This is a genomic window from Herminiimonas sp. KBW02, assembly GCF_003852535.1.
Lineage (GTDB): Bacteria > Pseudomonadota > Gammaproteobacteria > Burkholderiales > Burkholderiaceae_D > Oxalicibacterium.
On record NZ_QAJP01000005.1, the window covers coordinates 1 to 55,382 of the forward strand.

The 55,382-nt window shown below is 52.7% G+C and carries 67 protein-coding genes and 1 pseudogene (1 of these 68 running past the window's edge); 55 read left to right on the forward strand and 13 right to left on the reverse strand.

The genetic code is table 11. The annotated features are described in order from the left end of the window. The 35 genes and pseudogenes from DBR37_RS09300 to DBR37_RS09470 form a co-directional block, all read left to right on the forward strand. Positions 1-108: pseudogene (locus DBR37_RS09300) on the forward strand (elongation factor Tu); the annotation flags it as partial. 89 nt (positions 109-197) lie between these two features. Next, positions 198-530: a 30S ribosomal protein S10 gene (rpsJ, locus tag DBR37_RS09305; RefSeq protein WP_012081250.1), complete on the forward strand. Its 333-nt coding sequence runs from the start codon at positions 198-200 to the stop codon at positions 528-530. 212 nt (positions 531-742) lie between these two features. Continuing rightward, positions 743-1,417 carry a 50S ribosomal protein L3 gene (rplC, locus tag DBR37_RS09310; RefSeq protein WP_124574221.1) on the forward strand — a complete coding sequence of 225 codons (675 nt, stop codon included), beginning with the start codon at positions 743-745 and terminating at the stop codon, positions 1,415-1,417. 3 nt (positions 1,418-1,420) lie between these two features. Next, complete coding sequence (gene rplD, locus DBR37_RS09315) at positions 1,421-2,041, forward strand: 50S ribosomal protein L4 (protein WP_124574222.1); 621 nt, start codon at positions 1,421-1,423, stop codon at positions 2,039-2,041. Beyond that, entirely contained in the window at positions 2,038-2,355 is a 318-nt protein-coding gene (gene rplW / locus DBR37_RS09320) for a 50S ribosomal protein L23 (RefSeq protein ID WP_124574223.1), read from the forward strand. Before rplD ends, rplW begins: the two co-directional genes overlap by 4 nt. Beyond that, positions 2,355-3,182: a 50S ribosomal protein L2 gene (gene rplB / locus DBR37_RS09325; RefSeq protein WP_124574224.1), complete on the forward strand. Its 828-nt coding sequence runs from the start codon at positions 2,355-2,357 to the stop codon at positions 3,180-3,182. The genes rplW and rplB overlap by 1 nt, the downstream gene beginning before the upstream one ends. Positions 3,183-3,191: 9 nt before the next feature. Continuing rightward, positions 3,192-3,467 (forward strand): 30S ribosomal protein S19, encoded by a 276-nt coding sequence (rpsS, locus tag DBR37_RS09330; protein ID WP_124574225.1) that lies wholly within the window; start codon positions 3,192-3,194, stop codon positions 3,465-3,467. Between the two features lie 6 nt (positions 3,468-3,473). Next, a complete protein-coding gene (gene rplV, locus DBR37_RS09335) occupies positions 3,474-3,806 on the forward strand; it encodes a 50S ribosomal protein L22 (RefSeq protein ID WP_012081245.1) in 333 nt (110 codons plus the stop codon). Between the two features lie 9 nt (positions 3,807-3,815). Beyond that, positions 3,816-4,661, forward strand: coding sequence for a 30S ribosomal protein S3 (gene rpsC, locus DBR37_RS09340; RefSeq protein WP_124574226.1), 846 nt, complete (start codon positions 3,816-3,818; stop codon positions 4,659-4,661). Positions 4,662-4,663: 2 nt separating this feature from the next. Further along, a complete protein-coding gene (gene rplP, locus DBR37_RS09345; RefSeq protein ID WP_011872522.1) occupies positions 4,664-5,083 on the forward strand; it encodes a 50S ribosomal protein L16 in 420 nt (139 codons plus the stop codon). 11 nt (positions 5,084-5,094) lie between these two features. Then, positions 5,095-5,286, forward strand: coding sequence for a 50S ribosomal protein L29 (gene rpmC / locus DBR37_RS09350; RefSeq protein WP_112990603.1), 192 nt, complete (start codon positions 5,095-5,097; stop codon positions 5,284-5,286). Beyond that, positions 5,286-5,558 carry a 30S ribosomal protein S17 gene (rpsQ, locus tag DBR37_RS09355; RefSeq protein ID WP_012081242.1) on the forward strand — a complete coding sequence of 91 codons (273 nt, stop codon included), beginning with the start codon at positions 5,286-5,288 and terminating at the stop codon, positions 5,556-5,558. The genes rpmC and rpsQ overlap by 1 nt, the downstream gene beginning before the upstream one ends. A gap of 229 nt (positions 5,559-5,787) precedes the next feature. Continuing rightward, positions 5,788-6,156: a 50S ribosomal protein L14 gene (gene rplN, locus DBR37_RS09360; protein ID WP_014004403.1), complete on the forward strand. Its 369-nt coding sequence runs from the start codon at positions 5,788-5,790 to the stop codon at positions 6,154-6,156. A gap of 9 nt (positions 6,157-6,165) precedes the next feature. After that, positions 6,166-6,480 carry a 50S ribosomal protein L24 gene (gene rplX, locus DBR37_RS09365; protein WP_012081240.1) on the forward strand — a complete coding sequence of 105 codons (315 nt, stop codon included), beginning with the start codon at positions 6,166-6,168 and terminating at the stop codon, positions 6,478-6,480. A 6-nt stretch (positions 6,481-6,486) separates the two neighbouring features. Then, positions 6,487-7,026, forward strand: coding sequence for a 50S ribosomal protein L5 (rplE, locus tag DBR37_RS09370; RefSeq protein WP_124574227.1), 540 nt, complete (start codon positions 6,487-6,489; stop codon positions 7,024-7,026). A gap of 7 nt (positions 7,027-7,033) precedes the next feature. Then, positions 7,034-7,339 carry a 30S ribosomal protein S14 gene (gene rpsN, locus DBR37_RS09375; RefSeq protein WP_041296706.1) on the forward strand — a complete coding sequence of 102 codons (306 nt, stop codon included), beginning with the start codon at positions 7,034-7,036 and terminating at the stop codon, positions 7,337-7,339. A gap of 14 nt (positions 7,340-7,353) precedes the next feature. Beyond that, positions 7,354-7,749, forward strand: coding sequence for a 30S ribosomal protein S8 (gene rpsH / locus DBR37_RS09380; protein WP_012081237.1), 396 nt, complete (start codon positions 7,354-7,356; stop codon positions 7,747-7,749). Between the two features lie 10 nt (positions 7,750-7,759). Continuing rightward, positions 7,760-8,293, forward strand: coding sequence for a 50S ribosomal protein L6 (rplF, locus tag DBR37_RS09385; RefSeq protein WP_124574228.1), 534 nt, complete (start codon positions 7,760-7,762; stop codon positions 8,291-8,293). A gap of 9 nt (positions 8,294-8,302) precedes the next feature. Continuing rightward, complete coding sequence (gene rplR / locus DBR37_RS09390) at positions 8,303-8,665, forward strand: 50S ribosomal protein L18 (RefSeq protein WP_012081235.1); 363 nt, start codon at positions 8,303-8,305, stop codon at positions 8,663-8,665. 12 nt (positions 8,666-8,677) lie between these two features. Next, entirely contained in the window at positions 8,678-9,196 is a 519-nt protein-coding gene (gene rpsE / locus DBR37_RS09395; RefSeq protein ID WP_012081234.1) for a 30S ribosomal protein S5, read from the forward strand. A gap of 10 nt (positions 9,197-9,206) precedes the next feature. Beyond that, positions 9,207-9,386: a 50S ribosomal protein L30 gene (gene rpmD, locus DBR37_RS09400; protein ID WP_011872511.1), complete on the forward strand. Its 180-nt coding sequence runs from the start codon at positions 9,207-9,209 to the stop codon at positions 9,384-9,386. A 26-nt stretch (positions 9,387-9,412) separates the two neighbouring features. Then, positions 9,413-9,844, forward strand: a complete 432-nt coding sequence (gene rplO / locus DBR37_RS09405) for a 50S ribosomal protein L15 (protein ID WP_012081233.1) — start codon at positions 9,413-9,415, stop codon at positions 9,842-9,844. Positions 9,845-9,871: 27 nt separating this feature from the next. Next, positions 9,872-11,203 carry a preprotein translocase subunit SecY gene (gene secY / locus DBR37_RS09410; protein WP_124574230.1) on the forward strand — a complete coding sequence of 444 codons (1,332 nt, stop codon included), beginning with the start codon at positions 9,872-9,874 and terminating at the stop codon, positions 11,201-11,203. A gap of 24 nt (positions 11,204-11,227) precedes the next feature. Next, positions 11,228-11,446 carry a translation initiation factor IF-1 gene (gene infA, locus DBR37_RS09415; RefSeq protein ID WP_005663428.1) on the forward strand — a complete coding sequence of 73 codons (219 nt, stop codon included), beginning with the start codon at positions 11,228-11,230 and terminating at the stop codon, positions 11,444-11,446. A 40-nt stretch (positions 11,447-11,486) separates the two neighbouring features. Next, complete coding sequence (rpmJ, locus tag DBR37_RS09420) at positions 11,487-11,600, forward strand: 50S ribosomal protein L36 (RefSeq protein ID WP_012081231.1); 114 nt, start codon at positions 11,487-11,489, stop codon at positions 11,598-11,600. A gap of 28 nt (positions 11,601-11,628) precedes the next feature. Further along, positions 11,629-11,994 carry a 30S ribosomal protein S13 gene (gene rpsM / locus DBR37_RS09425; protein WP_124574231.1) on the forward strand — a complete coding sequence of 122 codons (366 nt, stop codon included), beginning with the start codon at positions 11,629-11,631 and terminating at the stop codon, positions 11,992-11,994. Between the two features lie 45 nt (positions 11,995-12,039). After that, positions 12,040-12,444: a 30S ribosomal protein S11 gene (gene rpsK / locus DBR37_RS09430; RefSeq protein WP_007875349.1), complete on the forward strand. Its 405-nt coding sequence runs from the start codon at positions 12,040-12,042 to the stop codon at positions 12,442-12,444. 181 nt (positions 12,445-12,625) lie between these two features. After that, positions 12,626-13,249 (forward strand): 30S ribosomal protein S4, encoded by a 624-nt coding sequence (gene rpsD, locus DBR37_RS09435; protein ID WP_124574232.1) that lies wholly within the window; start codon positions 12,626-12,628, stop codon positions 13,247-13,249. Positions 13,250-13,342: 93 nt separating this feature from the next. Beyond that, a complete protein-coding gene (rpoA, locus tag DBR37_RS09440; protein ID WP_124574233.1) occupies positions 13,343-14,320 on the forward strand; it encodes a DNA-directed RNA polymerase subunit alpha in 978 nt (325 codons plus the stop codon). Between the two features lie 141 nt (positions 14,321-14,461). After that, a complete protein-coding gene (gene rplQ / locus DBR37_RS09445; protein WP_012081227.1) occupies positions 14,462-14,857 on the forward strand; it encodes a 50S ribosomal protein L17 in 396 nt (131 codons plus the stop codon). 130 nt (positions 14,858-14,987) lie between these two features. Then, entirely contained in the window at positions 14,988-15,920 is a 933-nt protein-coding gene (locus tag DBR37_RS09450; protein WP_124574234.1) for an ATP-binding cassette domain-containing protein, read from the forward strand. After that, entirely contained in the window at positions 15,917-16,702 is a 786-nt protein-coding gene (locus tag DBR37_RS09455; protein WP_124574235.1) for an ABC transporter permease, read from the forward strand. The genes DBR37_RS09450 and DBR37_RS09455 overlap by 4 nt, the downstream gene beginning before the upstream one ends. A gap of 17 nt (positions 16,703-16,719) precedes the next feature. Next, positions 16,720-17,061: a divalent-cation tolerance protein CutA gene (cutA, locus tag DBR37_RS09460; RefSeq protein WP_124574236.1), complete on the forward strand. Its 342-nt coding sequence runs from the start codon at positions 16,720-16,722 to the stop codon at positions 17,059-17,061. Then, a complete protein-coding gene (dsbD, locus tag DBR37_RS09465) occupies positions 17,054-18,862 on the forward strand; it encodes a protein-disulfide reductase DsbD (protein ID WP_124574237.1) in 1,809 nt (602 codons plus the stop codon). The genes cutA and dsbD overlap by 8 nt, the downstream gene beginning before the upstream one ends. A gap of 125 nt (positions 18,863-18,987) precedes the next feature. Next, positions 18,988-19,626, forward strand: a complete 639-nt coding sequence (locus DBR37_RS09470) for a peroxiredoxin (protein WP_124574238.1) — start codon at positions 18,988-18,990, stop codon at positions 19,624-19,626. 70 nt (positions 19,627-19,696) lie between these two features. Here the strand turns inward: DBR37_RS09470 and hemB are convergent, their stop codons facing one another. Continuing rightward, positions 19,697-20,710 carry a porphobilinogen synthase gene (gene hemB, locus DBR37_RS09475; RefSeq protein ID WP_124574239.1) on the reverse strand — a complete coding sequence of 338 codons (1,014 nt, stop codon included), beginning with the start codon at positions 20,708-20,710 and terminating at the stop codon, positions 19,697-19,699. A gap of 220 nt (positions 20,711-20,930) precedes the next feature. Continuing rightward, entirely contained in the window at positions 20,931-21,638 is a 708-nt protein-coding gene (yihA, locus tag DBR37_RS09480; protein WP_124574240.1) for a ribosome biogenesis GTP-binding protein YihA/YsxC, read from the reverse strand. Positions 21,639-21,799: 161 nt separating this feature from the next. Here yihA and DBR37_RS09485 point away from each other — a divergent pair, with 161 nt between their 5' ends. The 5 genes from DBR37_RS09485 to msrQ all read left to right on the forward strand — a co-directional run bounded on the left by DBR37_RS09485 (position 21,800) and on the right by msrQ (position 27,823). Next, positions 21,800-22,459: a cytochrome c gene (locus tag DBR37_RS09485; RefSeq protein ID WP_124574241.1), complete on the forward strand. Its 660-nt coding sequence runs from the start codon at positions 21,800-21,802 to the stop codon at positions 22,457-22,459. A gap of 147 nt (positions 22,460-22,606) precedes the next feature. Then, positions 22,607-24,730: a cytochrome c biogenesis protein ResB gene (locus DBR37_RS09490; protein ID WP_124574242.1), complete on the forward strand. Its 2,124-nt coding sequence runs from the start codon at positions 22,607-22,609 to the stop codon at positions 24,728-24,730. Positions 24,731-24,864: 134 nt separating this feature from the next. Then, positions 24,865-26,016: a c-type cytochrome biogenesis protein CcsB gene (ccsB, locus tag DBR37_RS09495; protein ID WP_124574243.1), complete on the forward strand. Its 1,152-nt coding sequence runs from the start codon at positions 24,865-24,867 to the stop codon at positions 26,014-26,016. Positions 26,017-26,160: 144 nt separating this feature from the next. Further along, positions 26,161-27,138 (forward strand): protein-methionine-sulfoxide reductase catalytic subunit MsrP, encoded by a 978-nt coding sequence (msrP, locus tag DBR37_RS09500; RefSeq protein ID WP_124574244.1) that lies wholly within the window; start codon positions 26,161-26,163, stop codon positions 27,136-27,138. A 43-nt stretch (positions 27,139-27,181) separates the two neighbouring features. Beyond that, positions 27,182-27,823, forward strand: a complete 642-nt coding sequence (gene msrQ / locus DBR37_RS09505) for a protein-methionine-sulfoxide reductase heme-binding subunit MsrQ (RefSeq protein WP_124574245.1) — start codon at positions 27,182-27,184, stop codon at positions 27,821-27,823. Between the two features lie 39 nt (positions 27,824-27,862). On the opposite strand, the gene lysA is transcribed toward msrQ, so the two are convergent. Continuing rightward, positions 27,863-29,146, reverse strand: coding sequence for a diaminopimelate decarboxylase (lysA, locus tag DBR37_RS09510; protein ID WP_124574246.1), 1,284 nt, complete (start codon positions 29,144-29,146; stop codon positions 27,863-27,865). 11 nt (positions 29,147-29,157) lie between these two features. Further along, positions 29,158-29,367, reverse strand: a complete 210-nt coding sequence (locus DBR37_RS17415; protein ID WP_370454243.1) for a lipoprotein — start codon at positions 29,365-29,367, stop codon at positions 29,158-29,160. A gap of 40 nt (positions 29,368-29,407) precedes the next feature. Here DBR37_RS17415 and cyaY point away from each other — a divergent pair, with 40 nt between their 5' ends. Continuing rightward, the gene (cyaY, locus tag DBR37_RS09520; RefSeq protein ID WP_124574247.1) at positions 29,408-29,746 is read left to right on the forward strand and encodes an iron donor protein CyaY; all 339 of its coding nucleotides are present in this window, start codon (positions 29,408-29,410) and stop codon (positions 29,744-29,746) included. Positions 29,747-29,806: 60 nt separating this feature from the next. Here cyaY and DBR37_RS09525 read toward each other — a convergent pair whose 3' ends face one another. Further along, positions 29,807-32,161, reverse strand: a complete 2,355-nt coding sequence (locus tag DBR37_RS09525; protein ID WP_199739093.1) for a penicillin-binding protein 1A — start codon at positions 32,159-32,161, stop codon at positions 29,807-29,809. Positions 32,162-32,552: 391 nt separating this feature from the next. Here DBR37_RS09525 and DBR37_RS09530 point away from each other — a divergent pair, with 391 nt between their 5' ends. The 7 genes from DBR37_RS09530 to DBR37_RS09560 are packed head-to-tail and all read left to right on the forward strand — an operon-like array spanning position 32,553 to position 40,488. Continuing rightward, entirely contained in the window at positions 32,553-33,635 is a 1,083-nt protein-coding gene (locus tag DBR37_RS09530) for a pilus assembly protein PilM (RefSeq protein ID WP_124574248.1), read from the forward strand. Continuing rightward, on the forward strand, positions 33,632-34,243 hold the full coding sequence (locus tag DBR37_RS09535; protein ID WP_124574249.1) for a PilN domain-containing protein: 612 nt from the start codon (positions 33,632-33,634) through the stop codon (positions 34,241-34,243). Before DBR37_RS09530 ends, DBR37_RS09535 begins: the two co-directional genes overlap by 4 nt. 15 nt (positions 34,244-34,258) lie before the next feature. After that, complete coding sequence (locus tag DBR37_RS09540; RefSeq protein WP_124574250.1) at positions 34,259-34,915, forward strand: type 4a pilus biogenesis protein PilO; 657 nt, start codon at positions 34,259-34,261, stop codon at positions 34,913-34,915. Continuing rightward, positions 34,912-35,466, forward strand: coding sequence for a pilus assembly protein PilP (locus DBR37_RS09545; RefSeq protein ID WP_124574251.1), 555 nt, complete (start codon positions 34,912-34,914; stop codon positions 35,464-35,466). Before DBR37_RS09540 ends, DBR37_RS09545 begins: the two co-directional genes overlap by 4 nt. Positions 35,467-35,513: 47 nt before the next feature. Next, entirely contained in the window at positions 35,514-37,562 is a 2,049-nt protein-coding gene (gene pilQ / locus DBR37_RS09550; protein ID WP_233588332.1) for a type IV pilus secretin PilQ, read from the forward strand. Between the two features lie 22 nt (positions 37,563-37,584). Further along, positions 37,585-39,300, forward strand: coding sequence for a bifunctional shikimate kinase/3-dehydroquinate synthase AroKB (aroKB, locus tag DBR37_RS09555; protein ID WP_233588333.1), 1,716 nt, complete (start codon positions 37,585-37,587; stop codon positions 39,298-39,300). 39 nt (positions 39,301-39,339) lie between these two features. Further along, positions 39,340-40,488, forward strand: coding sequence for a deoxyguanosinetriphosphate triphosphohydrolase (locus DBR37_RS09560; protein ID WP_124574252.1), 1,149 nt, complete (start codon positions 39,340-39,342; stop codon positions 40,486-40,488). Between the two features lie 15 nt (positions 40,489-40,503). Here DBR37_RS09560 and DBR37_RS09565 read toward each other — a convergent pair whose 3' ends face one another. Next, entirely contained in the window at positions 40,504-41,631 is a 1,128-nt protein-coding gene (locus tag DBR37_RS09565) for an enoyl-CoA hydratase/isomerase family protein (RefSeq protein WP_370454244.1), read from the reverse strand. Between the two features lie 133 nt (positions 41,632-41,764). Here DBR37_RS09565 and DBR37_RS09570 point away from each other — a divergent pair, with 133 nt between their 5' ends. From DBR37_RS09570 to DBR37_RS09600, 7 genes are all read left to right on the forward strand, one after another. Next, positions 41,765-42,223 (forward strand): type IV pilin protein, encoded by a 459-nt coding sequence (locus DBR37_RS09570; protein WP_124574253.1) that lies wholly within the window; start codon positions 41,765-41,767, stop codon positions 42,221-42,223. Further along, complete coding sequence (locus DBR37_RS09575) at positions 42,217-42,807, forward strand: GspH/FimT family pseudopilin (protein ID WP_199739094.1); 591 nt, start codon at positions 42,217-42,219, stop codon at positions 42,805-42,807. Before DBR37_RS09570 ends, DBR37_RS09575 begins: the two co-directional genes overlap by 7 nt. After that, positions 42,801-43,268, forward strand: a complete 468-nt coding sequence (gene pilV, locus DBR37_RS09580) for a type IV pilus modification protein PilV (protein ID WP_124574254.1) — start codon at positions 42,801-42,803, stop codon at positions 43,266-43,268. The genes DBR37_RS09575 and pilV overlap by 7 nt, the downstream gene beginning before the upstream one ends. Positions 43,269-43,278: 10 nt before the next feature. Then, entirely contained in the window at positions 43,279-44,391 is a 1,113-nt protein-coding gene (locus tag DBR37_RS09585) for a PilW family protein (RefSeq protein WP_124574255.1), read from the forward strand. Then, entirely contained in the window at positions 44,385-44,996 is a 612-nt protein-coding gene (locus DBR37_RS09590; protein ID WP_124574256.1) for a hypothetical protein, read from the forward strand. Before DBR37_RS09585 ends, DBR37_RS09590 begins: the two co-directional genes overlap by 7 nt. A 1,668-nt stretch (positions 44,997-46,664) precedes the next feature. Next, complete coding sequence (locus DBR37_RS09595; RefSeq protein ID WP_158610245.1) at positions 46,665-49,841, forward strand: pilus assembly protein; 3,177 nt, start codon at positions 46,665-46,667, stop codon at positions 49,839-49,841. Positions 49,842-49,889: 48 nt separating this feature from the next. Then, on the forward strand, positions 49,890-50,594 hold the full coding sequence (locus tag DBR37_RS09600; protein ID WP_124574258.1) for an energy transducer TonB: 705 nt from the start codon (positions 49,890-49,892) through the stop codon (positions 50,592-50,594). Positions 50,595-50,685: 91 nt separating this feature from the next. On the opposite strand, the gene hpf is transcribed toward DBR37_RS09600, so the two are convergent. The 7 genes from hpf to DBR37_RS09635 form a co-directional block, all read right to left on the reverse strand. Beyond that, a complete protein-coding gene (hpf, locus tag DBR37_RS09605; RefSeq protein ID WP_124574259.1) occupies positions 50,686-51,039 on the reverse strand; it encodes a ribosome hibernation-promoting factor, HPF/YfiA family in 354 nt (117 codons plus the stop codon). Positions 51,040-51,143: 104 nt separating this feature from the next. Further along, positions 51,144-52,613 (reverse strand): RNA polymerase factor sigma-54, encoded by a 1,470-nt coding sequence (locus DBR37_RS09610; RefSeq protein WP_124574260.1) that lies wholly within the window; start codon positions 52,611-52,613, stop codon positions 51,144-51,146. 18 nt (positions 52,614-52,631) lie between these two features. After that, the gene (gene lptB, locus DBR37_RS09615) at positions 52,632-53,372 is read right to left on the reverse strand and encodes an LPS export ABC transporter ATP-binding protein (RefSeq protein WP_124574261.1); all 741 of its coding nucleotides are present in this window, start codon (positions 53,370-53,372) and stop codon (positions 52,632-52,634) included. Between the two features lies 1 nt (position 53,373). Beyond that, on the reverse strand, positions 53,374-53,928 hold the full coding sequence (gene lptA / locus DBR37_RS09620; RefSeq protein ID WP_124574262.1) for a lipopolysaccharide transport periplasmic protein LptA: 555 nt from the start codon (positions 53,926-53,928) through the stop codon (positions 53,374-53,376). Positions 53,929-53,973: 45 nt separating this feature from the next. Continuing rightward, positions 53,974-54,570: an LPS export ABC transporter periplasmic protein LptC gene (lptC, locus tag DBR37_RS09625; protein WP_124574263.1), complete on the reverse strand. Its 597-nt coding sequence runs from the start codon at positions 54,568-54,570 to the stop codon at positions 53,974-53,976. After that, a complete protein-coding gene (locus tag DBR37_RS09630; RefSeq protein ID WP_124574264.1) occupies positions 54,567-55,106 on the reverse strand; it encodes an HAD family hydrolase in 540 nt (179 codons plus the stop codon). The genes lptC and DBR37_RS09630 overlap by 4 nt, the downstream gene beginning before the upstream one ends. Beyond that, positions 55,106-55,382 carry the 3' end of an SIS domain-containing protein gene (locus tag DBR37_RS09635; protein ID WP_124574265.1) on the reverse strand. It continues 752 nt past the right edge of the window, so 277 of the gene's 1,029 nt are visible here — the last part of the coding sequence; its start codon lies off the right edge, out of view; the stop codon is at positions 55,106-55,108. Before DBR37_RS09635 ends, DBR37_RS09630 begins: the two co-directional genes overlap by 1 nt.

A 55,382-nucleotide genomic window follows, 5' to 3' on the forward strand; every position in this document is an offset into this window, starting at 1 on the left:
ACAGTCATGCTGATCAACCCGATCGCGATGGAAGAAGGTCTGCGTTTCGCGATTCGCGAAGGTGGCCGTACCGTTGGCGCAGGTGTTGTCGCTAAAATTATTGAGTAATAAACCCGATTAAATGACGGGCAACCCCGTCATTTAAATATCGCCGCGAGTGCTAACCCGCTCGCGGCTCGCTCTTTTAAGGAATCAAAATGTCAACAGCACCGAAATCAGCTCCAAACCAAAAGATCCGTATTCGTCTGAAAGCATTCGACTACCGTCTGATCGATCAATCGGCACTCGAAATCGTTGATACAGCAAAACGTACCGGCGCAGTTGTTAAGGGTCCAGTACCACTGCCAACACGCATTCAGCGTTTTGACGTTCTGCGTTCGCCGCACGTCAACAAGACTTCGCGCGACCAATTCGAAATCCGTACGCACGTTCGTCTGATGGACATCGTTGACCCAACCGACAAAACAGTTGATGCATTGATGAAACTGGATTTGCCAGCTGGCGTTGATGTAGAAATCAAGTTGCAATAATTTTGCATCTGACAGGGGGTGGTTCGGGTAATTGAGCCAAAACCTCTGTTTGTGCGGGCTGGGAACAACAATTCACACATTTATGTGTTGTGGAAGCCTTGTTTACCGGTTACAATCTCGGGCTTCGCTATGGATTCCTCTTTGGAGTCCTTGTGGTACTCGTAGTTTAAATACATCAGCCCCGCCCAATCGTAGGTGGGAATGGAGAAAAAATGAACCAAAACCAAGATAAAGGCCAAGGCCTGCTTGGTCGCAAGGTTGGTATGATGCGCATCTTCACGGATGACGGGGATTCGATTCCTGTCACCGTGCTCGACGTGTCAAACAATCGTGTGACGCAAATCAAAACATCTGAAGTCGATGGTTATTCGGCTGTTCAGGTCGCCTTCGGCAGCCGTCGTGCTTCCCGTGTCAACAAAGCTGCAGCAGGTCACTATGCTAAAGCTGGCGTTGAAGCTGGCACACTGCTCAAAGAATTCCGCGTTGCCGCTACTGCTGCTTCCGAACTGAAAGTTGGCGATGTTATCGCTGCCAGCCTGTTCGAAGTCGGTCAAAAAGTAGACGTGCAAGGTGTCACTATCGGTAAGGGTTACGCAGGTACCATCAAGCGTTACAACTTCAGCTCCGGTCGTGCATCCCACGGTAACTCCCGTTCGCATAATGTTCCAGGCTCCATCGGTATGGCGCAAGATCCAGGTCGTGTTTTCCCTGGTAAGCGCATGACCGGTCACCTGGGTGACGTTACTCGCACCACACAAAACCTCGAGATCGCTCGTATCGACGCTGATCGCCAACTGTTGTTGGTTAAAGGTGCTGTTCCTGGCGCAAAAAACGGTCAGGTGATTGTGTCGCCGGCTGTTAAAGTCAAAGCAAAGAAGGGGGCTTAATCCATGGAACTCAAGCTCCTGAATGACCAAGGTCAAGCTGCTTCGAACGTTGCTGCTCCGGATACTATTTTCGGTCGCGACTACAACGAAGCGCTGATTCACCAAGTCGTCGTTGCTTATCAAGCAAACGCACGTAGCGGTAATCGCAAGCAAAAAGATCGTGAAGAAGTGCATCACACGACCAAAAAGCCATGGCGTCAAAAAGGTACGGGCCGTGCTCGTGCTGGTATGTCGTCTTCGCCTTTGTGGCGCGGCGGTGGTCGTATTTTCCCGAACTCGCCTGACGAAAACTTCTCGCACAAAGTTAACAAAAAGATGTATCGCGCAGGTGTTTGCTCGATTCTCTCCCAGTTGGCTCGCGAAGGTCGTCTCTCCGTCATCGAAAGCCTGTCAGTTGATGCGCCTAAGACCAAGCTCTTGTCGCAAAAATTGAAAGGTATGGGTCTGGATTCCGTGCTCGTCATCACTGACAGCCTGGATGAAAACCTGTTGTTGGCATCGCGCAATCTGCCTAACGTGCTGATTTGCGAGCCACGTCATGCTGATCCAGTTTCGCTGGTCTTCTACAAGAAGATCCTGATCACGAAGCCGGCATTGGCCAAGATTGAGGAGATGCTGGCATGAGCGCGGTTCAGAAATATAGCGAAGAACGCCTGATGAAAGTGTTGTTGGCGCCAGTCATTTCCGAGAAAGCTACTTTCGTTGCTGAAAAGAACGAACAAGTTGTTTTCCTGGTGATGCCAGATGCTACCAAGCCAGAAATCAAGGCTGCGGTTGAGCTGCTGTTCAAGGTTCAGGTTGAATCTGTTCAGGTTGCTAACCGTGAAGGTAAACAAAAACGTTCGGGCCGCTTCAATGGTCGTCGCAATCACACACGTCGTGCGTTTGTATGCCTGAAGCCAGGTCAAGAAATCAACTTCACCGAGGAGGCTAAATAATGGCACTCGTTAAAGTCAAGCCGACCTCGCCTGGTCGTCGTGGCATGGTCAAGGTCGTTAATGCCGACCTGTACAAAGGCCGTCCATTCGCAGGCCTGCTCGAAAAGAAATCGAAAACTGCCGGCCGTAATAACAACGGTCACATCACTACTCGCCACATCGGCGGTGGTCATAAGCAGCACTATCGCGTTATCGACTTCAAACGCACTAAAGATGGTATCCCGGCGAAAGTGGAACGTATCGAATACGATCCAAACCGCACGGCTCACATCGCTTTGGTGTTGTATGCAGATGGCGAACGTCAATACATCATCGCAACCAAAGGTATGGCTGTCGGCGATCAATTGATGAACGGTTCGGAAGCGCCGATCAAATCGGGTAACTGCCTCCCTATCCGCAACATTCCTGTCGGTACCGTAATGCACTGCGTCGAAATGTTGCCAGGCAAAGGCGCGCAAATGGCGCGTACAGCTGGTGCTGGCGTCGTGTTGATGGCACGTGAAGGTACATACGCTCAAGTTCGTTTGCGTTCCGGTGAAGTTCGCCGTGTGCATATCGAATGCCGTGCAACCGTTGGCGAAGTTGGCAATGCTGAGCATAGCCTGCGCAAAATCGGTAAAGCAGGTGCGATGCGCTGGCGTGGTGTTCGTCCTACCGTTCGCGGTGTGGTCATGAACCCGGTTGATCACCCACACGGTGGTGGTGAAGGTAAAACGGCTGCAGGTCGTCACCCAGTATCGCCATGGGGCCAGCAGACAAAAGGCAAGAAGACACGCAGCAACAAGCGTACTACTTCTATGATCGTCTCGCGTCGCGGCAAGAAATAAGGATAAGACATGACACGTTCATTAAAAAAAGGGCCGTTCTGTGACGCCCACTTGGTGAAAAAAGTTGAAGCCGCGCAAGCGAACAAAGACAAAAAGCCAATCAAAACCTGGTCGCGCCGTTCGACCATCATGCCTGACTTCATCGGCTTGACGATCGCGGTGCATAACGGTAAGCAACACGTACCGGTTTACGTATCCGAGAACATGGTTGGTCACAAGCTCGGCGAATTCGCGCTGACCCGCACGTTCAAAGGTCATGCTGCTGATAAGAAGGCTAAGAAATAAGGTCCGATGATGGAAACTAAAGCTACCCTCCGTGGTGTGCGCCTGTCGGCTCAAAAGGGCCGCCTTGTGGCAGACCAGATCCGCGGCAAAAAAGTGGATCAAGCGCTCAATATCTTGCAATTCAGCCCTAAAAAAGGTGCTGCAATCATCAAACGTGTACTCGAGTCCGCAATTGCGAACGCCGAGCACAACGATGGTGCTGATATCGACGAATTGAAAGTTACAACAATTTATGTTGAAAAAGGTTCGGTCTTGAAGCGCTTCACAGCGCGTGCAAAAGGCCGTGGTGATCGTATCTCTAAACAATCCTGTCACATTTACGTGACTGTCGGTAATTAAGGAGTCACGATGGGACAGAAGATACATCCAACCGGTTTCCGCCTTGCGGTTTCGCGTAACTGGGCATCGCGTTGGTATGCTGGCAATAGCAATTTCGCCACCATGCTCAACGAAGATCTCAAAGTTCGTGCATACCTGAAAACCAAACTGAAAAACGCTTCAGTTGGCCGCGTCGTTATTGAGCGTCCAGCTAAAAATGCTCGCATCACAATTTACAGCTCGCGCCCAGGTGTCGTGATCGGTAAAAAAGGTGAAGACATTGAAGTGTTGAAATCCGCACTGACCAAAATGATGGGTGTGCCGGTTCATGTCAATATCGAAGAAATTCGTAAGCCAGAAACCGACGCACAACTGATCGCTGATTCGATTGCTCAGCAATTGGAAAAACGCATCATGTTCCGTCGTGCAATGAAGCGTGCAATGCAAAATGCAATGCGCCTCGGTGCACAGGGTATCAAGATCATGTCGTCCGGTCGTTTGAACGGTATCGAAATCGCACGTAAAGAATGGTATCGCGAAGGTCGCGTGCCACTCCACACACTGCGTGCAGATATCGACTACGGTTTCGGCGAAGCTGAAACAACCTACGGCATTATTGGTATCAAAGTCTGGGTTTACAAAGGTGACCGCCTCGCCAATGGTGAAGCGCCGGTAATCGATGTTGCATCCGATGATGACAAAAAACGTCGTGGCCCACGCCGTGACGATGGTAAACCAAGCGGTCGTCCACGTGCTCCGCGTCCAGAAGGTCAACCAGGTGCAGCTGCACCAGGTGGCGCACCGGCCGCTAAGCGTGTTCGCGCTAAAAAGCCGGATGGCGACGCTGCTGTGTCGGCTGAGAAAGCAGGAGAATAATCATGCTGCAACCAGCACGCAGAAAGTATCGTAAAGAGCAAAAAGGCCGTAATACCGGTATTTCTCATTCGCGCGGCACAGCCGTGTCGTTTGGTGAATTCGGTCTGAAAGCAATCGGTCGTGGTCGTATTACTGCTCGCCAAATTGAAGCGGCTCGTCGTGCAATGACGCGTCACATCAAACGTGGTGGCCGTATCTGGATCCGTATTTTCCCGGACAAGCCGATTTCGAACAAACCTGCTGAAGTCCGTATGGGTAACGGTAAAGGTAATCCGGAATACTACGTGGCTGAAATTCAGCCGGGCAAAATGTTGTACGAGATGGATGGTGTGGACGAGGCACTGGCACGCGAAGCGTTCCGGTTGGCTGCAGCTAAGCTGCCGCTGTTGACCACGTTTGTCGTTCGTCAAGTCGGCCAATAATAGGGGCGAACATGAAAGCATCTGAACTCCAAGGCAAAGACCAAGCGGCTTTGACCAAAGAACTGAACGATCTGCTGAAAGCGCAGTTCGGTCTGCGTATGCAGATTGCAACACAACAGTTGAACAACACTTCGCAACTGAAAAAAGTACGTCGCGATATAGCACGTGTAAAAACGGTCTTGAATCAGAAGGACGCCAAATAATGAACGATCAAGTAAAACAAGCGCTCAAGCGTACGTTGATTGGCAAAGTCGTGTCTGACAAGATGGACAAGACCGTAACCGTGCTGATCGAGCGTCACGTCAAGCATCCGTTGTACGGCAAAATCATCATGCGCTCGAGCAAGTACCATGCGCATAATGAAGGTAACCAGGCAAAAGCTGGTGATACGGTCGAAATTCAAGAAGGTCGCCCTATCTCCAAAACTAAAGCTTGGACCGTTACACGTGTTGTACAAGCTGCACAAATAGTTTAATTAGTTGTTGCGGGCCCGCCATTTAGGTGTAATAATGGCGGGCTTCGTTATTGCAATGTGATAGTTGCAAAGCAGTAAAAAGCTTTAGTACCAAGAAGTTTGTTGTGCTAATCGAAGTTTTGGAAATCGTCCACCTCATCAGTCTGCTTTCGGCGGGCTGCCGGGACCAAGACTGACCGCGAGTGTGCATTGTGCGCAGTGAGCGGGTTAAGTTGGGAAAGAAAATACTATGATTCAAACTGAAAGCCGGCTCGAAGTAGCCGACAACACTGGTGCCCGCGAAGTAATGTGCATCAAGGTGCTGGGCGGTTCAAAACGCCGTTACGCTAGCATTGGCGATGTGATTAAAGTCACCGTCAAAGTCGCAGCACCACGTGGTCGTGTGAAAAAAGGCGAAATTTATAACGCAGTTGTTGTGCGTACTGCCAAAGGTGTTCGTCGTCAAGACGGTTCCCTGGTCAAGTTCGACGGCAATGCAGCAGTTTTGCTGAACGCAAAGCTGGAGCCAATTGGCACGCGTATTTTTGGACCGGTTACACGTGAATTGCGCACTGAGCGCTTCATGAAAATCGTTTCTCTTGCGCCTGAAGTTCTGTAAGGAGTCGTGATGGATAAGATTCGTAAAAGCGACGAAGTCATTGTGCTGACTGGCAAAGACAAAGGCAAACGTGGCGTTGTGCAACGCCGTGTTGATGCTAACTACGTGGTTGTCGAGGGTGTCAACGTTGCTAAAAAAGCGACCAAGCCTAACCCAATGACAGGCGCAACTGGCGGCATCGTCGATAAGTTGATGCCAATTCATGTGTCGAATGTTGCATTGTTCAATGCTGCAACCGGCAAGGCAGATCGCGCTGGCTTTAAAGATGTGGACGGTAAAAAAGTCCGCGTTTACAAGTCAAGCGGCGAAGCAGTGAAGGTTTAAGAGATCATGGCCCGTCTCCAAGAATTCTATAAAGAAAAAGTCGTTGGCGATCTGACCGCAAAATTTGCGTACAAATCGGCAATGGAAGTTCCGCGCATCCTGAAGATCACCCTGAATATGGGTTTGTCGGAAGCGGTTGCGGACAAGAAAATCATCGAACACGCAGTTGGCGATTTGACCAAGATTGCTGGCCAAAAGCCAGTAGTTACCAAAGCGCGTAAAGCGATTGCGGGTTTCAAAATTCGCGAAGGTTATCCTATCGGTTGTATGGTGACTTTGCGTGGCGCTCAGATGTATGAGTTCCTTGATCGTTTCATCACAGTTGCGTTGCCACGTGTGCGCGATTTCCGTGGTGTGTCCGGCAAGGCGTTCGATGGGCGCGGCAACTACAATATCGGTGTGAAAGAGCAGATCATTTTCCCCGAAATTGAGTACGACAAGATTGATGCATTGCGTGGTATGAATATCAGTATCACGACAACTGCAAAGACCGACGATGAAGCAAAAGCGCTTCTCGCCGCATTTAAATTTCCGTTCAGAAACTGAGGTTGCCATGGCAAAACTGGCACTGATTAACCGTGAACAAAAGCGTGCAGACCTGGTAAAGAAATATGCCGGCAAACGCGCTGAGTTGAAGGCGATCATTGATGACCAATCGAAGTCGGAAGAAGAGCGCTACGAAGCGCGCCTGAAATTGCAGGCGTTGCCACGTAACTCGGCTCCTACTCGTCAACGTAACCGTTGCACTTTGACTGGTCGCCCCCGTGGCACTTTCCGTAAGTTCGGTTTGGGCCGTATTAAGCTCCGTGAAATCGCCATGCGTGGTGAAATCCCGGGTATGACTAAAGCCAGCTGGTAATAGGAGAATAAGCAATGAGTATGAGCGATCCTATCGCCGATATGCTGACCCGTATCCGCAATGCGCAAGTAGTACAAAAAACTTCGGTAGCAATGCCGTCGTCGAAAGTCAAAATCGCAATTGCAAACGTCCTCAAGGACGAGGGTTACATTGAAGACTTCGCCGTAACAGAAGCTGCTGGTAAAGCAGAGCTGAAAATCGGTTTGAAATATTATGCAGGTCGTCCAGTCATCGAGCGCTTGGAGCGCGTATCCCGTCCAGGATTGCGCATTTACAAGGGCAAGGACGATATTCCAAACGTCATGAACGGTTTGGGTGTGGCTATTGTGTCGACACCAAAAGGCGTTATGACTGACCGCAAAGCGCGCGCAACCGGTGTCGGTGGCGAAGTTATTTGCTACGTCGCCTAAGGAGTGCAAGATGTCTCGTGTAGGTAAAATGCCGATTGCACTGCCAAGTGGCGCGGAAGCGACCATCAGCGCAGCGCAAATCACAGTTAAAGGCCCGTTGGGCAGCCTGTCCCAGTCCTTGAATGGCCTGGTGAACATTGAAAACAACAACGGTACGCTGAATTTTAAAGCCGCTAACGACAGCCGCGAAGCAAATGCGATGTCGGGTACGTTGCGCGCATTGGTCAATAACATGGTCACTGGCGTAACTAAAGGCTTTGAAAAGAAATTGACGCTCGTTGGCGTTGGTTACCGTGCTGCGGCACAAGGTGACAAGCTGAATCTTTCGTTGGGTTTCTCGCATCCAGTCGTGCACCAGATGCCGCAAGGCGTCAAAGTCGAAACGCCGACCCAAACTGAGATCCTGATTAAAGGGATTGATCGACAAAAAGTTGGTCAGGTTGCTGCTGAAGTTCGTGCGTACCGCGAACCTGAGCCTTATAAAGGCAAGGGCGTTCGTTATTCGGACGAAGTGGTTGTGATTAAAGAAACCAAGAAGAAGTAAGGGTTGACGATGGATAAGAAACAATCACGTCTGCGCCGCGGACGCCAAACTCGAGCCAAGATTGCTGAGTTAAAGGTGAATCGCCTGGCAGTGCATCGCACCAACTTGCACATCTACGCCAGCATCATCGGACCAGATGCCACAGTATTGGCATCTGCCTCGACACTCGAAGCTGAAGTTCGCCAAGAGTTGGCTGGTCAGTCCGGCAAAGGCGGTAACGTTGCCGCTGCTGCACTGGTAGGCAAGCGCGTTGCAGAAAAAGCACTGAAAGCAGGAATCGCCGAAGTTGCGTTCGATCGCTCCGGTTTCCGTTATCACGGCCGCGTCAAAGCAGTTGCTGAAGCTGCGCGTGAAGCTGGTCTGAAGTTCTAAGGAAGAATCGTCATGGCAAAAATGCAATCCAAAATGCAAAGCGATAAGCCGGATGATGGCATGCGCGAAAAAATGATCGCGGTCAACCGTGTGACCAAAGTGGTCAAGGGTGGTCGTATCATGGGTTTCGCAGCATTGGCTGTAGTCGGTGATGGCGATGGCCGCATCGGCATGGGCAAAGGCAAATCGAAAGAAGTGCCGGTCGCAGTGCAAAAAGCAATGGAAGAAGCGCGCCGCAAAATGATCAAGGTAACGTTGAAAAACGGTACTCTGCAACACACAGTAACCGGCAAGCACGGTGCGTCGTCAGTCTTGATGCTGCCAGCTAAAGACGGTACTGGTGTGATCGCTGGTGGTCCTATGCGCGCAATTTTTGAAGTAATGGGCGTAACGAACGTTGTGGCGAAATCCACCGGTTCGACCAACCCTTACAACATGGTTCGTGCAACTCTGGACGGCCTGGCAAAAATGAACACCGCTTCGGAAATTGCAGCTAAGCGCGGCAAATCTGTTGAAGAAATCCTGGGCTAAGGTGAGCGCAATGGCAAACACAGTTAAAGTTAAATTGGTCAAAGGTTTGATCGGTACCCGCGAAACACATCGCGCTACCGTTCGCGGCCTGGGCTTGCGCGGTATCAACTCGGTATCCGAGTTGGAAGACACACCGGCAGTTCGCGGCATGATTAACAAAGTATCGTATCTCGTGAAAGTAGTGTCGTAAGCTTCGGCTTGCACACGGAGAAAATCATGGAATTGAATAGCATTCAACCAGCTGACGGCGCCAAGCATTACAAACGCCGCGTCGGCCGTGGTATCGGTTCCGGTCTGGGTAAGACATCGGGCCGTGGTCACAAAGGTCAAAAATCCCGTTCAGGCGGTTTCCATAAAGTCGGTTTCGAAGGCGGTCAAATGCCTTTGCAACGTCGTTTGCCTAAGCGTGGTTTCAAATCGCTGGCAACGCCATACAAAGCGGAAGTTCGCTTGTCCGACCTGGAAGCATTGCCAGTAACGGAAATCGATATTCTGGCATTGAAACAAGCTGGTGTAATCGGTGAGCTCGCACGTGTAGTTCGCGTTATCCTGTCCGGTTCGATCACTAAAAAAGTGACCGTAAAGGGCCTGATCGCAACTAAAGGTGCTAAAGCAGCTATCGAAGCAGCTGGCGGTTCGGTTGCGTAAGTTTGTAGTCTGATAACGGAGTAAACATTGGCGACTACTCCTCAGCTTGCTAAGGGTGCGACAAGTGGATTTCCATGGGGTCGCCTCTGGTTCTTGCTCGGTGCATTGGTAGTATTTCGTATTGGTGCGCACATTCCTGTACCAGGAATTGATCCGGAACAGTTAGCGCAGTTGTTTAAGCAGAATCAAGGCGGCATTCTGGGCATGTTCAACATGTTCTCTGGTGGCGCTTTGTCCCGCTTTACGATTTTCGCTCTCGGTATCATGCCGTACATCTCTGCATCGATCATCATGCAGTTAATGTCGGTAGTGTCTCCGCAGTTGGAAGCGTTAAAGAAAGAAGGCGAATCCGGCCGTCGTAAGATCACCCAATATACGCGCTACGGCACGTTGTTGTTGGCGACCTTCCAGGGCTTGGGCATCGCAGTGGCGCTGGAATCGCAGATTGGTCTGGTCATTGATCCAGGCATGGCTTTCCGCCTCACGACAGTCATTACGCTGGTAACCGGCACCATGTTTTTGATGTGGTTGGGTGAGCAGATTACCGAACGTGGTTTGGGTAACGGCATCTCTATCATCATCTTTGCAGGTATCGCAGCAGGTTTGCCTAGTGCAGTGGCAGGTTTGTTTGAGCTGGTTCGTACCGGTTCGATGAATGCGCTGTCGGCGATTCTGATCTGTGTAGTGGTTGCTGCAGTAACGTATCTGGTTGTGTTCATTGAACGTGGCCAACGCAAGATCTTGGTGAACTATGCCAAGCGTCAAGTGGGTAACAAGATTTACGGTGGTCAAAGCAGTCATTTGCCGCTGAAGCTGAATATGGCTGGTGTGATTCCTCCAATTTTCGCCTCGTCGATCATTTTGTTCCCGGCGACGATTACGAGCTGGTTCACATCAGGGGAAACGACAAGCAAGTTCGTCGGTTTCCTGAAAGATCTGGCGGCCTCGATGGCGCCAGGCGAACCGATACACGCTTTGCTGTATGCTGCTGCGATTGTTTTCTTCTGCTTCTTTTATACCGCTTTGGTATTCAACAGCAAAGAGACAGCCGATAATTTGAAGAAGAGTGGTGCGTTCGTTCCAGGCATACGTCCTGGTGACCAAACCGCTCGGTATATTGATAAGATTCTGACTCGGTTGACATTAGCTGGCGCGGTCTACATTACGCTGGTGTGTTTGCTGCCTGAGTTCTTGATCGCACGCTGGAAGGTGCCGTTCTATTTCGGTGGAACATCACTTCTGATTATTGTGGTTGTAACGATGGACTTCATGGCACAGGTGCAAAACTACGTGATGTCGCAGCAATATGAATCGTTGCTCCGCAAAGCGAATTTCAAGGGCGGGGTTCCAACGCGCTAAGCGCGAAGGAAAACGGGCGAACGAATGGCAAAAGACGACGTAATCCAAATGCAGGGGGAGATTCTAGAAAATCTCCCGAACGCAACATTTCGAGTTAAGTTGGAAAATGGGCACGTAGTGCTTGGTCATATTTCAGGAAAAATGCGTATGAACTATATTCGCATTCTCCCTGGCGACAAGGTGACGGTAGAGTTGACACCTTATGATTTAAGTAGGGCACGTATTGTGTTCCGTACTAAGTAACTTTAAAAACGAATCAAGAACTGTAAGAAAGAGGGCAAAAATGAAAGTGCTCGCATCAGTTAAGCGGATCTGCCGCAACTGTAAGATCATCAAGCGCAAGGGCGTCGTTCGAGTAATTTGCATCGAACCGCGTCATAAGCAGCGCCAAGGTTAATTTAACGTTATTGATTGAGGAATAACGAATGGCACGTATCGCAGGGGTAAACGTACCCAACCACCAACATACCGTAATCGGCTTGACAGCTATTTATGGTATTGGCCGCCCACGTTCGCAAAAAATTTGCGAAACCGCTGGTGTTCCGACCACTAAAAAGGTCAAAGATCTGGACGACAACGAGCTCGAGAAGCTGCGCGATGAGATTGCAAAATTCATCGTTGAAGGCGATCTGCGCCGTGAACTCTCGATGAACATCAAGCGCCTGATGGACTTGGGTTGCTATCGTGGTATGCGTCATCGCAAAGGTCTGCCTTGCCGTGGTCAACGTACCCGTACGAATGCACGTACTCGCAAGGGTCCGCGTAAAGCAGCACAATCGCTGAAGAAATAATTCAAGTAAGCAGTTCGATTAGACGTCGGATTCAAGGAAAGAATAATGGCAAAAGCACCTAATAACGCCGCAGCAGCACGTGTGCGTAAGAAAGTTAAAAAGAACGTTGCTGAAGGCATCGCGCACGTACACGCGTCGTTCAACAACACCATCATCACGATTACCGATCGTCAAGGCAATGCGCTGTCATGGGCAACGTCTGGCGGTGCTGGCTTCAAGGGTTCGCGTAAATCGACTCCGTTTGCAGCGCAGGTTGCAGCTGAAGCAGCAGGTAAAGTCGCGATCGAATGCGGCATCAAGAATCTGGAAGTTCGCATCAAGGGCCCAGGCCCAGGCCGTGAATCGGCTGTGCGTGCGTTGAACAATCTGGGCATCAAAATTACCCAGATCCAAGACGTTACACCAGTGCCACATAACGGTTGCCGCCCACCTAAGCGTCGTCGTATCTAAGCATTTGTTGTATCAACGGTAGTTTGTTGTACCGTAAATTGCCCGCCAACGACCTTGGCGGGTTTTGTTCTTAAGCCCACCGTCTGTTGCACGCCGCACAGACTAGCGCTCAATGAATTTGTGATGAATTTTAATAAACAAAAAATTCATTCGGAGCGTCATATATTTAAAGGAAATTCTCGTGGCACGTTATATTGGACCTAAAGCTAAGCTCTCCCGTCGTGAAGGTACCGACCTTTTCCTGAAAAGCGCACGTCGTTCGCTGGACTCGAAATGCAAACTTGATTCGAAACCTGGTCAGCATGGTCGCACTTCCGGTGCTCGTACCTCCGACTACGGCAATCAATTGCGTGAGAAGCAAAAAGTTAAACGCATGTACGGTATCCTGGAACGTCAATTCCGCCGTTACTTTGCAGAAGCAGATCGTCGTAAAGGCAACACCGGTGAAACACTGTTGAAGTTGCTGGAGGCGCGTCTGGACAACGTGACATACCGTATGGGTTTCGGTTCGACCCGTGCTGAAGCGCGTCAATTGGTTTCGCACAAAGCGTTCACCGTCAACGGTATCGTTGTCAACATCGCTTCGTACCAGGTTAAACCAGGCGACGTCATCGCTGTTCGTGAAAAATCGAAAAAACAAGTGCGTATCGTTGAAGCCCTGTCGCTGGCTGAACAATCGGGTATGCCTTCGTGGGTTTCGGTTGATGCGAAGAAAATGGAAGGCACCTACAAGGCTGCTCCAGATCGCAGCGAAATCGCTAACGACGTCAACGAATCGCTGATCGTCGAATTGTATTCCCGTTAATAAAGAATCCCGGCCCACCTTCTGGTGGGCTTTTCTCGTAATGCCATCAGCCTTATCGGTGTAATGAGCCGAGGGTATTGAAAAGGACATTTCATGCAAAACAGTTTGTTGAAGCCACGTATTATTGAAGTTGAAGTGCTCGGTGCCGGTCACGCTAAAGTCGTGATGGAACCGTTTGAACGCGGCTACGGCCACACACTGGGTAACGCGCTGCGTCGCGTCCTGTTGTCGTCGATGGTTGGCTACGCGCCGACTGAAGTAACGATCGCTGGTGTTGTGCACGAATATTCATCGCTCGACGGCGTGCAAGAAGACGTCGTTGATCTGCTGTTGAACCTGAAGGGCGTTGTGTTCAAGTTGCACAACCGTGACGACGTCACCCTGACCCTGAAAAAAGACGGCGAAGGCGCTGTGTTGGCATCCGATATCGAATTGCCACACGACGTAGAGCTGATCAATCCGGATCACGTGATTGCTCACCTGACCGCCGGCGGCAAACTCGACATGCAGATTAAGGTCGAAAAAGGCCGTGGCTATGTACCAGGTAACGTTCGTCGCCTGTCCGAAGATACCAACAAGACAATTGGCCGTATCATTCTGGACGCATCGTTCTCGCCTGTACGTCGCGTTTCCTACGCTGTGGAGTCGGCTCGCGTTGAACAACGTACCGATCTGGACAAACTGGTTATCAACATCGAAACCAACGGTGTGATCACACCTGAAGAAGCGATCCGTCAATCGGCACGCGTTCTGGTTGATCAACTGAATGTATTCGCTGCTCTGGAAGGTACAGAAGCACCGGCAGATGCACCATCGCGCGCACCTGCAGTTGATCCTATCCTGTTGCGCCCAGTGGATGATCTGGAACTGACAGTACGTTCGGCTAACTGCCTCAAAGCAGAAAACATTTACTACATTGGTGATCTGATCCAACGTAGCGAAAATGAACTGTTGAAAACGCCTAACCTCGGCCGTAAGTCCCTGAATGAAATCAAGGAAGTACTGGCATCCCGTGGTTTGACTTTGGGCATGAAACTCGAAAACTGGCCACCAGCCGGTTTGGAGAAGTAATTAGTAATGGGGGATAGGGGCAACCCTATCCCTTTTGTAGTAGAATCCACCGTCGTAAAAATATAGATACCGGTCCGCGTCCCTGCTTGAAGTGGTGGCGATAGAAGAACTGGATTTAAACTCAACTAGAAAGGTATTACCATGCGTCACCGTCACGGCCTCCGTAAATTAAATCGTACCTCTTCGCACCGTCTCGCGATGTTGCGCAACATGACTGTTTCCCTGCTGCGTCACGAAGCAATCAAAACCACGTTGCCAAAAGCAAAAGAACTGCGTCGCGTTATCGAACCGATCCTGACCCTGGGCAAAACTGACAGCCTGGCAAACAAACGCCTCGCGTTCAACCGTCTGCGCGATCGCGAAATGGTTGTTAAACTGTTCGCAGAACTGGGCCCACGCTACGCAAACCGCAACGGCGGCTACCTGCGTATCCTGAAAATGGGTTTCCGCGTTGGCGACAATGCACCTATGGCTTTCGTTGAACTGGTAGATCGTCCAGACACCACCGAAGCAGTAGAAGACAACAGCGGCGAATAAGCCGGCCGTCGCATAGCGATAGCAAATGTCAAAAAAGCCAGGCTTAGCCTGGCTTTTTGCTTTTCCGCTCTGTCATCTTGTATGCCGGCTTATGGCAAGATGGGCATAGTTAATCAAGTGCTCTGTGCCTATGAACGATCCAGCCATCCTTGCCGTTACTGACCTGCATAAATCCTTTGGCCGCAACGGTAGCGGTAGCAAAGTAATCGACGGGCTGTCTTTCTCCTTGCGTCGCGGCGAGTGCTACGGTTTGCTGGGGCCGAACGGTGCGGGCAAGACGACCACGCTGCGTTTATGCCTGGGTCTGACTGCGCCGGACAGCGGGAGCATTACCTTGGTCGGGCATGCTATCCCCGCGCATGCGCGTGAAGCACGCACCAGGGTTGGAGTTGTGCCGCAAGGCGATAATCTCGATCCGGACTTTACGGTAGAAGAAAACCTGCTGGTATTTGGTCGCTACTTCGGGCTACCCGATAAGACTATCCAGGCGCGGATTCCGTCCTTGCTGGAATTCGCGAACCTGACGAGTAAAAAAGACGCGCAGATCGGTGAGTTGTCCGGCGGCATGCGGCGTCGCCTGACGCTGGCGCGCGCGCTGGTAAATGATCCCGATCTGATTTTTATGGACGAGCCAACTACCGGGCTCGATCCGCAAGCGCGCCATATGATCTGGGAGCGCCTCAAAGCTTTGCTGGCGCGCGGCAAAACGATATTTCTCACCACCCACTTCATGGATGAAGCGGAGCGCTTGTGCGATCGTCTGGCCGTCATGGACTACGGCAAGCTGATTGCGGAAGGATCGCCACGCGAACTGATCGCGCAGCACATAGAAAGCCAGGTACTGGAAGTCTATGGCGATGGCGCCGCCGCCTGGGGGGCAGAGCAGGGGCGGGCGCAGGCAGCGCGCTATGAGGTGAGCGGGGAAACCATCTTCTGCTACACCGATGAAGCGCAGCCTTTGCTGCACGGCCTGGCGCAAACATCGAATGTACGCTATGTACACAGACCGGCAAATCTGGAGGATGTGTTCCTGAAGTTAACTGGTCGGGAGATGCGCGATTGAAATCGACTATCTACACATTCCCGGTATTTTCCACGCGCGCCTTTCCGATCTGGCAGCGTAACTTCCTCGTATGGAAAAAGCTGGCTGGTGCCAGCGTATTGGGTAATATCGCCGATCCCTTGATTACCTTGCTGGCTTTCGGTTATGGTTTGGGCAGTTTGCTGACCCATGTCGATGGTATTCCGTATATCCAGTATCTCGCTTCCGGTTCGATTTGCATGTCCATCATGATGGCGGCTTCGTTTGAGGCGTTGTATTCGGCCTTCTCGCGCATGCATGTACAGAAGACCTGGGAGGCGCTGCTGAATGCGCCGCTGGCACTGGATGATGTGGTGCTGGCCGAGATGTTGTGGGCAGCGACCAAGGCACTGATTTCCGGTGTAGCGATCTTGCTGGTGATCTTTGCCCTCGGCATAGGCTTGCATCTGCATACACTGCTGGTGCTGCCCTTGTTGTTCCTGATCGGGATGATGTTTGCGTCGCTGGGGCTGGTCGTGAATGCGCTGGCCAAAGGTTATGACTTTTTCACCTACTATTTCACGCTGATACTGACGCCGATGGTTTTTCTGTCAGGCGTGTACTATCCGGTGGCGCAGTTGCCAGGATGGTTGCAAGAAATTGCCAGTGTCTTGCCGCTGGGCGCCGCAGTGAATCTGGTGCGACCCTTGCTGCTTGGACAATTGCCTGCCGCGCCATTGCGGGACATAGTCATATTGCTCGCGTACTGCGTTGTTGCCTTTTATGCAGCGATTGTATTGACGCGTAAGCGTCTGTTGAATTGAACGAAGGGGCAGTGGCGATGTCGATACCAGCGCAAGTATTGCTTGTGTGCAGCAACGTGCCGGATCTGGAGTGTGCGAAAAAACTGGCGCGGCATCTGCTCGAGCGCCAATTGGTCGCGTGCGTCAATATCCTGCCTGCAGTGCAGTCCATGTATCGTTGGCAAGGTGTGCTGGAAGAAGGCAGCGAAGTGATGCTGCAGATGAAGACGACGCAAGCACGTTATGCCGAGGTGGAAGCTGCCATCAAGATCATGCATCCGTATGAGGTGCCCGAAATTATTGCCTTTCCTGTCACTGAAGGCGCGCCAGCTTATCTGGACTGGGTCAGACAGGAAACCGACAAGGATAGAAATGTTTAAGATTCAGATGGCAGCCCTGCCGGGCATACATCGTATGACATCGTTGCTGCACAAATTCATGCTGGGCGTGAGTTGCTTAGTCATGCTTGCTCTGCTGACGCCGTTGGCACATGCAGATGAAGAATTCCTGGCGCCGGAAGTAGCGTTTAAGTTCTCGGCGCGTATGGATGATGCGCAAACCATAGCCGTTACCTACGCGATTGCAGATGGCTATTACATGTATCGCGAGCGCTTTGCATTCAGGGCAAACGGCGCAACGCTGGGTGAGCCGCAGATTCCAGACGGCAAAATCAAATTCGATGAAACCTTCCAGAAAGACGTAGAGACCTTCCGCAATAGCGTAACGATACGGATACCGGTAGAGGCGAGCGCACCATTCACGTTGATCTCGACTAGCCAGGGCTGTTCCGATAAAGGTTTGTGTTACTCGCCTATGGATACCGAGGCGCGTTTCTCGGTAGGCGATGGCAAGGTAACGCTACTCTCTTCATCGGTAGCAGGCGTCACGGCGCAAGCTGGCAGCGCATTGCCGCAAACGGAAATGGGGCGGATCGAAAGTTCGCTGAAAAGCGGCAATCTGTTGACGATACTGCCGCTGTTTTTCCTGCTCGGCCTGGGGCTGGCATTTACGCCTTGCGTCCTGCCTATGGTGCCTATTCTTTCCAGCATTATTGTCGGTGAGGGGACACAGGTAAAACGCAGTCGTGGCTTTGTTCTGGCGCTGGTGTATTCGCTCGGCATGGCGATTGTGTATACCCTGCTCGGTACCGCTGCTGGCCTGGTAGGCGAGGGACTGGCCGCTGCCTTGCAGAATCCATGGGTGCTGGGCACTTTTGCGGTGTTGATGGCGGTGCTGGCGCTGGCGATGTTCGATGTTTATCAATTGCAGATGCCGGCCGCGATACAAACGCGTCTGACGCAAGCGTCGGAAAAGCAATCTGCCGGCAAGCTGATCGGTGTATTCGTGATGGGCGCATTGTCGGCGTTGATCGTCGGTCCTTGTGTGGCAGCACCTTTGGCAGGCGCCCTGGTGTACATCAGTCAGACGCGTGACGTGATGATAGGTGGCAGTGCGTTGTTTGCGATGGCAATCGGCATGAGTGTGCCTTTGCTGCTGGTTGGTTTGTCCGCTGGCGCATTGTTACCGCGTGCCGGCATGTGGATGGATGCGGTCAAGCGCTTCTTCGGCGTGCTGATGCTGGCGGTTGCTTTGTGGATGGTGTCGCCGGTGATTCCGGCCGTCGCACAAATGTTGGGCTGGACCGCCTTGTTTGTCGGTTACGGCGCTTACTTGCTGTGGGACGCAAAAGGTGGCTGGTTCTCCAAGGCAGTTGGCCTGGTGTGCGTGGTACTGGGTATGTTGCAACTGGTAGGTGTAGCGACCGGTGGACGTGATGCACTGGCACCGCTTGAACATTTGCAGGGTGAGCGTCAGCAGAAGGTGACGTTTAAACGGGTGAAAACAGTGGCGGACCTGGATGCGGCATTGGCACAGTCCCAGGGCAAACATGTCATGCTGGATTTCTATGCGGACTGGTGTGTCTCTTGCATCGAGATGGAAAAACTGACTTTCACTGATCAACGTGTGCGTGCCCACTTCGCTGATATGGTTCTGCTGCAGGTGGATGTGACGGCGAACGATGCGGAAGACAAAGCCATGTTGCGGCGCTTCAATTTGTTTGGGCCGCCGGGCATTATTTTCTTTGATAAAGCGGGACAGGAAATTCAGGGCGGGCGCGTCATCGGTTTTCAGAATGCCGATAAGTTCACGCAATCACTGGACTTGATCAAGCAATTCTAAGTGCGGCCCGGCTTGCGCTATGATCATAGCTTCCCGTTATTTGTATAGTTGTTATTTGTCGTTGGGAAAGTGGTCTGGCGAGGCTATAGTCAGACATTGATGATTACGAAGCTAAGGAGAAAGCAATGACTTTACGTTTAGGCGATACTGCCCCCGATTTCGAACAGGATTCGTCGATCGGCAAAATCAAATTCCACGAATGGGCAGGCGATTCCTGGGTTGTTTTATTTTCGCACCCGGCTGACTTTACGCCGGTCTGCACCACCGAGCTGGGCCTGACTGCCAAGCTGAAACCAGAATTCGACAAGCGCAATGTGAAAGCGATTGCGCTGTCAGTGGATCCGGCCGACAAACACGTCGAGTGGATCAAGGATATTGAAGCTACACAAAAAACCGTTGTTGGTTTCCCTATCGTTGCAGATGCCGACAAATCGGTTTCTACCTTGTACGACATGATCCATCCGAATCAATCGGCAACTGCTACCGTGCGTTCATTGTTTGTGATTGATCCGCAAAAGAAAATCCGTCTGACGATTACCTACCCTATGAGCACCGGCCGCAACTTCGATGAAGTCTTGCGCGTGATCGATGCACTGCAACTGACGGATGGTTACACTGTTGCGACACCAGGTAACTGGCGTGATGGTGACGACGTCATTATTCCGTTGACCGTACAGGATGAGGCCATCATCAAGCAAAAGTATCCTAAGGGTTTCAAAGCAGAACGTCCTTATCTGCGTCTGACACCACAGCCAAATAAGTAATCAAGTCACGTTAAATAAAAAAGCATCCATCCGGATGCTTTTTTTATGCGGCGGTTTCTTGCGGTGAGGCTTAGCCCAGCTTGAGGCGCCGTGCAATGTCGCGCGCGAAGTAAGTCAACACGCCGTCAGCGCCAGCGCGTTTGAAGGCGATCATGGATTCCATCATGGTTTTGTCATGATCCAGCCAGCCTTGTTGTGCGGCTGCCTTGATCATCGCGTACTCGCCACTGACCTGATACGCAAAGGTCGGTACCTTGAACTCGTCTTTGACGCGCCGCACGATGTCGAGATACGGCATGCCGGGTTTGACCATGACCATGTCGGCGCCTTCTGCCAGATCCAGCGCAACTTCGCGCAACGCTTCGTCGCTGTTGGCCGGATCCATCTGGTAGGTCGATTTATTACTTTTACCCAGCGTGGCCGATGAGCCGACTGCATCACGGAACGGGCCGTAAAAAGCCGACGCATACTTGGCAGAGTAAGCCATGATGCGGGTGTAAATGTGGTGATGCGATTCCAGTGCCGAACGTATTGCACCGATGCGACCGTCCATCATGTCGGAAGGCGCCACGATGTCCACACCGGCCTCAGCCTGTGCCAGTGCCTGTCGAGTGAGGATGGTGCAGGTTTCGTCGTTGAGTACATAACCATGCGCATCCAGCACGCCGTCCTGGCCGTGGCTGGTGTAAGGATCGAGCGCAACGTCTGTCAATATGCCGAGCTCCGGGAAACGTTTTTTCAGTTCGCGTACGGCGCGTGGTACCAGGCCGTTCGGATTGCAGGCTTCGATGCCGTCAGGTGTTTTCAATGACGCCTGGATGACAGGGAAGAGCGCCATGACCGGGATGTTCAGCTCGACGCATTCTTCCGCCACACTCAGCAATAAATCGACCGACAAGCGTTCCACGCCCGGCATCGACGATACCTTCTCGCGCTGGTTCTCACCTTCGGTAATAAAGACCGGATAAATCAGGTCGGCCGGGGTGACGACGTGTTCGCGCATCATTGCACGTGAGAATGCATCCTTGCGCATACGGCGCATGCGCAAAGCCGGGAATTGTGCGTTTTGTATAAGTTTGGACATGGCAGTTTTCAGCGAAATGAGGGTTGTCTAAATTACTTAAAAACGAAACGGAAAAAATAAATGAAACTTTTTTGCCGCATGCTCATCCTAGTAGCAGATGCTTTGCATCTCCCGCTTCTCCTCCCTGAGCGGGGCCAAGTCGCACAAGCGCGATATGGCATTATTGCCCTGGAGATACTCCCCTTTCTCCAGGGCTTTTTTTTGTCTACAGCTGTTATCGTCAGACATCACCTGCGGTCGGGTCGTTCGATTCGTCCGCTACTTCCTCATTTAATCCCAGCAAATCGATAATTCTGTCGGTGGCTTCATCCAGGCCGCTGCGTTTGAGCGACGAGAACAATTGCGCCGTGAACGGGAACGGCTGTCCGTTTTCGTCGACATAGCTGCCCAATATAGTACGCGCGGTACGTAATGCATTGGCGGAGTCGTTGCGGTTGAGTTTGTCTGATTTTGTTAACAGGCAGTGGATGGGTTTGCCGGTAGGGGCAAACCATTCCAGCATCTGGATATCGAGTTCGGTGAACGGGCGGCGCGAATCGACGATGAGGATCAGCGCGGCCAACTGCTCACGACGCTGTACATAATCACCGAGCAGTTCCTGCCAGTGCAATTTGGCCGAGCCGGATACTTCGGCGTAGCCGTAGCCGGGCAGGTCGACCAGCAGGGCGCGGATCTCATCGACCCTGGTTTCATCCTTGCGGTGCTGCCCGACGTGGGCGCCGCCGATGGAAAAATAATTGATATGCTGTGTGCGGCCGGGAGTCTTGGACGCAAATGCCAGTTTTTTCTGGTTGCAAAGTACATTGATCGCGGTTGATTTACCCGCGTTGGAGCGGCCGGCAAATGCAATCTCGGGGACTTGCGTTTTTGGCAAGTCACGGAGATGATTGACCGTGGTGAAGAAGCGGGCTTGCCAAAGTAGGGACATAGGATGGGAGAAAATGCTTAATGGGTGGCAAAAATGCCGGAAAGCTATTGTACAATGAGTGGTTGCGCATTGTTGCGGCGCAGAAGCGAACTAGCATCTTAAGTGGCAGTATAAAGTCGCCAATCGGGCAGAATTTATTAATAAGTCTCCAGGGTGTTTGAATGAATCGTATTTGTATACCAATCGTAAAATCCTTGTTCGTTGCGCTACTGGCAATCGCCTCTACCGCTAATGCTTCTGAAGATAAGAAAGTTGTCAAAGCCGATCCAGCCAAAGGGGAGGCTCTCTATAACACCGGCGACGCAACCCGTAATGTCACTGCCTGTATCGCCTGCCACGGCGCTGCCGGCAATTCCAGCATTGCCGAAAACCCGAAACTGACGGGTCAGCACGGCGCCTATATCCACAAACAATTAGTCGATTTCAAAGGCACGGCGCGTAATAACGCGATCATGGCGCCTATCGCTAAAGGCATGACGGAAGAAGACATCCAGAATGTCATCGCCTATCTGGCCAAGCAAAAGCCAACCCCGGGTGCGGCGAAAAATAAAGATACGGTTGAACTGGGCAAGAAAATCTACCGTGGCGGCATCGCCGAGAAGAATGTTCCGGCATGTGCAGCCTGCCATAGCGCCAACGGCGCCGGTTTGCCGGCACAGTACCCGCGCCTGGCTGGTCAGCATCAGACTTATACCGAAGCACAGCTGATCGCTTTCCGTAAAGGTACGCGTAAAAATAGCGAACTGATGACGACCGTTGCCAAGCGGATGTCGGACGAAGAAATTCAGGCTGTATCGGACTATGTGGCTGGCCTGAAATAATAAAATAACTACCAAGAAAAATAATAAAAAGGGGTGGCTCAGGCTACCCCTTTTTGCTTTATACGGAGACGTCGTGCCAAACAGCCAACTACTCGCGGCTGCGTTTGTGGCCGGCGGCAGTCCTGGTAGCAGATTGAGGAAGAAGGAATGACGAGCGAAACAGAAACAAGTACGGGGGGCTGGGAGTTACAGACCAGCCGCCGTTGGTTGGCAGATGGTGTTGAACTGTTGTCTTCTATGCGTTTTGCAATCAGTTTGCTGACCCTGATTTCGATTGCGTCGATTATCGGTACCGTCCTCAAGCAAAACGAACCGATGACCAACTACGTCAATCAGTTCGGTCCTTTCTGGTTTGAAGTCTTCAGCAAGCTCAATCTGTACGCCGTGTATTCCACCTGGTGGTTCCTGGTGATCATGGGTTTTCTCGTCGTATCGACTTCCTTGTGCCTGCTGCGCAATGCACCCAAGATGCTGAAGGATATGCGCAGCTGGCGCGAAAATGTGCGTGAACAGTCACTGCGCAACTTCCATCACAAAGCGGAATGGCGGGTTGATATTTCACGCGCAGCTCTCACTGCACAAACGCTGGCGCGGGTCACGGCGAATGGCTATAAAACCAAAGTCGTGGAAAAAGAAAATGCCACGCTGATTGCGGCCAAGCAGGGCGCAGGCAATAAATGGGGCTATATTTTCGCGCATGCATCCATCGTGATTATCTGTCTTGGTGGCTTGCTTGATTCCGATCTGCCGATACGCATACAAAAGCTGTTATTCGATAAAACGCCATTCGTCGGCAACGGCATCATTGCGCAAATTCCTGAGCAACATCGTTTGGGGCTGGGCAATCCGACTTTCCGCGGCAATACCTTGATCCCTGAAGGAAGCAGCAGCAGTACCGCGATTATTTCGCAGCAGGATGGTGTGCTGATCCAGGATTTGCCGTTCACTATCCAGCTCAAGCGTTTCATCATTGATTATTACTCGACCGGCATGCCTAAATTGTTTGCCAGTGAAGTGGTCGTGACGGACCATGAAAACGGCAAAGTTTTCCCGGCAACGATCAAGGTGAATGAACCTTTGATTTATCGTGGTGTGGCGGTGTATCAGTCTTCGTTTGAAGATGGTGGCAGTAAATTGAAAGTCACCGGCTATCCGATGCAGGGTGTGGCACATGCGGCCTTCTCGTTGCAGGGCGAAGTAGGTGGCAGCACGCCGCTGGCAGCGTCCGGCAAGAATGCCGATTACACAGTTGAGTGGTCAGGCTTCCGCGCTTTCAACGTCGAGAATATGGCGAAGAACGGTCAGGATGTGCGGGCCGTGAATCCGAACCAGGGTTTGTCATCCAGCTTTGACAAGCATCTCGGTTCTGCGGCCAAGAGTGCCAATAATAAAGACCTGAAAAACGTCGGTCCAAGCGTGCAATATAAATTGCGTGACCGCAATGGTCAGGCACGTGAGTATCACAACTATATGCAGCCAGTGCTGGTCGATGGTGCGTATGTCTTCCTGGCAGGCATGCGTGAATCGCCGGCAGATCCGTTCCGCTTTCTGCGCATACCTGCCGATGAAAACGATACGGTAGATGAATGGATGCGTTTGCGCGCCGCCATCCTCAATCCGCAACTACGTGAACTTGCCGCACAGCGCTATGCACAACGCGCATTGCCGGATGCACGCGACGGCGTCAGCGCCTTGCGCGCGCAATTGCAGGCTTCAGCGTTGAAGGGTTTGACCATCTTTGCGGGTGACGGACAGGATGCGGGTTATATTGCCGTGTCGAAGTTTCTGGAGCGTATCCCGGCACAGGATCAGGAAAAGGCCGCCGATATTTTCATGAAGATTATGAACGGCAGCATGTGGGACTTGTGGCAGATTGCGCGCGAGAAAGAAGGCTTGAAACCGGTAGCGCTGGATGAAAAGCATGGGCGCTTCCTGCAACTGGCGACGAATGCGATTTCCGATTCTTTCTTTTATGGCGCCCCGGTTTATCTGCAACTGCAAGGTTTTGACGAGGTCAAGGCTTCGGTCCTGCAAGTGACACGTTCACCGGGGAAAAACATCGTCTATTTCGGTTGCCTGTTGCTGGTGCTGGGCGTGTTCTCGATGTTTTATATACGTGAACGCCGGGTATGGATCTGGATCAAATCGGAAGATGACGGCGGTGCGCATGCAATCATGGCGATGAGTTCACAGCGCAAGACACTGGATTTCGAAAAAGAATTTGAAGGTTTTAAACAGCAACTATTGCAAGCAGCACCGGCACAGAAATAAGCCGCTCAACTATACTAAGTTGTGTTGGTCGTTCCGCTTTTATAAAAGATGCACATAAAGAATTTACACCGCGCTGATCCGATCTGCCTCTGACGAGGCTCGGGTGATCGGTAGTAATCATTACGGAGATAGCAATGGATGCAGTACAAGAGCAGATTTATACGCAGCCGCCCGGATTTTTCAAGCGGCTGACAGTGCTGGACTGGCTGTATGGTGCAGCCTTGCTGGCAGGGTCCTTGTTTGCGCTGAATCGCTTCGGCCATCATATGGATATCTATGAGGAAGTCATCCTTGTATTGGCGGCACCGACGTTTGCATGGTTGGGCTGGCACTGGAAATCGGTGCGCTGGCTGATGGCCCTGCTGGCGGTTTTGTCGCTGTCTGCGATTTCCATGTACGGCGGCACACTGGCAGCGGCTGATCAACGCTTTTTCCTGAAGTATTTATTGTCCAGCCAGTCCGCAATCTTGTGGATGAGCACGCTGTTCCTGTTGTCCACCGTGTTTTACTGGGGCGGGCTGATTGCGCGCTCGGCGACGGGGGCTTCGCTTGGCAGCAAATTGTGCTGGGCCGCGGTAGTGATGGGTTTTACTGGCATGCTGGCGCGCTGGTATGAGTCTTATCTGATCGGTGCGGATGTCGGGCATATCCCGGTTTCCAATCTGTATGAAGTATTCATCCTGTTTTGCATGATTACCGCCTTGTTCTATTTGTACTACGAGCAGGTCTATGCAACACGTCAGCTCGGGCCGTTTGTCTTGCTGGTGATTTCGGCTGCAGTCGGCTTCCTGCTCTGGTACACGGTGTCACGCGATGCGGCAGAGATCCAGCCGCTGGTGCCGGCTTTGCAAAGCTGGTGGATGAAGATACACGTACCGGCCAATTTCATCGGCTACGGTACTTTTGCGCTGGCCGCGATGGTGGCGATTGCTTATCTGTTGAAATCGCATGGCATGCTGGTTGATCGCCTGCCTGCGCTGGAGGTGCTGGACGACGTGATGTACAAGGCGATTGCGGTTGGCTTCGCCTTCTTTACCATCGCTACCATACTCGGTGCCTTGTGGGCCGCGGAAGCCTGGGGTGGTTACTGGTCCTGGGATCCGAAAGAAACCTGGGCGCTGATAGTCTGGCTAAATTACGCTTCGTGGCTGCACATGCGCCTGATGAAGGGTTTGCGCGGCAGGGTGGCGGCATGGTGGGCAGTGATCGGCTTGCTGGTCACTACCTTCGCATTCCTGGGCGTGAATATGTTCCTGTCGGGTTTGCATTCATACGGTGAACTGTAATATCCGGTATTAAAAAAAGACACACTTTTACAGTGGGATTGAAAGGGGAAGCTGAATTTACAGTTTCCCCTTTCTGTTTTGAAACTCCTTGCAGGCTGACGAGTCTGAATATGCTCAGGAGTCCTATCCTTATACGGAGCCGCCATGTTAATCAAACGCAATTCAAATGGGATCGAGCTTCCATTTGCATCAGAAATTACGCCGCGCCATGTTTTTGAGTCGCGGCGTGACTTTATCCGCAAGCTGGCGGCAGGCTCGATTGCCGGTGGTGCTTTGCTGGAGATGGCCGCGCGCGAAGCTTTTGCCGCAACATCCGCACAAAAACTGGCGGCACAGCCAAATCCGGCTTATGTGGTGCTCGATAAGCAAACCTCTTATAAAGACGCCACGACCTACAATAATTTCTACGAGTTCGGCACCGCCAAAGAAAGCCCGGCGCGCTATGCATCCGCTATGAAGACGCGCCCTTGGACGGTGTCCATAGAGGGCGAAATCAAGAAGCCGATGACGCTGGATATCGACAGCCTGCTGAAACTGGCGCCACTGGAAGAGCGTGTTTATCGCTTGCGTTGCGTAGAAGGCTGGTCGATGGTGATTCCGTGGATAGGCTATTCCTTGTCTGAATTGATTAAGAAAGTGGAGCCCAATTCCAACGCCAAGTACGTCGAGTTCGTGACTCTCGCTGATAAGGAAGCGATGCATGGTTTGAATCGTGCGGTGCTGGACTGGCCGTATGTGGAAGGCTTGCGCATAGATGAGGCGAATCATCCGCTGACGCTGCTGACGCTGGGTATGTATGGCGAAGTACTGCCGAATCAGAATGGTGCGCCGGTGCGCATCGTGACGCCGTGGAAGTATGGCTTTAAGTCGGCCAAGTCCATCGTGAAGATACGTTTCGTCAAAGATCAGCCACGCACCGCATGGAATCTGGCTGCGCCCCGAGAGTACGGTTTCTATTCGAATGTAAATCCGCAAGTCGATCATCCGCGCTGGTCGCAAGCCAGTGAGCGCAGGATAGGCGAGGATGGCTTGTTTACGAAGAAACGCCCGACCCTGATGTTCAATGGTTATAGCCAGGTGGCGTCTTTGTACACCGGTATGGATTTGAAGAAATTTTTCTGAGTTACTTCTGTAACCTTTGGGCGCGGCTGACGAATTAAGTATCATGAATATAAATCCTTCTCCGCGCCAACTCACGCTATTGAAATGCGTGGTATTCCTGCTGGCTTTGCTGCCTTTCATTCGTCTCGCGGTGTTCACGGCAACGGATCAGCTGGGTGCCAATCCTATCGAATTCATTACGCGCAACACCGGTGACTGGACCCTATACTTCCTGTGCCTGACGCTGGCGGTGACACCGTTGCGTCGCTTCAGCAAATGGAACTGGTTGCTCAAGCTACGTCGTATGCTGGGTTTGTTTGCATTCTTTTATGCCAGCCTGCATTTCATGACCTTCTTCTGGTTCGATCATTTCTTTGATGTCAGCGAGATGTGGGCCGACGTGCTCAAGCGCCCGTTTATTACCGTGGGCTTCACCGCTTTTGTCTTGCTGATTCCGCTGGCAGTGACGAGTACGAATGGCATGGTCAAACGGCTGGGCGGCAAGCGCTGGCAATGGCTGCATCGCCTGATCTATGCGATTGCATTGCTGGGGATATTGCATTACTGGTGGATGAAGGCGGGCAAGCACGATTTTGAACAACCGATTATCTTCGGTTCTATCGTCGCTGTGCTGTTGTTGCTGCGGGTCGTTTGGTGGTGGCAAAAACGGGCGCAGGCGCCGGTCGTGGCGGGGCGCGCGACTTAAAAAAACGGGATGCTTTGCATCCCGTTTGTCTTCAAGCTATCAAGGCAGCAGTGATTCCAGTGCAAACAAATCACTGGCAACTTCGCGCTTGCGTATCAGGTGTACCTTGTCGCCATCCACCATGACTTCTGCTGCTCTGCCGCGGGTGTTGTAGTTGGATGACATGGTCATGCCATACGCACCTGCCGACATGATCGCCAGCAAATCTCCTTCTTCTATCGCCAGCTCACGCGAGCGCGCCAGCCAGTCGCCGGACTCGCATACCGGACCGACCACATCGTAGGTCGCGGCCGCGCTAGCGCGTTGTTGCACCGGCAGTACGCCGTGCCAGGCTTCATACATGGCAGGACGCATCAAGTCATTCATCGCGGCATCAACGATGGCGAAATTTTTGGTTTCGCCGTGTTTGATGTACTGGACTTCGGTCAGCAGGATGCCCGCATTGCCGACGATGGAGCGACCTGGTTCAAACAAAACCTTGATCGGCGCGCCGCCGTGTTTTTGTTTGCGCCATGCATCTATCTTTGCAAACAGGCGCGCCAGATAATCGCCGACTGCGACTGGCTGATCGTTGTCGTAGTTGATGCCGATGCCACCGCCAATATCCAGATGATGCAGATGGATGCCTTCAGCGTCCAGGGTGTCTATCAGTTCGATCAGTTTGTCTACCGCTTCCAGCAGAGGAGCGTCGTCCAGTAATTGCGAGCCGATATGGCAATCGATACCGACGACATCTATGTTGGGCAGAGCGGCTGCGACGCGATAGGTCGTCAGCGTGTCTTCGTAGGCGATACCGAATTTATTGTCTTTCAATCCGGTCGAGATGTAAGGGTGGGTCTTGGCATCGACGTTCGGATTAACGCGCAGTGAGACTGCAGCCTTTTTGCCCATTTCTGCAGCAACCGCATTCAATCTGTGCAATTCCGGAATCGACTCGACGTTGAAGCACAGGATGTCGTGCGACAGGGCAAGTTGCATTTCTTCGCGCGATTTGCCGACACCGGAAAAAATAACTTTGCGTGGTGAGCCGCCAGCTGCCAATACGCGTAATAATTCGCCACCGGAAACGATGTCGAAACCGGAGCCCAGTTTGCCGAGCAGGTTCAGTACCGCCAGATTGGAGTTCGATTTGACGGAATAGCAAACCAGCGAGGTTTCATCATTGCGGCCATGCTGTTTGCAGGCGTCAGCATACGCAGAGAAGTTCTCAACCAGCGCAGCTTTGGAATAGATGTAAGTTGGCGAACCGAATTGTTGGGCGATTTGCGCCAGCGGTGTATCCTCCGCGCAGAGTACACCGTCTTGGTAAGAAAAATGCGACATGATTGGTTGTTTTACTTGGTCTCGGATGACGGAGCTGCAGGAGCAGGAGTTTGTGCCGGTATGGTCGGCACGGCTTTCTTGTTTTGCCCGGATGGCGGCTTGGTGCCCGGCATGTAGAGCGGGCCTTTTTGGCCGCAACCGGCGAGCAGGCTGATGCAGGCAATGCCGGCAAGAGTAGGAAGCAACGCGACGAAGCGCGATAAACCAGATTGGGACTTCACGATTAGAATCACTGTTTAACGAAACGTGTTGGAGTGTAGCATGACCGAATCAGAATTCCTGAAGCAAGCAGAAGCAACTTTGAGCCAAATTGAAGCCAGCCTGGAAGATCTGGCTGATAGCAGTGAGCTGGACGTCGAATGCACGCGTAGCGGCAATGTGCTGGAGATCGAGTTTATCGATAACGGCTCAAAAATCATCGTCAATAGCCAGGCACCCATGCAGGAGCTGTGGGTGGCGGCCAAATCCGGCGGTTTTCATTTCAAGGCCTCGGGCACGCAATGGGTGAATACACGCGACGGTGCCGAGTTATTCGCTGCCTTGTCGGAAATGGTCAGCCAGCAGGGTAGGATAGCGGTGGTGTTGCAAGACGCACATTAATTGCGGATGTAAAAAAAGCGGGAAGCCCTCATCAGGCTTCCCGCTTTTTTATTGTCAAAATCAGAACAACTCGTTTTTCACTTCATCTTTGGTCGGTGCATTCGACGGGCTGCTTGCCTCGCCCGCATCCAGGTTGCGTACACCCAATCCCGGCGGGCTTTCTGCGTAGTAGAACTCGCCGTTGACCGTCACGATGCCTTCCGGCACGGTACGCTCAACCATAGGCACATCCTTCAGGGCTTTTTGCATGTAGCTGATCCAGATCGGCAATGCCAGGCCGCCACCGGTTTCGCGATTGCCCAGGTTTTTCGGCTGATCGAAACCTATCCATGCGACACCGACGATATCCGGCTGGTAGCCTGCGAACCAGGCGTCAAAGGAGTCGTTGGTGGTGCCGGTTTTGCCCGCCAGATCGGTGCGTTTTAGTGCCATGGCTTTGACTGCGGTACCGGAAGTGACGACACCCTTGAGCATGCTATCCATCAGGAAGGCATTGCGCGGGTCGATGACGCGATTGTTTTCATCGCCGGCGCGCTCGGGTTTGACTTCAGACAGTGTCTTGCCATTCGCATCGGAGATCCTGGAGATCATGTAAGGGCTGACTTTATAGCCGCCATTGGCGAATACGGCATACGCTGCGGCCATTTGCAGTGGTGTGACATTGCCCGCACCCAGTGCCAGTGTCAGATAAGGCGGGTTCTTGTCGGCATCAAAGCCGAAGCGGGTGATGTATTCCTGGCCGTACTTCGCGCCGATCTTGTGCAGGATGCGGATCGAAATCATATTTTTCGACTTGGCCAGACCTTTGCGCATGGTCATCGGGCCGTCGTATTTACCGTCATAGTTCTTCGGTTCCCACGGCTGGCCGCCAGTCTGACCGGCATCGAAGCTGATCGGCGCGTCATTGATGATGGTGGCCGGCGACAAGCCTTTTTCCAGCGAGGCGGAATAAATAAAAGGCTTGAACGAGGAGCCGGGTTGACGCCACGCCTGGGTCACATGGTTGAATTTGTTGCGATTGAAGTCAAAGCCGCCGACCAGTGCACGGATGGCGCCGTCATCCGTGTTGGCTGCGACGAAGGCAGACTGAACTTCCGGCATCTGGATGATGCTCCAGCTCTTGCCTTCCTGCATGACGCGGATCACGGCGCCGCGTTTGACACGTTTGTTTGGCGCCGCTTTTTCGCTCAGCAGATTGGCGGCAAAGGTCAGGCCCGCGCCTTCAATCTGGATTTCTTCACCGGATACCAGTACTGCGCGTACCAGCTTGGGTGTGGCTTCCAGTACGACGGCGGCGACCAGGTCGTCACTATCCGGGTGATTGGCCAGTTCGACTTCAATTGCTGCTTCGGCCTCTTCCTTGTTGTCAGGGATTTCGATAAAGCTTTCCGGGCCGCGATAACCATGGCGTTTTTCGTAATCCATGACGCCACGACGTACCGCGAGGTAGGCGGCGTCCTGATCGGCTTTGGTGATGGTGGTAAACACGTTCAGGCCGCGGGTATAGGTTTCTTCCTTGAATTGTTCGTATACCAATTGACGGGTCATTTCGGCCACGTATTCGGCATGTACGCCAAACTCGCTGCTATTTGTCTTGATCTTGAGCTCTTCATCCTTGGCTTGCATGTACTGCGGCTCGCTGATGTAGCCGAGCTGGTACATGCGCTGCAAAATGTATTGCTGGCGTGCTTTTGCGCGTTTTGGATTGACGACCGGATTGTAGGCTGACGGCGCTTTTGGCAGGCCGGCCAGCATCGCTGCTTCGGCGATGGTGATTTGCTGCAGCTTCTTGCCATAGTAAATCTGTGCAGCGGAGGAGAAGCCGTAAGCACGTTGTCCCAGATAGATTTGGTTCATATAGACCTCGAGAATCTGATCCTTGGTCAGGTTCTTCTCGATTTTCCACGCCAGCAATACTTCGTAAATCTTGCGTTTCAGCGTCTGTTCGCTGGACAGGAAGAAGTTGCGCGCCACCTGTTGTGTAATGGTAGACGCGCCCTGGCGTGCGCCGCCGCTCAGGTTGTGTACGGCCGCGCGCACGATACCGACATAGTCAACGCCGCCGTGCTCAAAGAAACGGTCATCTTCGATCGCCAATACGGCTTTCTTCATGATGTCCGGAATTTCCCTGATGTGGACTAAATTCCTTCTTTCTTCGCCAAATTCGCCAATTAACACGTTATCTGCAGAGAAGATGCGCAGCGGTATCTTCGGCCGGTAATCGGTCAGCGAGTCCAGTGCCGGCAAGTTCGGATAGGCCATGGCCAGGGCAAACACCAGTATCAATGCACCTATTACACCGAGGCCGGTAATCAGGCCGATTACGCCGAGGGTGAGTCGTAGCGCCAGATTCGGTGCGCGTTTTTTTGGTGATTTTGATTCAGTGCTATCGGACGATGATTGTTTGGAAGCCATGCAGGGAGGAAAAGTGAGGGGTCGATATTCGAGCCATTATAGCTGTCTGCCGCGTGGGGGCGTGATTGTTACAAGAACTCGTTTAATAAAAATATGCGCCAGTGATCACGTGATTATTTGCGAAATAAGTTCTAAAACCGCGCTAATTGCAACATCGGTTTTTCCGCGTGGATTTTTGGCAACGGATTTGCAAATTACTTTGTGGAAAGTGCTTTACACTTTTGAAGGCTTGTTGCTACGATTTAATGTAACGTTTTACCAATGTGCTCTAAATATAAGTTTTTAAACGATTTTTATTAAAAAAATCATACTTTTCATTCCGCTCGGGTTTTTGACAAGCTAAACGGCATGGCGTTCACATACTAAACAACGTTTCTGGGGAGAACTGCCCTTGGCTTTAGATTTTGGCTCATTATTCGGCAAGAAAAATCCGCCATTGATAGGTTTGGATATTAGTAGTTCCGGGGTGAAACTCGTTGAATTGTCCGAGGTTGGGAAAAACGAGCTGCGTTTGGAGTGTTTCGCCTCAGAACCATTGCCGCGTGGTGCGGTGGTGGACGGTAATATCGAAAATATCGATCAGGTGTCGGATGCCGTGCTGCGCGTGTGGAAAAAAAGTGGCACGCGCGCCAAGGTAGCAGCCATGGGTATGCCGCCCGCTTCCGTTATTACCAAAAAAATCATACTTCCCAGCAATTTGTCGGAAGAGGGACTGGAATTGCAGGTCGAAACCGAGGCCAGCCAGTACATTCCGTTTGCGCTGGATGAAGTGCGCCTCGACTTTGATGTGATCGGTCTGGTTGATAATTCGCCGGATGACGTCGAAGTCATGCTCGCCGCAACCCGCAAGGAAAAAGTCGAAGACCGGGTTGCTGTTGCCGAAGCTGCAGGCCTCAAGCCGACCATCATGGACATAGAGTCTTATGCTGCGCGTGCAGCGATCTCCCGCCTGACCGAGCAAATGCCGAATCGTGCCAAAGGACAAATCCTGGCGTTGTTCCAGATCGGCTCGCAAGTCATGCATGTATCCATGTTGCTGGACGACCAATTGATTTACGAGCGTGAACAACCGTTTGGCGGTCATCAATTGACGCAAGAGATAGTGCGGACCTACGGCTTGTCGTATGAAGAAGCTGAAGTCAAAAAACGTAACAATGATTTGCCGGACGGTTATCAGACCGAAATCCTCGAGCCTTTCCTGGAAACGGCGGCGCAGGAAGTAACACGCGCGATTCAGTTCTTCTTTACCTCCACTCCCTATACCCGTGTCGACCAGTTATTCCTGGCTGGCGGCTGCGCGATTATTCCGGGCATGGTGGATACCGTTGCGAATCGCACCAAATTATCGGCTTCGGTAGTCAGTCCGTTTAAGGGCATGCAGTTGAGTTCAAATGTGCGTGAGAAGCAGTTGCGTATCGAAGCGCCCGCATACCTGGTGGCGTGTGGTCTGGCGATGCGGAGGTTTGACCGATGATCCGTATCAATTTATTACCGCATCGTGAAGAGCGGCGCAAACAGCGACAAAAGGATTTTGTTGCATTGATGCTGTTGAGCGGGATTTTCGGCGCCTTGATCGTGATCGCGGTCGGTACTTACTTTTCCGCGCAACTGTCAGAACAACAGGCGCGCAATATGTTCATCAAGGCAGAGAACACACGACTTGATGGTGAAATCAAGGAAGTGGCGAATCTGAAGCAGGAGATCGAAGCACTGAAGGCGCGTCAGCAAGCGGTAGAAGATTTGCAAAGCGATCGCAACCAGCCGGTGTACCTGATGGATGAGTTGGCACAGCAAGTGCCGGAAGGCGTCTATCTGAAATCCTTTAAACAGGATGGGCAACGTGTACTCCTGAATGGCTACGCCCAGTCGAATGAGCGCGTATCTGAATTGTTGCGCAATCTGGGCAATCACTCGCCGTGGCTGGAGCGTCCGGACTTGATCGAAATTCGTTCCACCGGCATCGGCGCGGGCAAGGATGCGAAGAAAGTCTTTGAATTCACCATCAATGCCGGCATCAAGCGTCCACGTGACCAGGATCCCGCCGTTGCCGCTGCGCCAGTCGCTGCGCCACGGAAACCTTGATATGAGACAGGCACCATGGCAGATCTGAAAAATATTGGGGAATCGATCAGCTCACAGTTCCGTGACCTGAACGGCTTGCATCCTGGCCAGTGGCCGATAGTGCCGCGCATGTTGTGTGCCGCAGGTGTGATGGTGGCGGTGCTCGGGGTAGGCTGGTATCTGTACTGGAGTGATCAGCTCGACGAACTGGATCGCGCAGTGGCTGAAGAGGTAACGCTGAAGGATGCGTATAAGTCCAAGGTGCAGCAGGCTATCAACCTGGTCGGTTTGCGCAAGCAAAAAGAACAGGTGAACGAATACGTTTCCACCCTGGAAAAACAATTGCCGAGCAAGGCTGAGATGGATGCCTTGTTATCAGACATTAACCAGGCTGGTCTGGGGCGCGGACTTGCTTTTGAATTGTTCAAGCCAGGACAAGTCGTGGTGCGTGATTACTACGCCGAGTTGCCGATTGTGATCAAGGTGACCGGCAGTTATCACGACGTCGGCGCATTCTCCAGCGATATCGCGAATTTGCCGCGGATTGTGACCCTGAACAATATGAATCTGGTGGTGGCGAAGGGTAATACCCTGACCCTGGATGCGGTAGCCAAGACCTTCCGTTATCTGGATGAAGAGGAAGTCGCGGCGCAACGTAAAGCGGCTGCAGGCAACAAAAAAGGTGGCAAATGATGATGCCTATCTCTACCCGTATCCCCGTCACTAAGTCCGCCACCATGCTTGTACTGGCGCTGAGCCTTTCCGCTTGCGGCGATAGCGGCACTGCTGATGTCAGCCAGTGGATGAAGGAGGTGCGTCAGCAGACGCGTGTATCCATCAAGCCCTTATCCGAACCGAAAAAATTTACGCCGTTCAGCTACGACGCCAAGAATCGCGAAGATCCGTATAGCCCGAATAAACTGGCGATGGCTTTAGCCAAGGCGCGCAAGGATGGCGGCACCATACGTCCGGATCTGGATAGACGTCGTGAGGCACTGGAAAGTTTTCCGCTGGATACCGTGGTCATGGTCGGCACACTGACCAAGCCCGGTTTGACCTATGCCTTGCTGCAAGTCGATAAGTCGATTTACCAGGTCAAGGTGGGCAACTACGTCGGGCAAAACCTCGGCATGGTGACAAAAATTACTGATGGTGATGTGTCGTTGAAGGAAGTAGTTCAGGATGCGGCCGGTGACTGGGTCGAGCGTGAAGCCAAGCTGGAGTTGCAGGAGTCGCAAAAATGATCACGCTACAAAAACAATTCAAAAGTTCTCAAGGGATGGTGCAAAAAATGTGGCGACTTTCTGCGTTTGTCGGTCTCTTATTCATCGGCGGTGTAGCCACCGCACAGGAAAACGCGATTCAATCCATCACGGCGAATCAGCAAGGTTCCAATATCGTCGTGAAAGTCGCATTGAAGAACCCGCTGGCCAAACCGCCGGTCGGATTTACGATTAATAGCCCGGCCCGCATCGCACTGGATTTCGCCAATACCGCGAATGGAACCGGCAAAGGTCTGCAGGATATTGGTCTGGGCGACGTACGCAACGCCAATATTGTCCAGGTCGGCGATCGTTCACGCCTGGTTTTTAATCTGACGCGTCCTCTCAACTACGCAACGACTGTCGATGCCAATACGGTCATCGTCACGATAGATGGCACAGGCGCGATTCCGACGCCGCTGAATGCCATTGGCTTGCCGGTTCCGACACCACAGACAAATGCAGGGCGACAAGCCTTGCGTGATATCGATTTTCGTCGTGGCAATAACGGTGAAGGTCGTATCGTCGTCGATTTACCTAACAACCAGGTTGCTGTAGACGTTCGTCAACAAGGTAAAAAAATCGAAGTCGATTTCATGAAAGCGACTTTGCCGGAAGTATTGCGCCGTCGTCTGGATGTGGCTGATTTCGGTACCCCGGTGAATATAGTCACGACCACACAACAAGGCGATAACGTGCACATGACCATTGAGCCCAAGGGTTCGTGGGAGCACAGCGCCTATCAGAGCGATACCCAACTGGTCATCGAAGTGAAGCCATTGAAGGAAGAGCCGAACAAGCTCGGCCAGGGCGTACGTGATTATCGTGGCGATAAACTGTCGCTGAATTTCCAGAACGTGGAAGTGCGCGCTGTACTGCAAGTCATTGCCGACTTTACCGGCCTGAACATCATTACCAGCGACACCGTCAGCGGCAACCTGACTTTGCGTCTGAAGGATGTGCCCTGGGATCAGGCACTGGATATCGTGATGCAGGCCAAGGGTCTGGATATGCGCAAGAACGGCTCCGTGCTGTGGATCGCGCCACGTGATGAGTTGCTGACCAAAGAAAAACTGGAGCTGGAACAGCGCGCACAAATTGCAGAACTGGAACCAATCAAGACAGAAACCTTCCAGCTCAATTATCAAAAAGCGGAATCGTTCAAACAGATTTTCGGTATTGATGGCGGTAGCCGCAGCATCCTGACCAAGCGTGGTAGTGCAGTGGTTGATCCACGTACCAATCAGCTGTTCATTACAGATATTGCATCCAAACTCGAAGAAATTCGTGCATTGGTACTGAAGACTGATATTGCGACCCGCCAGGTGATGATCGAGGCGCGTATCGTCGAAGCGGATGACAAGTTCAGCAGCAGCCTTGGTGCGAAGTTGTCCTTCGGCGTCTCTAACCAGGGCAATTTTGAGCTGGGTGGCCGCCAAACCAGCACGACTACTGCCGTGGGGCAGCCGACGATAGGGGGCAGTGCGGTCAATTTGCCAGCGAGCGCGATTAACAGCAACACTCCAGGTTCGGTCGCTCTGACCCTGTTCAATGCGGCGGCGACCCGCTTTATTGGCCTGGAATTGTCGGCACTGGAAGCGGACGGTAAAGGTAAAGTCATCTCCAGCCCGCGTGTCATTACTGCTGATCAATTGAAAGCCCTGATCGAGCAAGGTACGGAGTTGCCGTATCAACAAGCGACCAGTAGCGGCGCGACCAGCGTGTCTTTCCGCAAAGCGAACCTGAAGCTGGAAGTGACACCGCAGATTACACCTGACGGTAATGTGATCCTGGACGTAGACGTGAATAAGGATACGGTCGGTGTTGAAACCCGTTCCGGCTTTGCGATTGATACCAAACACGTGAAAACCCAGGTCCTGATCGATAACGGCGGTACCGTGGTGATCGGCGGTATTTTCCAGCAAACGGAGCGTGATTCAGTGTCAAAAGTGCCATTCTTCGGTGATATCCCGGTCTTTGGTAATTTGTTCAAAACCACGGGTCGCACCAACGACAAGACTGAATTGCTGATCTTCCTGACACCTAAAATTCTGACTGACAAGGTCTCAATCAGGTAGGATGCCGCTTATAGGCAGCGCCATGTCGGCTGCTGCACCTGGTAAAGAGAGTTTGTGTAACGTGGGTGGAAACATTTTTCTGGTCGGTCTGATGGGTGCCGGCAAAACGACAGTCGGTCGTGCGCTGGCAAAAAGGCTGAACAAACGATTCATCGATTCCGACCACGAAATCGAAGAGCGCACGGGCGCGACTATCCCGCTGATTTTTGAAATCGAAGGCGAAGCGGCCTTTCGACAGCGGGAAGCGGAAGTCATCCGCGACCTGACCGCGCAGCAAGATATTGTTTTGGCAACAGGCGGCGGCGCTGTGCTGAATGCAGAGAGCCGTGCCTATCTCAAATCCCGCGGCACCGTGATTTACCTGCGTGCCAGCGTCAACAGCATCGTCCAGCGTACCAGTCACGACAAGAATCGCCCGCTATTGCAGACCGGCGACCCGCGTAAAACCATAGAGGAATTATCGCGCATACGCGAGCCGCTCTATAATGAGGTTGCGCACATCGTCATCGACACCGGGCGTCCTAACGTACAATTCCTGATGCAGTCCATTTTGTCCCAGCTTGGCCCTGAACATTTACAGGCGGAAGCACCGACAGCTGCACTACAGGATCATCATTCTTTATCGAAACATTCCATGACGTCTCCGCTTTCTTCTACTTCGAACACCTTGCAGGTTGATCTGGGTGCGCGTAGCTACCCGATCACCATCGGGCAAAACCTGCTCGGCGATTCCGCTTTGCTGGCTGCGCACGTGGCGGGCTCACGCGTTGCCATTGTGACCAATACTGTGGTGGCGCCTTTGTATCTGGAGCAGGTCAGCAAGTCGCTGCGCGCGGCTGGCAAGCAGGTAACAGAGATCGTGTTGCCGGATGGCGAAGAAGAAAAGAATTGGGAAAACCTGATGAAAATCTTCGACGCCTTGCTCGCGGAAAAATGCGATCGCAAGACGACCCTGATTGCATTGGGCGGTGGCGTGATTGGCGATATGACTGGTTTTGCTGCGGCAGCTTATATGCGCGGCGTGCCGTTCATACAGGTACCGACTACTTTGTTGTCGCAAGTTGATTCGTCGGTGGGCGGCAAAACCGGCATCAATCATCCGCTGGGCAAGAACATGATAGGAGCGTTCTATCAGCCACAAGCGGTCATTGCTGATACGGCGACCCTGAATACCCTGATTGATCGTGAGTTATCGTCCGGTCTGTCGGAAGTGATCAAGCACGGCGCGATTATAGATGCACCGTTTTTTGACTGGATAGAAGCCAATATCGGCAAGCTGGTAGCGAAAGATCCGGCAGCACTGGCCTATGCCATCAAACGTTCGTGTGAGATCAAGGCAGACGTGGTGCGCCAGGACGAACGCGAAGGCGGCTTGCGCGCGATCCTGAATTTCGGCCATACCTTCGGACATGCGATCGAAGCAGGCATGGGTTACGGCGTCTGGTTGCATGGCGAAGCGGTGGGCTGCGGTATGGTGATGGCGGCGGATTTGTCGCATCGCCTTGGTTTCATCGATGCGCAAACAAAAGACAGAATCGCCGCCGTGGTCAAAGCCGCTGGTTTGCCAACGGTCGCGCCCGATCTCGGCACCGAACGCTGGCTGGAATTGATGGAAGTCGACAAAAAGAATGAAGGCGGCCAAATAAAATTCATCCTGCTCAAGCCCTTGGGTACTTCGGTCATCATGCCGGTGCCGCAAGAAGCGTTGTTGCAAACTTTAAGCGCATGCGTCTCCTGATCACTCATCAGATGACTATGTGTCTGGCACTGTCCTGACATGAATATCGAGGCTCATCTCGCGCCTTACGCGGCCCGTTCCGATACATCGGCGGGTCGCCACCATACTGAACCGTCCACTTCTTCGCGTACCGAATTTCAACGCGACCGCGATCGCATCATTCACTCTGCGGCCTTTCGCCGACTGGAATACAAAACCCAGGTATTTGTTAATCACGAAGGTGACTTATTCCGTACGCGTCTGACGCACAGCATAGAAGTGGCGCAGATCGCACGCTCAATTGCGCGTAATTTGCAATTGAATGAGGATCTGGTTGAAGCTATTTCGCTGGCGCACGATCTGGGGCATACGCCTTTCGGCCACGCCGGACAGGATGCGCTGAACGCCTGCATGAGCGATTACGGTGGCTTCGAACACAATCTGCAAAGCCTGCGTGTAGTCGATACGCTGGAGCAGCGCTATGGCGCGTTCGACGGTTTGAACCTGATGTTTGAAACGCGTGAAGGCATACTGAAGCATTGTTCGCTGGCGAACGCTAAGAAGCTGGATGCGATAGGGCAGCGTTTCATACTCAGAAAGCAGCCGAGCCTGGAAGCGCAACTGGCGAATCTCGCCGATGAGATCGCCTACAACAACCACGATATCGACGATGGTTTGCGTTCGGGTTTGCTGAAGACGGCGCAGCTGGATGAAATTGATTTTTATGCGCGTCATCGCTATCAGGTCGAGCTGGCGTTTCCCGGCATCACCGGACGACGTGCGATCAATGAAACGATACGTCGCATGATCAACGCACTCATCGTCGATGTCATAGAAACTTCGCAACAGCGCATACAGGCAGCGCAATTGAAGTCGATAGACGATGTGCGCAATGCGCCAGCGTTGATTGCCTTTTCCGATGAGATGCGTGTTGAAGCGGCCTTGCTGAAACGTTTTCTGCGTGACAAGCTGTATCAGCACTATCAGGTCAATCGCATGACCAGCAAGGCGCGTCGCATCGTCGCCGAATTGTTTGATACCTTTATGCGCGAGCCGAATCTGCTGCCGCCGGATTATCAGCAGGCCAGGAGCGATGATCCCCAGGCTGTTTCAGCTCAGGCGCGCAAGGTGTCGGATTACATCGCGGGGATGACGGATCGCTACGCGATACGCGAACATAAACGACTGTTCATGATCGATGAGATGTAAGGCGTCAACGCTGACTTAAGTCAGCTTGCGTAACGGGTGTGCATAGGCCGGCCAGGCTGAGGTAAAAAATGGCGCGACCATTTCCGGCGTCACTTCTTCCAGCGTCGCAGGTCGCCATTGCGGCGCAAGGTCTTTATCGATAACCAGTGCACGTATGCCTTCGACGGTCTCGCCGTGTTCAAAGCAACGACGCACCATGGTGCGCTCCAGACGCAGGCAATCTGCCAATTCTATTTGTGCCGAACGGCGTATTTGTTCCAGCGACACATGAATCATCAGCGGTGAGCGCTTACGCATAATCTCCAGCGTCTTTTGCGCGAACGGATCGCTGTCTGCTGTCAACGATGCGACGATGCTTGCAACGTGGTCGTGCGCGAAATGGCGATCGATCAGGGCGTGCTGTCTGGCCAGCAAGCTGCCGGCCGGATCGATTTGTGATGTAAACGGTGCCGCGAAATCCTCTATCGCCTGGCGGTATTGATCACCATTGATTGATGCCAGCAAAGCCATCAAGGCAGGGAGTTCAGCCCGTGGCACAAATACATCCGCCAGATTGGCGTACAGGGCATCTGCCGCACCGACGATTTCCCCGGTCAGGCCGAGATAGGTGCCGAGTTCGCCTTGCAGGCGCGACAGGAAGTAGCCGCCGCCCACATCCGGAAACAAGCCGATATTCACTTCCGGCATTGCCATCCGTGTACGTTCGGTGACGATACGGATGCTGGCCGATGCGCTGCTTTGCGCGATGCCCATGCCGCCACCCATGACGATGCCGTCCAGTACCGAGATATACGGTTTTGGATAGTGGTGGATCAAATGATTCAACGCATATTCTTCGGTGAAAAAATCCTCCAGCAAGGCGCTGCCACCGGTTAAGCCGCCTTGCGCCACTTCATGGAAGAAACGGATGTCACCACCGGCACAAAATGCCTTGGGCAGGCTGCTGTCGATGACGACGGCGCGCACCGCTGCGTCATCTTGCCAGGCGGCCAGATGCTCGGCCAGCGTACGCACCATAGGCAAGGACAGGGAGTTCATGGCGTCGGGGCGGTCCAGGGTGAGGCGCGCGAGGCCATTTTCAACAGTAGAGCGTATGTGTTGTTCAGACATGATGCGGTGATCGAGTAAGTAAAGTTCGCCCATTTTATCGGCTTATGTTGTTGCAGGGAGGGCAATTCAGCGCAACCACTAAGGAGCCGGATTGCACCGTTTGTCGGATCGTTCTGGCGCTGGAAAGCAGTTGGTTTAAATTAATGTTAACTATAAGAAAGCTCCTATGAAACATATAACTTGCCCCAAATCGCCTGCCTGCCTAGGGTTCACCCTGATAGAACTGATGGTGACGGTAGCCGTCATCGGCATCCTCGCTTCTTTTGCGGTGCCGGCTTATACCGATTACGTAACGCGAGGGAAAATCCCGGAGGCGACTTCTACGCTGGCCACTAAACGTGTACAGATGGAGCAGTTTTTCCAGGATAACCATACCTATGTCAACGCCCCGCCTTGTGTTTCCAGCTCCAGCAAATATTTCACCTTTGATTGCGGCGGGACCTACGGTGTGGCCGGAACAACAACGGCCTATACGATAGAGGCGGTGGGCACCGGTTCGATGAACGGCTTTGTTTATACGATAGATCAAAACAATACCAAGGCGACCACGATGACTTCCGGTGCGCCTTCAGGCTGGACCGGCAATGCCAATTGCTGGGTTACGAGAAAAGGTGGCGTGTGCTGAAGCAGCGTTATCTGCAGAGCGGTGTGAGCCTGATCGAATTGATGGTCGGGCTGGCGGTTTTTGCCATTTTGCTGGGGATTGCGGTACCTAATTTCAGCACTTTTATGCAGAACAGCAAAATCCGTACTTCTGCCGAGGCGATCCAGAATGGCCTCAGCCTGGCGCGGGTGGAAGCAGTGCGTCGCAATACCAATGTGCAGTTTGCTCTGGGTGCGGGCACCTCCTGGGTGGTCGGTTGCCAGACGGCGACCAATGATTGCCCCGCCAGTATCCAGACTCGGGCCGGTACGAACGGATCGTCCAATATTCGGGTGGTTACTTCAGAAGTCGTTGCGACGACCGGCCTGGCAGCGGGTACACCGGTTTTTGATTCCATCCTGAGTTTCAATAGTCTGGGGCGTGTAACGACGGCCACTTTGCCAGCCGGACATAACGCCGCTTTCGATGTCACCAATCCGGATGGCGGTACCTGCGCTGCAGTAAGCGGGTCCATGCGTTGTTTGCGCGTAGTGGTGACGCCGGGTGGTCAGGTCCGTATGTGCGATCCGGCGCTCACTCGGTCTGGGGATGCCCAAGCATGTTGAGAAAAAAATTCATACAGCGACCTGCTTTGGATAAGCAGGCAGGGATCATGTTGCTGGAGGGTTTGATCGCCATTCTGGTTTTTTCCCTCGGCATATTGGCGCTGGTCGGGATGCAAGGCGTGGCGGTTAAACAAGTAACGGACGCCAAATATCGCTCGGATGCCAGCATGCTGGCGAATCAGCTGATGGGCACGATGTGGGTCAGCAATCGAACCCCGGCTGCTTTAAAAGCCAACTTTGATACCACCAGTGGCACATCGACAGAGTTGACCAACTGGAAAGCTGCCGTGGTGGCAACATTGCCTGGAGTTACTGCGGATGAAAATCAGCCGACAGTGAACGTGACTTCATTGGGTGGTGTGAATGATGGCACCGTAACGATGACCATATTCTGGCGTGCTCCAGGTGATGACGCGTCATCACCGGTACATAAATATGTCACCGTCGCGCAGATAAGGTGAGGAGCGTAAATTGTCTAGCAAGTTGAAATCTTCTCCTCGCGCCTCTGGTTTCAGTCTGGTCGAGATCATGGTGGGTCTTGCCATCGGGATGCTGGCTGTCATCGTTATTTTGCAGGTGTTTGCGTTATCAGAAGGGCGCAAGCGCACGACCACCAGCGGTGGCGATGCACAGAGTAATGGCGCGCTCATGATGTATCAACTACAGCATGAAATTGGCCAGGCTGGCTATGGCATTGCAGCTGTTAATCTGATGAATTGCAGTTTGCGTTGGCCCATCGCTTCTAACGTGAATATCGCTACCGCAGTGCCGCTTGCGCCAGTAACGATTAATCCTGATGCCGCGATTATCCCGATCGGAGATTTGAATACGGATCGCTTGTTGGTCATTTATGGAAATCCGAATGGACAGCCGCAGGGCAACGTCATTACAGCGCAGGCAGCACCGGTATATACGGTGCAAATGCCGAGCTCCTTTACACCAGGTGCCAATGGCGTCGGCGATAAAGTCATTGCCTCTCCTGCCGTATGTGGTGCATTGATCATAGATCGTGTCACTGCGGTATCGACTAACACCGTTACTGTGGAAACGGGTTCGGCAGGTGCCGCCTTGTACAACCTGGGGCCGAATCCTACGGTGCTGGCGTATGCCGTGCGCGGCGGGAATCTGACGGTATGTGACTACATGCTCAACGATTGCGGACTGGACGCCAACAAGGACAACGTATCGATTTGGGTGCCGATCGCAAGCAATATCGCCAGCATGAAGGCGCAATATGCACGTGATACAAGTGGCACCATGGATGCCATTCCGGACGTCTTTGATCAGACCCAGCCGTCGACGGCTTGTGGCTGGGCGCGCATTTCTGCCATCCGCCTGGCTATCGTAGCGCGTAACAGTCAGTATGAAAAAGATGTGGTGACTACCACCACCGTCAATGCCGGCAGTCCGGTAAATGCGCCTAGCTGGGCCGGGAATGACACGGATCCCATCGTCGCCAACACCGGATACCTGGGGCCCGATGCCGTAGCGGACGAGCCGTGGAAGCATTACCGATACAAAGTATTTCAGACAGTCGTGCCGATACGTAATGTGGCGTGGATGGGAGTACCAATAGGATGTTAAGACCAGCCACATTTTCCCTTGTACGACGTGACAGGCAACGCGGCCTGGTGCTGATCATTGCGCTGATTGTATTGGTCGCGATGACTTTGGCTGGGCTGGCGCTGATGCGCTCGGTGGATACCACCAATCTTATTGCCGGCAATCTGGCCTTCCAGCAGGCGGCAACCCGTTCCGCGGATGCCGGGGTTGAGGCCGGGATTACTTTTCTGCAGGGTGCATCCAGTGTGACGCTGGAAACGGACAGTGCAGGAAATGGCTACGCCGCGAACGGTAGCTCAGCAGGATTGAATCCGGCTGCGGGACAGTCCTGGGACGCGTATTGGGTAGCGAATCTCGAGAACCGGAAAATGACCCTGAGGAATGGCTCGGCTGACGAGGCTGGCAACGTCGTTTCGTATGTGATCGATCGCATGTGCAATAACGCAGGTGGTAAAACGACAGGCGCCTCTTGTTCTGCATCGCCCGTCGTCACCACGGCAACCGGGAATAACGAAGGGGTTGAAATTCAATTGAATGCGCCATCGGTGGTGTATTACCGGATCACGGTTCGTGTGACAGGTCCAAAAAATACGGTCAGTTATGTGCAGGCCATGGTGTCGATGTAGGGGCCTGGTCTCACGCAGATAGCACAAATTATTCTTCTTGTAGACGTGCAAGATGTGTTGCAAATTCAGGGGATTTCCATGAAGACTCATTCAGTGTCCAAAGATGTCAGTGCATTGCTGATTGCTCTGGCTCTTTTCGTTCCCGCGCATGCGGCAGTAACGGATATTTCGACTACCCCGTTGAACACTTACTCGGCTCCTAGTTCAACTGACGTAAAGCCGAATGTCTTCTTTATCCTCGATGATTCAGGAAGTATGGATTGGGACTTCATGCCGGATTGGGCCTGCGCCGCCAGTTCTTCGCGGAATTCTTCATGCGGCAGTGTAGGGCAAAGCACTTCGTCGGCGCGACCAGAGTATTGGTTCAGGAACGCTGCGTATAACGGCATGTACTACAACCCAGCGGTCAAATATGTTCCTCCGGTTGCTGTTGATAGTGCCGGTGTACTGAATACGACGACCTATCCAAGTCAGACCGGGACTTCGGCCGCGACGGGTGGTACTAACTGGGGCGCTGTCAAGAACGATGCTTATGGCGTGCAAATCACCGGTACATCTAATTTGCGGACGAATACGACAACACCGCCTTACTTTTACACCATGGTACCCGGACAGTACTGTACGAGTCCTAATCTGGCGATCTGTATTGATGCGACGGCACCGACGGCAACGTATCCATTCCCGGCGACAGTCCGCTGGTGTACAGATGGCACACTGACTGCGTGTCGTGCGACTTTCGGTAATAACTACACCTGGGTTAGAGCTCCATCGCCAGCAATAGCGACAATCGCGATTACAGGCTCTTCATCGACGAGTGTGAGTAGTGTCCGCGTGAACGGTTTCGAAATATTGTCTAACAGCACGGGTACGGTTTCCACTAACCCAGCGACTATCGCGCAGAATATTGTTTCGCGAATAAATCCTTGCAGTGTTACCACCACAGGGACTTGTGCTATTAGCGGCTACAGTGCTTCATATCAATTATTGCGCCGAGATTCAGGTGATTTTGGCAGTACATATGGGGCTTGGTATTTGGCAGCGACATGTACGAGTGTCAGCACGGGGCGGAATCGCGTTCAGTGCCAGGATGCTGTTGTAGTCACTCTTGCGCCGGGAGCGGTGAGTACCAGCGCCCCCGTGGTGACGCAAAGTGCTTCCATGACGATAACGACGACATCCTTTGCTGTTCCGGATACGTCGATTCAAGGACAAAACATACGGACAACGATCGTTCCGACCGTAAACAGCTATCCGTATCCTGGTACCAGTGTGAAGGCTGCAGCTCGTACAGACTGCGCGGGTACCACGTGTACCTACAATGAAGAAATGACCAATTACGCGAACTGGTGGACGTATTACAGGACGCGTATGCAAATGATGAAAACGGCGGCCAGCAATGCCTTTGCGACAATTGATTCAGCCGCTGACATTGCAAACAATGTTTCTCGCTTTCGCTTAGGCTACATGAGCATCAATAACAATACTGATAGCGACTATTTGAATTTGGGTGAATTTTCCGGCGCGCATAAGTACAGCTGGTACAACAAACTTATTAGCGCAGATCCTGAAAACGGGACGGGTTTGCGTGAGACGCTCTCAACTGCGGGTCGCTTGTATGGGGGAACACTCAATGGCAATAGTTACCGCGGCAGTACAGTATCAGATCCGATGCAATACTCTTGTCAGCAAAACTATACGATCTTATCGACGGATGGTTTCTGGAACGGAAGTGCCGGCTCAAAACTGGACGGTTCTACATCGGTGGGGAATCAGGACGTAGGATTGGGCGCGCCATACAGTGATGGCGGTACGCCGCAACTCCAGGCGCAAACAAGTACCTTGCAACAACGCACAGGTGCTTTGCAACTTAAATCGGGCAAAGGGAACTGGACCAATGCCACCACCTGCCAGGCCAACAACAATACGCAATGTCGTTACAACTGGTCGACCTGGACCAATGTATCGAGCTGCGCGATTAGTTACAGTAGCGGGAGCGGCAGTTGGAGCATCAGTAACGGAAGTGATTGTCAGTATGTCGATAGTACATGGGCATCCGCGACCACGTGTACTCCGATTGCCAAATCAGTCGCGCCGACATATACGGTAGGGGCGGCAAAGGCTTGTCGTACGATATCCAGTAGTGGCGGAACTTCGGACACCCTGGCTGACGTAGCTGCGTATTACTACAACACGGATTTGCGCAATTCCGATGCCACGGGTGCTGATGCAACAGGCACTTGTACCGGCCCGATCATTGCTCCAAGTACGACGGCAAATAATCTGTGCGATAACAATGTTCCTGCGAATGGTCTGGACGTGGCGACTACGCAGCATATGACTACGTTTACGCTGGGTTTGGGAGCGCAAGGCCAAATGATCTATGCGCCGACTGACGGCAAGGATTACTGGAACGATACCAGCGGCGATTTTTACGACATTAAAAAGGGCACTACTGCAAATCCTGCCAGCGGCATATGTTCATGGCAAAGCAGTGGCGCATGTACCTGGCCTATTCCTGCATCGAATTCGAATGCGAATATTGATGATTTGTGGCATGCCGCGATCAATGGACATGGTGCTTACTTCAGTGCTTCCGATCCGGCTTCCTTGTCGAGCAGTCTGATCAGTGCCTTGACTACGATCGTCAATACGCCGCGCCCTGGCACTGCAGCGGCCGCAGCCAGCAGCAATCCTAACGTTAGTGCAAGTGATAACTATGTCTTCAGTTCTTCGTACAAATCAGTGGAATGGTACGGCGAACTGATACGCCAGCAAATTACGCCTGAAGGTACATTGACGGCGCAGAACTGGTCGGCCATGCGCTTGCTCGACTGCGCCACCACAGCGTGGACGGCATCTACCAGCTATGTCGTGGGTAGCGCTTTCCGCCAGGGTAATCGCTGTTATACGGTGAATACTGCCTATGTCTCTGGTGCTACTTTCAATGCATCAGGAATAGATGATGCCCATACCTCGGTAGTCAATGCGGATGAAACTGCGGCATCCAGACAGCCTGTCGTGCCGCTCACTACCCGAACCATTTATACCAAAGGTTCGACCGGATTGATTTCGTTTGAATGGGCTAATTTGTCCAACGCGCAGAGAGCATTCTTCACCGCGCCCGCGATTACTTATGCGTCGGCAACCGCGGGCTTGTCGCAATTCTGTTCGCCGGCGGGTGGCGCCTGTTTGAGCACTACCTTGCAAAGCAACAATACAATCGCTACCGGCGGCGCGGCGGGTGAAGCCCTGGTTAACTTCTTGCGCGGTGACCGCAGCAATGACGGGAATTATTATCGTCAACGCACGCATGTATTGGGCGACATCGTTTCTTCCGAAGCGCGCTATGTCCAGACACCTTTGTATAACTATCTGGATAGCAACTACACAGCGTTTAAAACAGACAAGGCCAGCCGTGCCGGCGCGGTCTACGTAGGTGCGAATGATGGGATGTTGCATGCGTTCGATGCAACGTCAGGCCAGGAGTTGTGGGCGTACATTCCGAGCATGGTTTTGCCGAATTTGTACAAGCTGGCGGATAAAAATTATCCGAGCGATTCAACCAAGCACCAGTTCTACGTCGATAACTCGCCAGAAACCGGTGACATCTGTCCGACGGCGCCAACCACCGCTTGTACATCAGGGCAGTGGAAAACCATTCTGGTGGGCGGTTTGAATCGTGGTGGCAAAGGTTACTTCGCGCTTGATATCACTAATCCGGCATCCCCTGCATTGTTGTGGGAGTTTACGGATCAGAACCTGGGTTACACCTATGGCAATCCAAGCATCACTAAACTGAAGGATGGCACCTGGGTCGTCTTGCTTCCTTCCGGATATAACAATATCGACGGTACGGTCAGTGCGGATGTGGGTAAAGGTCGTTTGTATGTGTTGAATGCAGGTACAGGTGAGCTCATCAGAAGTATTGCGACGAGTGCCGGTAGTGCAACGACACCGAGCGGTTTGTCACGTGTCACCGCGCATGTACTGCAATCATCGACAGACAGTACCGCTATCGCTGCATATGGTGGGGATGTGCTCGGTAATGTATGGCGTTTCGATATTAATAATGACATAGGTGCGGCAGGATATGACGCACAGTTGCTGGTCAGTCTGACGGATGCTGGCGGCAGGGCCCAGCCAATGACGGCGAAGCCAGTGATTGCGACGCTCAGTGGCAAGCCAGTGGTCTATGTCGGTACCGGACGTTATTTGGGTACGACCGATGTCACCGATAGCAACATACAATCCTTTTACGCAATCAAAGATAATCTGGATACGGTAACGCTCGGTAATCCACGCACAGGCAGCAGTAATTTTGTGGTGCAAACGATGACGAGTGGCGTCTGTCCTGAGGGTACCTCGTCGTCGGTTTGTATTGCACAGCAGGAGGTGCGTACCAGTACCAGCAATGCGGTGGATTGGACGACTAAAAATGGCTGGTACATTGATTTCATGAGTGGCGGTGAGCGCTCAAGTACTGACCCTTCACTTGCTTTGGGAACATTGCTATTCACCACGATTACACCGCAAGCCTCGACCGTCAGTGCTTGCGGACCTACCACCGGGACTGCCGCCAGTTTTCTCTATGCGCTGAATTATTTGACCGGGGCTCCTGTCAGTACGGCGAATGGTGTAAGTGGAATCAGTCTGGGATCAGGGCTGGTCACACGTCCAGTCATGATATTGCAGGCAGATGGTACGGTGCGGGCCCTGATCCGTACATCGAGTGGTGCTTCCAGCGGTACCGATCTTGGCGGAACCATAGTAAAACCGCCGCCGCTTGAGCCTCCTCCGGGAAGTGGTACTCGCCGCGTATCCTGGCGTGTCCTGAACGCACCCTGAGATGTGACGGGATGATGGCGCAAGACATCATCCCGTCTGGATTTCTGCATGAAGATGTTTGCCCTTATCCGACAAAAAACTGCTACTGAGCGACTGGCAATGGCGTTGTCATTGCTCGCCCATGGCGGTTTGGCGGTGGGCTTCGTGTATGCCGTACATGGCAGTGTCGGCGGCGCGACCTATGCATCGGAATCGTCGGCGATGATAGTGGACTTGCTGAACGTGCAGCAGGAAGCCGCGCCATCTCGTGAGGCCATGCTGACACATGCCGTGACGGGGAAAGAAGGCATGGGTGCTTACCGTAGCACGACTGCCGATGTGATGGAAAAATCTGCTGCGGCAACGGATCAGACTGACCGTATGCCACAAGCGCGTGACGCAGCGGATGCTGATGCTGCCGCCTCTTTTAATCTGATCGCATTACCCAAACCTTATTACTTCCAGCCCGGCGAACTGACCGAACAGCCCGCTGTGCTGGTCGATATCTCTCCCGATCTGAGTGCAGTCTTTGCGAGCGGAGTGTCGCAGCTTGCGGTGCTGGATTTGCTCATCAATGAAAGTGGCGATATTGACGATGTCATCCTGGAAAACTCTTCCTTGCCCGAGCCCGCGCAGCAATTGATCAAGGATGCTTTCTCAAAAACGAAATTCCAGCCTGGAAAAGTGGCAGGGATGCCGGTGAAGAGTCAGCTCAAAATTGAAGTCGTGCTGGAAGGTGGCGCAGTCGAAAACATCGCGAAGAAGCTTGAATAAGCGTGTGAATCTGGCAAGCACTACAAAACAAAAAAGGGCGCAATTTGCGCCCTTCATTTCATCTGGCCGATTTGTTCGGCCTGCCTTTTATTTAAGGCGTTACAGCATCTGACGCATCCGGCAATCGTTTGATCGCATCGTGTTGATGGTCTTGCTGTTTGGTTTTGTATTTGATGACTTGTCGATCGAGTTTGTCGATCAGTGCATCTATGGCAGCGTATAAATTATCTGCAATGCTTTCTGCATGCAGGTCCTTGCCTCTCACACGCAAGTTAATTTCTGCCCTTTGGCGTTTTTCCTTCTCGGGGAGATTGTCTACAGTCAGGATGACTGCAATATCGATAACGTGATCAAAATGTCGTTTGATGCGCTCCAATTTACCTTGTACATATTCGCGGATGGCGGGGGTCAATTCGAGGTGATGTCCACTGATTGTGAGATTCATACAGTGCTCCTATGAAAGTCACTGGAGGTTATGCGCGTCTTGTTAAGTGACTACGCCGAACACAGCAACGTATTACTACAACAAAAAACTACAAAGGACGATATCTACAACGACTTGCGCAGATTGACCGGTGGGATTTTCAGGGCTTCGCGATATTTTGCGACTGTCCGTCTCGCTACCACCATGCCTTGTTCTGCCAGCATGTCGGCAATCTTGCTATCAGAGAATGGAATTTTCGGGTCTTCAGCTCCTATCAATTGTTTGATCAGTGCCCGTATCGCTGTCGATGATGCTTCACCACCGGCTTCTGTTGCGACATGGCTGCCGAAAAAGTATTTCAATTCGAACATCCCGTGGGGAGTCAGCATGTACTTCTGGGTGGTTACACGTGAAATAGTACTCTCGTGTAGTCCCAGTGTATCAGCAATTTCACGTAAAACAAGCGGTCTCATTGCGACCGCGCCGTGCGAAAAGAAGTTCCTTTGACGTTCGACAATTGCCTCTGCGACACGCAATATGGTGTCGAAGCGCTGACGCATATTCTTGATCAGCCATTTCGCTTCTTGCAACTGAGAACCAAGCGATGCCTCGCCTTTGCTTTGCTTCAAAATGTTGGCATACATGCTATTCACGCGCAGACGCGGCATCACATCGTGGTTGAGCATGACTTGCCAGCCGCTACGCGTACGCTTGACGATGACGTCAGGGACTACGTAATCGGAAGCATCAGTTGCAAAAATGGAACCTGGGTGCGGATTGCATTGCTTGATGATGGCTTGTGCTTCGCGCAAGTCTTCGTCATCGCAATCCAGTGCCTTGCGTAATTTATTGAAGTCGCGTTGGGCAAACAACGACAGGTGATTTTCTACAATTGCCAGTGCCATGCGACGCGTTACCATCGCGACCTTGGGCATGCGCCTGATTTGCAGAGCCAGGCATTCGGCGGCATCACGTGCACCTACACCCGGCGGGTCGAAGCTCTGCAGCATTTTGAGGGAAATCTGCAGCTCTTCCAGTTCGATTTCCAGCTCTTCCGGCAGGCGCGCATGGATTTCTTCCAGCGTTTCTTCCAGATAGCCGTTGTCATTCAGTGCGTCGATGATGAGTTCGAGCAGGGCACGGTCGCGGTGCTCGCGGACGGTAACGCGCATTTGCTCAAGCAGATGTTCGCGCAAGGTCGTTTCATGCGCTTCCAGTTGCGGCCGGCCATCATCGTCTTCCGGTGCCTTGGAGGTGCGCGCGACATCGTCGAAACTCCAGTCGCTGTCGCCGCTCGCGGCTTCCGGCAGATCGGGTGCTTCAGAGCCGCCTTCGCTATCCGGTGCTGGTGTATTGGCCTCGACGCTGGCACCTTCCGGTGCGGTACCGCTGGCGCCCATGGCGCCGTCGGCCAGCAGGCGCACTGCGTGATCCAGCGGATCATCGGTACGTTCCAGCATCGGGTTGTCAGTGAGTATCTGTTCCAGTTCCTGATGCAATTCAAGAGTCGATAACTGCAGCAAGCGGATGGACTGCTGCAGTTGTGGCGTCAGCGCCAGATGTTGGGAGACTCGTAGTTGCAGGGATTGCTTCATAGATGTTTTCTCTTCCGCTTACATGCGGAAGTGTTCACCCAGGTAGACACGGCGGACCGACTCGTTGGCGATAATATCGTCCGGTCGTCCGCTGGCCAGGACCGCGCCCTGGTTGATGATGTACGCGCGATCACAGATGCCGAGGGTTTCGCGCACATTGTGATCGGTGATCAGGACGCCGATGCCGCGCTCTTTCAGGAAGCGCACGATGCGTTGAATTTCAATCACGGCGATAGGGTCGACACCTGCAAACGGCTCATCCAGCAGCACGAAGCGCGGATTGGTTGCCAGTGCGCGGGCGATCTCTACGCGACGACGTTCGCCGCCAGACAGGGACATGGCCTGATTTTCACGCAGCTTTTCGATTTGCAGGTCAGCCAGCAGGGTATCCAGGCGCTGTTCGAGTTGCTCGCCGTTGAGGGCCTTGCCATCGACGCGCTGCAATTCCAGTACTGCGCGAATATTGTCTTCTACGCTCAGTTTGCGGAAGACCGATGCTTCCTGCGGCAGGTAAGACAAGCCCAGTTGTGCGCGCTTGTGGATAGGCTGGCGTGAGATATCAACGCCATCCAGTTCTATGCGGCCGGCGTCGGATGGCACCAGGCCCACAATCATATAAAAGGAGGTGGTTTTGCCTGCGCCGTTCGGGCCGAGCAAACCAATCACTTCGCCGCTTTCGACTTGCAGCGCGACATCGCGCACTACCTGGCGTGCGCCGTAGCTCTTTTGTAATCCATTAACAATCAGCTTGCTGGACATCTTATTTTGCCTTTGTATCTGCGGCACGCGGTTGGATCACGGCCTTGATGCGGCCGCCGCCTTGTTTGCTGTCGCCGCTTGCAGTGTTATGTACGGTAAAAAATTCAGCGCGGGTATCGTAGGAGATGAATTCGCCTTCGACTTCATCGGTAGGCTTGCCGTTTTCCAGGCGACGCATGCGTGCCTTGGAGTACAGCTTCATGATTTCAGCCTTGTCGTCGTATTCAATACGTTCGGCCTGGCCTTCTATCCATTGGTCCGGGCCGCCATCGCGTTTTTGTTTGAAGTTTGCCAGTGCATCGGATGAGCCATACAGCGTGATGAATTGATAGCCGGCTGGGTCTTGTTTGACCACCATTTTGTTGGCTTTCATCAGGATGGTGCCGCGTGTCAGTACGACATTGCCGGTGAAGGTGTTGATTTGCTTGATGTCGTCGTATTCCATTTTATTGGCTTCGACATTGGTGGGCTTGGTCGCGTCCGCTTTTTCAGCGTAAGAGACCAGGGTAGTGCCCAGGCCGCAGAGAACCAGAGCTACGGAGAGGAAACGTTTCATGAAAGTTCTCTAAATGATTGTTTCGGATAAAAGTCGTCTATGCGCTTAGCGCGGGTGTGCTGCCTGGTACAGCGCATTGACGTTGCTGGATAAATTGAATTCGCCGGTTGCATTGTTGGCGAACATGCCGCTGCCATTCAGTGTCGATGTGCCGACCTTGATGTCGACGTGCTTCGGCGTCTTCATGATCTCATCATCCGGCAAGATCAGCAGGTATGAAGTCTTGAGCTGGAAGTGCTGCGAGCCTGGTGCTGGTGGCCGGTCTATGATGACGTTGTCGTACATGTGCACTTCGGTGTTGTTATTCTCAACCATTGCACGTTCGGAACGACTCACCATCGGCTGGCGACCCTTGCTGAAGCTATACATCACCGGCTTCTGGATTTGATACGAGTTATCCAGCGGGTAGTGTTTCATCTCGGTGCCGGTCAGGTTGTAGCGTGCCACGCCATCCTTGCCCATACGTACGAAATTGAATTTCTCCGCATAGAAATCCGGGTCGCTGCGTTGCTGGACCGGCAGTGTGTCGTCGGTCTGGCGACGCATGACTTCGACCAGCCAGAAACTGCCGAGCGCCAGCGCCGCGCTGAGTGCTATCAGCACGATCAGGCGGACGGTATTGGCTGGACGCGGGGCTTTCATGCGAGATACGGCGCCAGCGCCGCCTCATAGTTGCCTTGCGCACGCAAGATGAAGTCGCATAACTCACGTGCCGCGCCGCGGCCGCCGCTGGCTTGCGTCACGTAATGCACGCGCGTACGTACTTCCGCATGCGCATTCGGTACGCTGGCGGCAAAACCGACGCGCAGCAAAATCGGCAAATCGATGACGTCATCGCCGACAAAGCCGCAGGCATCGGCGCTGGTGTTGGTTTGCGCCAGTAATTGTTCAAACGCGCTGCGCTTGTCGTGTATGCCCTGGAATACATGGTGTATGCCCAGGTCGGTAGCACGACGCAGCACGATGGGCGACTGACGGGCACTGATGATGGCAGTCGAGACGCCGGATTGCTGCAATAGTTTGATGCCGTGGCCGTCGAGCACATTGAAGGTCTTGCTGACTTCGCCGTCCGGGCCGAAGTGCAGGCTGCCGTCAGTCAGGATGCCATCGACGTCAAAAATCATTAGTCGCACATTGGATGCGCGCTGGATGGCGACGGTATCGTTGGGCGCGCTCATCAGATTACTTTCGCGCGTGTCAGGTCATGGATGTGCAAGGCGCCGACCAGCTTGCCGTTGCTGTCGGTGACCAGCAATTGGTTGATGCGGAAGGTTTCCATCATGTCGACCGCATCGACCGCCAATTGATCCGGATGCACGCTGCGTGGATTGGCATGCATGACTTCGGCGATCGACAGTTTGGAGAAGTCTTGCTGGGTTTCGATCAGGCGGCGCAAGTCGCCATCGGTAAAGACGCCGATGGCATGACCATTTGCGTCGACGACTGCTGTCATT

Excerpts from the sequence above, each read along its gene's own strand:
- rpsJ (WP_012081250.1), top strand. The coding sequence starts at position 198 with ATGTCAACAGCACCGAAATCAGCTCCAAACCAAAAGATCCGTATTCGT.
- rplC (WP_124574221.1), top strand. The coding sequence starts at position 743 with ATGAACCAAAACCAAGATAAAGGCCAAGGCCTGCTTGGTCGCAAGGTT.
- rplD (WP_124574222.1), top strand. The coding sequence starts at position 1,421 with ATGGAACTCAAGCTCCTGAATGACCAAGGTCAAGCTGCTTCGAACGTT.
- rplW (WP_124574223.1), top strand. The coding sequence starts at position 2,038 with ATGAGCGCGGTTCAGAAATATAGCGAAGAACGCCTGATGAAAGTGTTG.
- rplB (WP_124574224.1), top strand. The coding sequence starts at position 2,355 with ATGGCACTCGTTAAAGTCAAGCCGACCTCGCCTGGTCGTCGTGGCATG.
- rpsS (WP_124574225.1), top strand. The coding sequence starts at position 3,192 with ATGACACGTTCATTAAAAAAAGGGCCGTTCTGTGACGCCCACTTGGTG.
- rplV (WP_012081245.1), top strand. The coding sequence starts at position 3,474 with ATGATGGAAACTAAAGCTACCCTCCGTGGTGTGCGCCTGTCGGCTCAA.
- rpsC (WP_124574226.1), top strand. The coding sequence starts at position 3,816 with ATGGGACAGAAGATACATCCAACCGGTTTCCGCCTTGCGGTTTCGCGT.
- rplP (WP_011872522.1), top strand. The coding sequence starts at position 4,664 with ATGCTGCAACCAGCACGCAGAAAGTATCGTAAAGAGCAAAAAGGCCGT.
- rpmC (WP_112990603.1), top strand. The coding sequence starts at position 5,095 with ATGAAAGCATCTGAACTCCAAGGCAAAGACCAAGCGGCTTTGACCAAA.
- rpsQ (WP_012081242.1), top strand. The coding sequence starts at position 5,286 with ATGAACGATCAAGTAAAACAAGCGCTCAAGCGTACGTTGATTGGCAAA.
- rplN (WP_014004403.1), top strand. The coding sequence starts at position 5,788 with ATGATTCAAACTGAAAGCCGGCTCGAAGTAGCCGACAACACTGGTGCC.
- rplX (WP_012081240.1), top strand. The coding sequence starts at position 6,166 with ATGGATAAGATTCGTAAAAGCGACGAAGTCATTGTGCTGACTGGCAAA.
- rplE (WP_124574227.1), top strand. The coding sequence starts at position 6,487 with ATGGCCCGTCTCCAAGAATTCTATAAAGAAAAAGTCGTTGGCGATCTG.
- rpsN (WP_041296706.1), top strand. The coding sequence starts at position 7,034 with ATGGCAAAACTGGCACTGATTAACCGTGAACAAAAGCGTGCAGACCTG.
- rpsH (WP_012081237.1), top strand. The coding sequence starts at position 7,354 with ATGAGTATGAGCGATCCTATCGCCGATATGCTGACCCGTATCCGCAAT.
- rplF (WP_124574228.1), top strand. The coding sequence starts at position 7,760 with ATGTCTCGTGTAGGTAAAATGCCGATTGCACTGCCAAGTGGCGCGGAA.
- rplR (WP_012081235.1), top strand. The coding sequence starts at position 8,303 with ATGGATAAGAAACAATCACGTCTGCGCCGCGGACGCCAAACTCGAGCC.
- rpsE (WP_012081234.1), top strand. The coding sequence starts at position 8,678 with ATGGCAAAAATGCAATCCAAAATGCAAAGCGATAAGCCGGATGATGGC.
- rpmD (WP_011872511.1), top strand. The coding sequence starts at position 9,207 with ATGGCAAACACAGTTAAAGTTAAATTGGTCAAAGGTTTGATCGGTACC.
- rplO (WP_012081233.1), top strand. The coding sequence starts at position 9,413 with ATGGAATTGAATAGCATTCAACCAGCTGACGGCGCCAAGCATTACAAA.
- infA (WP_005663428.1), top strand. The coding sequence starts at position 11,228 with ATGGCAAAAGACGACGTAATCCAAATGCAGGGGGAGATTCTAGAAAAT.
- rpmJ (WP_012081231.1), top strand. The coding sequence starts at position 11,487 with ATGAAAGTGCTCGCATCAGTTAAGCGGATCTGCCGCAACTGTAAGATC.
- rpsM (WP_124574231.1), top strand. The coding sequence starts at position 11,629 with ATGGCACGTATCGCAGGGGTAAACGTACCCAACCACCAACATACCGTA.
- rpsK (WP_007875349.1), top strand. The coding sequence starts at position 12,040 with ATGGCAAAAGCACCTAATAACGCCGCAGCAGCACGTGTGCGTAAGAAA.
- rpoA (WP_124574233.1), top strand. The coding sequence starts at position 13,343 with ATGCAAAACAGTTTGTTGAAGCCACGTATTATTGAAGTTGAAGTGCTC.
- rplQ (WP_012081227.1), top strand. The coding sequence starts at position 14,462 with ATGCGTCACCGTCACGGCCTCCGTAAATTAAATCGTACCTCTTCGCAC.
- DBR37_RS09450 (WP_124574234.1), top strand. The coding sequence starts at position 14,988 with ATGAACGATCCAGCCATCCTTGCCGTTACTGACCTGCATAAATCCTTT.
- cutA (WP_124574236.1), top strand. The coding sequence starts at position 16,720 with ATGTCGATACCAGCGCAAGTATTGCTTGTGTGCAGCAACGTGCCGGAT.
- dsbD (WP_124574237.1), top strand. The coding sequence starts at position 17,054 with ATGTTTAAGATTCAGATGGCAGCCCTGCCGGGCATACATCGTATGACA.
- DBR37_RS09470 (WP_124574238.1), top strand. The coding sequence starts at position 18,988 with ATGACTTTACGTTTAGGCGATACTGCCCCCGATTTCGAACAGGATTCG.
- hemB (WP_124574239.1), bottom strand. The coding sequence starts at position 20,710 with ATGTCCAAACTTATACAAAACGCACAATTCCCGGCTTTGCGCATGCGC.
- yihA (WP_124574240.1), bottom strand. The coding sequence starts at position 21,638 with ATGTCCCTACTTTGGCAAGCCCGCTTCTTCACCACGGTCAATCATCTC.
- DBR37_RS09485 (WP_124574241.1), top strand. The coding sequence starts at position 21,800 with ATGAATCGTATTTGTATACCAATCGTAAAATCCTTGTTCGTTGCGCTA.
- DBR37_RS09490 (WP_124574242.1), top strand. The coding sequence starts at position 22,607 with ATGACGAGCGAAACAGAAACAAGTACGGGGGGCTGGGAGTTACAGACC.
- ccsB (WP_124574243.1), top strand. The coding sequence starts at position 24,865 with ATGGATGCAGTACAAGAGCAGATTTATACGCAGCCGCCCGGATTTTTC.
- msrP (WP_124574244.1), top strand. The coding sequence starts at position 26,161 with ATGTTAATCAAACGCAATTCAAATGGGATCGAGCTTCCATTTGCATCA.
- msrQ (WP_124574245.1), top strand. The coding sequence starts at position 27,182 with ATGAATATAAATCCTTCTCCGCGCCAACTCACGCTATTGAAATGCGTG.
- lysA (WP_124574246.1), bottom strand. The coding sequence starts at position 29,146 with ATGTCGCATTTTTCTTACCAAGACGGTGTACTCTGCGCGGAGGATACA.
- cyaY (WP_124574247.1), top strand. The coding sequence starts at position 29,408 with ATGACCGAATCAGAATTCCTGAAGCAAGCAGAAGCAACTTTGAGCCAA.
- DBR37_RS09525 (WP_199739093.1), bottom strand. The coding sequence starts at position 32,161 with ATGGCTTCCAAACAATCATCGTCCGATAGCACTGAATCAAAATCACCA.
- DBR37_RS09535 (WP_124574249.1), top strand. The coding sequence starts at position 33,632 with ATGATCCGTATCAATTTATTACCGCATCGTGAAGAGCGGCGCAAACAG.
- DBR37_RS09540 (WP_124574250.1), top strand. The coding sequence starts at position 34,259 with ATGGCAGATCTGAAAAATATTGGGGAATCGATCAGCTCACAGTTCCGT.
- DBR37_RS09545 (WP_124574251.1), top strand. The coding sequence starts at position 34,912 with ATGATGATGCCTATCTCTACCCGTATCCCCGTCACTAAGTCCGCCACC.
- pilQ (WP_233588332.1), top strand. The coding sequence starts at position 35,514 with ATGTGGCGACTTTCTGCGTTTGTCGGTCTCTTATTCATCGGCGGTGTA.
- aroKB (WP_233588333.1), top strand. The coding sequence starts at position 37,585 with ATGTCGGCTGCTGCACCTGGTAAAGAGAGTTTGTGTAACGTGGGTGGA.
- DBR37_RS09560 (WP_124574252.1), top strand. The coding sequence starts at position 39,340 with ATGAATATCGAGGCTCATCTCGCGCCTTACGCGGCCCGTTCCGATACA.
- DBR37_RS09565 (WP_370454244.1), bottom strand. The coding sequence starts at position 41,631 with ATGGGCGAACTTTACTTACTCGATCACCGCATCATGTCTGAACAACAC.
- DBR37_RS09570 (WP_124574253.1), top strand. The coding sequence starts at position 41,765 with ATGAAACATATAACTTGCCCCAAATCGCCTGCCTGCCTAGGGTTCACC.
- pilV (WP_124574254.1), top strand. The coding sequence starts at position 42,801 with ATGTTGAGAAAAAAATTCATACAGCGACCTGCTTTGGATAAGCAGGCA.
- DBR37_RS09590 (WP_124574256.1), top strand. The coding sequence starts at position 44,385 with ATGTTAAGACCAGCCACATTTTCCCTTGTACGACGTGACAGGCAACGC.
- DBR37_RS09595 (WP_158610245.1), top strand. The coding sequence starts at position 46,665 with ATGCAATACTCTTGTCAGCAAAACTATACGATCTTATCGACGGATGGT.
- DBR37_RS09600 (WP_124574258.1), top strand. The coding sequence starts at position 49,890 with ATGAAGATGTTTGCCCTTATCCGACAAAAAACTGCTACTGAGCGACTG.
- hpf (WP_124574259.1), bottom strand. The coding sequence starts at position 51,039 with ATGAATCTCACAATCAGTGGACATCACCTCGAATTGACCCCCGCCATC.
- DBR37_RS09610 (WP_124574260.1), bottom strand. The coding sequence starts at position 52,613 with ATGAAGCAATCCCTGCAACTACGAGTCTCCCAACATCTGGCGCTGACG.
- lptB (WP_124574261.1), bottom strand. The coding sequence starts at position 53,372 with ATGTCCAGCAAGCTGATTGTTAATGGATTACAAAAGAGCTACGGCGCA.
- lptA (WP_124574262.1), bottom strand. The coding sequence starts at position 53,928 with ATGAAACGTTTCCTCTCCGTAGCTCTGGTTCTCTGCGGCCTGGGCACT.
- lptC (WP_124574263.1), bottom strand. The coding sequence starts at position 54,570 with ATGAAAGCCCCGCGTCCAGCCAATACCGTCCGCCTGATCGTGCTGATA.
- DBR37_RS09630 (WP_124574264.1), bottom strand. The coding sequence starts at position 55,106 with ATGAGCGCGCCCAACGATACCGTCGCCATCCAGCGCGCATCCAATGTG.